Origin of the sequence: Leptospira kirschneri serovar Cynopteri str. 3522 CT (genome assembly GCF_000243695.2) — a bacterium.
Classification (GTDB): Bacteria; Spirochaetota; Leptospiria; order Leptospirales; family Leptospiraceae; genus Leptospira; species Leptospira kirschneri.
Genome location: NZ_AHMN02000021.1, coordinates 1 through 50,040 on the forward strand (window position 1 = coordinate 1; position 50,040 = coordinate 50,040).

The 50,040-nt window shown below is 36.3% G+C and carries 38 protein-coding genes, 2 tRNA genes and 2 pseudogenes; 19 read left to right on the plus strand and 23 right to left on the minus strand.

Translation table 11 applies throughout. The features are described from left to right. From LEP1GSC049_RS2000000229200 to LEP1GSC049_RS208640, 3 genes and pseudogenes are all read right to left on the minus strand, one after another. Positions 1 to 145 (minus strand): annotated as a pseudogene (locus LEP1GSC049_RS2000000229200) (Imm7 family immunity protein); the annotation flags it as partial. Between the two features lie 180 nt (positions 146 to 325). Beyond that, positions 326 to 397: pseudogene (locus LEP1GSC049_RS2000000229395) on the minus strand (Imm7 family immunity protein); the annotation flags it as partial. A 429-nt stretch (positions 398 to 826) separates the two neighbouring features. Next, entirely contained in the window at positions 827 to 2,128 is a 1,302-nt protein-coding gene (locus LEP1GSC049_RS208640; RefSeq protein ID WP_025177879.1) for a UvrD-helicase domain-containing protein, read from the minus strand. 2,012 nt (positions 2,129 to 4,140) lie between these two features. Between LEP1GSC049_RS208640 and LEP1GSC049_RS208635 the strand changes: the two genes are divergently transcribed. The 12 genes from LEP1GSC049_RS208635 to LEP1GSC049_RS208580 all read left to right on the plus strand — a co-directional run bounded on the left by LEP1GSC049_RS208635 (position 4,141) and on the right by LEP1GSC049_RS208580 (position 16,584). After that, positions 4,141 to 4,476, plus strand: coding sequence for an LIC10421/LIC12816 family protein (locus LEP1GSC049_RS208635; RefSeq protein WP_004751197.1), 336 nt, complete (start codon positions 4,141 to 4,143; stop codon positions 4,474 to 4,476). 1,333 nt (positions 4,477 to 5,809) lie between these two features. Beyond that, on the plus strand, positions 5,810 to 7,279 hold the full coding sequence (locus tag LEP1GSC049_RS208630; protein ID WP_025186096.1) for a hypothetical protein: 1,470 nt from the start codon (positions 5,810 to 5,812) through the stop codon (positions 7,277 to 7,279). Between the two features lie 67 nt (positions 7,280 to 7,346). Further along, positions 7,347 to 7,646 carry a hypothetical protein gene (locus tag LEP1GSC049_RS208625; RefSeq protein WP_016561194.1) on the plus strand — a complete coding sequence of 100 codons (300 nt, stop codon included), beginning with the start codon at positions 7,347 to 7,349 and terminating at the stop codon, positions 7,644 to 7,646. Between the two features lie 469 nt (positions 7,647 to 8,115). Continuing rightward, positions 8,116 to 9,060: a helix-turn-helix transcriptional regulator gene (locus LEP1GSC049_RS208620; protein WP_465781518.1), complete on the plus strand. Its 945-nt coding sequence runs from the start codon at positions 8,116 to 8,118 to the stop codon at positions 9,058 to 9,060. Between the two features lie 970 nt (positions 9,061 to 10,030). After that, on the plus strand, positions 10,031 to 10,924 hold the full coding sequence (locus tag LEP1GSC049_RS208615) for a 4-(cytidine 5'-diphospho)-2-C-methyl-D-erythritol kinase (RefSeq protein ID WP_004751194.1): 894 nt from the start codon (positions 10,031 to 10,033) through the stop codon (positions 10,922 to 10,924). A 4-nt stretch (positions 10,925 to 10,928) separates the two neighbouring features. Further along, positions 10,929 to 11,004, plus strand: a tRNA-Gln gene (locus LEP1GSC049_RS208610). 25 nt (positions 11,005 to 11,029) lie between these two features. Then, positions 11,030 to 11,788 carry a sugar phosphate nucleotidyltransferase gene (locus LEP1GSC049_RS208605; RefSeq protein WP_004758210.1) on the plus strand — a complete coding sequence of 253 codons (759 nt, stop codon included), beginning with the start codon at positions 11,030 to 11,032 and terminating at the stop codon, positions 11,786 to 11,788. Further along, positions 11,785 to 12,723, plus strand: coding sequence for a ribose-phosphate diphosphokinase (locus LEP1GSC049_RS208600; protein WP_004751269.1), 939 nt, complete (start codon positions 11,785 to 11,787; stop codon positions 12,721 to 12,723). Before LEP1GSC049_RS208605 ends, LEP1GSC049_RS208600 begins: the two co-directional genes overlap by 4 nt. Positions 12,724 to 12,740: 17 nt before the next feature. Beyond that, positions 12,741 to 13,379: a 50S ribosomal protein L25/general stress protein Ctc gene (locus LEP1GSC049_RS208595; protein ID WP_004758216.1), complete on the plus strand. Its 639-nt coding sequence runs from the start codon at positions 12,741 to 12,743 to the stop codon at positions 13,377 to 13,379. 46 nt (positions 13,380 to 13,425) lie between these two features. Then, a complete protein-coding gene (pth, locus tag LEP1GSC049_RS208590; protein ID WP_004751260.1) occupies positions 13,426 to 13,989 on the plus strand; it encodes an aminoacyl-tRNA hydrolase in 564 nt (187 codons plus the stop codon). A 160-nt stretch (positions 13,990 to 14,149) separates the two neighbouring features. Next, positions 14,150 to 16,117, plus strand: coding sequence for an ATP-dependent zinc metalloprotease FtsH (gene ftsH / locus LEP1GSC049_RS208585; protein ID WP_004758246.1), 1,968 nt, complete (start codon positions 14,150 to 14,152; stop codon positions 16,115 to 16,117). Beyond that, on the plus strand, positions 16,114 to 16,584 hold the full coding sequence (locus LEP1GSC049_RS208580) for an EVE domain-containing protein (protein WP_004751216.1): 471 nt from the start codon (positions 16,114 to 16,116) through the stop codon (positions 16,582 to 16,584). Before ftsH ends, LEP1GSC049_RS208580 begins: the two co-directional genes overlap by 4 nt. A gap of 541 nt (positions 16,585 to 17,125) precedes the next feature. Here the strand turns inward: LEP1GSC049_RS208580 and LEP1GSC049_RS208575 are convergent. Then, positions 17,126 to 17,515 (minus strand): hypothetical protein, encoded by a 390-nt coding sequence (locus LEP1GSC049_RS208575; protein WP_004751199.1) that lies wholly within the window; start codon positions 17,513 to 17,515, stop codon positions 17,126 to 17,128. A gap of 767 nt (positions 17,516 to 18,282) precedes the next feature. On the opposite strand from LEP1GSC049_RS208575, the gene LEP1GSC049_RS208570 reads away from it, so the two are divergent. Further along, complete coding sequence (locus LEP1GSC049_RS208570; protein WP_004762572.1) at positions 18,283 to 18,501, plus strand: hypothetical protein; 219 nt, start codon at positions 18,283 to 18,285, stop codon at positions 18,499 to 18,501. Positions 18,502 to 18,884: 383 nt separating this feature from the next. On the opposite strand, the gene LEP1GSC049_RS208565 is transcribed toward LEP1GSC049_RS208570, so the two are convergent. From LEP1GSC049_RS208565 to rpsT, 11 genes are all read right to left on the minus strand, one after another. Then, positions 18,885 to 20,381 carry a polyamine aminopropyltransferase gene (locus LEP1GSC049_RS208565; RefSeq protein ID WP_004751236.1) on the minus strand — a complete coding sequence of 499 codons (1,497 nt, stop codon included), beginning with the start codon at positions 20,379 to 20,381 and terminating at the stop codon, positions 18,885 to 18,887. Positions 20,382 to 20,388: 7 nt separating this feature from the next. Next, positions 20,389 to 20,583, minus strand: a complete 195-nt coding sequence (locus tag LEP1GSC049_RS208560; RefSeq protein WP_016561197.1) for a hypothetical protein — start codon at positions 20,581 to 20,583, stop codon at positions 20,389 to 20,391. 207 nt (positions 20,584 to 20,790) lie between these two features. Further along, a complete protein-coding gene (locus LEP1GSC049_RS208555; protein ID WP_016561196.1) occupies positions 20,791 to 22,815 on the minus strand; it encodes a DUF4178 domain-containing protein in 2,025 nt (674 codons plus the stop codon). Between the two features lie 549 nt (positions 22,816 to 23,364). Next, complete coding sequence (locus LEP1GSC049_RS208550) at positions 23,365 to 23,709, minus strand: P-II family nitrogen regulator (protein WP_000767694.1); 345 nt, start codon at positions 23,707 to 23,709, stop codon at positions 23,365 to 23,367. A gap of 37 nt (positions 23,710 to 23,746) precedes the next feature. Further along, entirely contained in the window at positions 23,747 to 25,030 is a 1,284-nt protein-coding gene (locus tag LEP1GSC049_RS208545) for an ammonium transporter (protein WP_016750398.1), read from the minus strand. Between the two features lie 1,054 nt (positions 25,031 to 26,084). Next, positions 26,085 to 27,695 (minus strand): carboxyl transferase domain-containing protein, encoded by a 1,611-nt coding sequence (locus tag LEP1GSC049_RS208540; protein ID WP_016561193.1) that lies wholly within the window; start codon positions 27,693 to 27,695, stop codon positions 26,085 to 26,087. Positions 27,696 to 27,711: 16 nt separating this feature from the next. Next, a complete protein-coding gene (locus LEP1GSC049_RS208535; RefSeq protein ID WP_004758219.1) occupies positions 27,712 to 28,758 on the minus strand; it encodes a GlmU family protein in 1,047 nt (348 codons plus the stop codon). Between the two features lie 6 nt (positions 28,759 to 28,764). Further along, entirely contained in the window at positions 28,765 to 30,597 is a 1,833-nt protein-coding gene (gene glmS, locus LEP1GSC049_RS208530; RefSeq protein ID WP_004751267.1) for a glutamine--fructose-6-phosphate transaminase (isomerizing), read from the minus strand. Between the two features lie 2 nt (positions 30,598 to 30,599). Beyond that, complete coding sequence (gene glmM, locus LEP1GSC049_RS208525; RefSeq protein ID WP_004751202.1) at positions 30,600 to 31,982, minus strand: phosphoglucosamine mutase; 1,383 nt, start codon at positions 31,980 to 31,982, stop codon at positions 30,600 to 30,602. A gap of 30 nt (positions 31,983 to 32,012) precedes the next feature. Then, a tRNA-Val gene (locus tag LEP1GSC049_RS208520) sits at positions 32,013 to 32,085 on the minus strand. 16 nt (positions 32,086 to 32,101) lie between these two features. Continuing rightward, positions 32,102 to 32,368: a 30S ribosomal protein S20 gene (gene rpsT, locus LEP1GSC049_RS208515; protein ID WP_001274025.1), complete on the minus strand. Its 267-nt coding sequence runs from the start codon at positions 32,366 to 32,368 to the stop codon at positions 32,102 to 32,104. Positions 32,369 to 32,920: 552 nt separating this feature from the next. On the opposite strand from rpsT, the gene LEP1GSC049_RS208510 reads away from it, so the two are divergent. From LEP1GSC049_RS208510 to LEP1GSC049_RS208495, 4 genes are read left to right on the plus strand one after another with little or no spacing between them, the layout of a single operon-like run. Then, entirely contained in the window at positions 32,921 to 33,331 is a 411-nt protein-coding gene (locus LEP1GSC049_RS208510; protein ID WP_004758208.1) for a hypothetical protein, read from the plus strand. After that, positions 33,331 to 34,401 (plus strand): LIC_10450 family protein, encoded by a 1,071-nt coding sequence (locus tag LEP1GSC049_RS208505; RefSeq protein ID WP_004751248.1) that lies wholly within the window; start codon positions 33,331 to 33,333, stop codon positions 34,399 to 34,401. Before LEP1GSC049_RS208510 ends, LEP1GSC049_RS208505 begins: the two co-directional genes overlap by 1 nt. A gap of 12 nt (positions 34,402 to 34,413) precedes the next feature. After that, positions 34,414 to 35,205: a hypothetical protein gene (locus LEP1GSC049_RS208500; protein WP_000433586.1), complete on the plus strand. Its 792-nt coding sequence runs from the start codon at positions 34,414 to 34,416 to the stop codon at positions 35,203 to 35,205. Positions 35,206 to 35,207: 2 nt separating this feature from the next. Continuing rightward, positions 35,208 to 35,903, plus strand: a complete 696-nt coding sequence (locus tag LEP1GSC049_RS208495; protein WP_004751232.1) for a glycosyltransferase family 2 protein — start codon at positions 35,208 to 35,210, stop codon at positions 35,901 to 35,903. An 842-nt stretch (positions 35,904 to 36,745) separates the two neighbouring features. Here the strand turns inward: LEP1GSC049_RS208495 and LEP1GSC049_RS208490 are convergent. From LEP1GSC049_RS208490 to LEP1GSC049_RS208475, 4 genes are all read right to left on the minus strand, one after another. Continuing rightward, complete coding sequence (locus LEP1GSC049_RS208490; RefSeq protein WP_004769348.1) at positions 36,746 to 37,837, minus strand: hypothetical protein; 1,092 nt, start codon at positions 37,835 to 37,837, stop codon at positions 36,746 to 36,748. A gap of 84 nt (positions 37,838 to 37,921) precedes the next feature. After that, the gene (locus LEP1GSC049_RS208485) at positions 37,922 to 38,692 is read right to left on the minus strand and encodes a GNAT family N-acetyltransferase (RefSeq protein WP_004758241.1); all 771 of its coding nucleotides are present in this window, start codon (positions 38,690 to 38,692) and stop codon (positions 37,922 to 37,924) included. Between the two features lie 477 nt (positions 38,693 to 39,169). Continuing rightward, complete coding sequence (locus tag LEP1GSC049_RS208480; protein ID WP_004751191.1) at positions 39,170 to 39,964, minus strand: hypothetical protein; 795 nt, start codon at positions 39,962 to 39,964, stop codon at positions 39,170 to 39,172. Positions 39,965 to 40,414: 450 nt separating this feature from the next. After that, a complete protein-coding gene (locus tag LEP1GSC049_RS208475) occupies positions 40,415 to 41,266 on the minus strand; it encodes an alpha/beta fold hydrolase (protein ID WP_004751195.1) in 852 nt (283 codons plus the stop codon). Positions 41,267 to 42,477: 1,211 nt separating this feature from the next. Between LEP1GSC049_RS208475 and add the strand changes: the two genes are divergently transcribed. Both add and LEP1GSC049_RS208465 read left to right on the plus strand, forming a co-directional pair. Then, positions 42,478 to 43,776: an adenosine deaminase gene (gene add, locus LEP1GSC049_RS208470; RefSeq protein WP_306292203.1), complete on the plus strand. Its 1,299-nt coding sequence runs from the start codon at positions 42,478 to 42,480 to the stop codon at positions 43,774 to 43,776. 606 nt (positions 43,777 to 44,382) lie between these two features. After that, positions 44,383 to 44,787, plus strand: a complete 405-nt coding sequence (locus LEP1GSC049_RS208465; protein ID WP_004751246.1) for a VOC family protein — start codon at positions 44,383 to 44,385, stop codon at positions 44,785 to 44,787. On the opposite strand, the gene LEP1GSC049_RS0207505 is transcribed toward LEP1GSC049_RS208465, so the two are convergent. The 4 genes from LEP1GSC049_RS0207505 to LEP1GSC049_RS00825 form a co-directional block, all read right to left on the minus strand. Beyond that, positions 44,769 to 45,098 carry an LA_3781 family PerA/PerB upregulated protein gene (locus LEP1GSC049_RS0207505; RefSeq protein WP_016748405.1) on the minus strand — a complete coding sequence of 110 codons (330 nt, stop codon included), beginning with the start codon at positions 45,096 to 45,098 and terminating at the stop codon, positions 44,769 to 44,771. The genes LEP1GSC049_RS208465 and LEP1GSC049_RS0207505 overlap by 19 nt on opposite strands. A gap of 8 nt (positions 45,099 to 45,106) precedes the next feature. Beyond that, complete coding sequence (locus LEP1GSC049_RS0207510) at positions 45,107 to 45,487, minus strand: Bor/Iss family lipoprotein (protein WP_004761367.1); 381 nt, start codon at positions 45,485 to 45,487, stop codon at positions 45,107 to 45,109. Beyond that, entirely contained in the window at positions 45,462 to 45,899 is a 438-nt protein-coding gene (locus tag LEP1GSC049_RS208460; protein ID WP_004776997.1) for an LIC_10463 family lipoprotein, read from the minus strand. The genes LEP1GSC049_RS0207510 and LEP1GSC049_RS208460 overlap by 26 nt, the downstream gene beginning before the upstream one ends. Before the next feature lie 43 nt (positions 45,900 to 45,942). After that, the coding region (locus LEP1GSC049_RS00825; RefSeq protein ID WP_016561190.1) for an Ig-like domain-containing protein at positions 45,943 to 50,040 on the minus strand (4,098 nt) is incomplete at its 5' end.

Consider the following 50,040-nt stretch of genomic DNA (forward strand, 5'->3'; position numbering starts at 1 on the left):
AATCGAGGGAATATATGGGGATAAAAAGGATCCTTTCTGGTTCAAATGACCTCTTGCTAATTCCAAACTACAAATTCATTGGAGTGATCGATTCATTTTTATCATCTTCTTCATCGTGGATATAAAGAAGCCCGTAAGAACCCATAACCTTACCCACAAGTTGAATAGGATTTTAGAATCATAAGGCTCAAAAACGCACATTTTTCAAGTGTTCCGACAAGAATGAGTCTTTTTACTTGCAAAAAGCATGTTTTTCTGATAGAGAAAAGTCTTCCGAATTTCTCCACCTCCGCCCCCACCCAAAAATAAGGGTGGGAACTCAGTTTTACAGAGGATTTGTCGTAATTCCCACAGATTTAATATTGAAATCTAAATACTTGTGGGTAAGGTTATGGTAGAGAGCGTTTTGCTTTAGTTCAATTTTGATTCTAAAATCCTATTCAACTTGTGGGTAAGGTTATGATGTTACTACCCGGACGCATGAAAATAGTACCAAGTTATTAACGGCCGAATTTACGAAAAAAATAGTGGTACTTAAAAAATACCGCAAATTCGGGATTTACTGCATTTTAAAGCAGGACCAAAATATTCAAATTTTTGAAACAATCTAATCCAAGTATTCTATTCATCTGTCCGAGTAGTAATTAATAATCGATTTACAGTTTTTCCTAATCAAACTGGTAATTGCAAAAGTTAGAATATATCTATCTAAAGAATGAGTGGGTAAAAAATAAAATTCGGAAAATCACTTCCAAATCTAAAAAGGCTACGGTAAAAGAACATACGATAGACTTTTATTTTTATATGAGCATGGGTAAAAATATTTCTAGGTTAAATCTTCCGGAGTTATATTTTTGAGTTTTTTGAAATAGTTGAAAAATGTGTTTTCTATCGTTTCCCTTCTCGAATTTTTACCGGTTCCTAAGACAAACAAACGATCTTTGGCTCTTGATAAACCAACGTATAGAATTCTTCTTTCTTCTTCAATGATCTTTAAAGTAGAATCGAGTCTTACGTTCCAGCCGTCTGCAACGTCAACAAATACGGTATGGAATTCTAAACCTTTACTTGCATGAATCGTCATTAGATAACGTTTTGGAATACCTTCTCTAATATATTCAGAAATCCTAAAATTAGACCTACATAAAATTTTAAAATCGTCTTTCGAAGTAGGAATCGCTCGATTAAGAAATGGAATTAGATCTGCTGTTTCTTCGATGAAGATCTTTCCGACAAAACCTTTTTCATGACGAAAAGGAAAAACTTCTTTGTCGATCTTATGACGATTCTTTTGGATTGGAATCGAGGATGTGCTTATAATCTCCGGAAGAGACCGGTAATTCGTGTTTAAAAAATGAACCTTACAGGGTTGAAAAAGATTTTGAAAGTTTAAAAAAGCTTCGGGAGAAGTTCCTCGAAAACTATAAATTGCTTGGCTGTCATCTCCTACCACGACGATAGACGCGCTTTGGGACAACAACTTTAGGAATTCAAGTTGTTCTAAATCGGTATCTTGAAATTCATCTACTATGATTTTTTGAAGGAGGCTTCTGGGTTTAAAGGTCCATTCCTCTTTGTTTTTAAGGCCGTCTAAGAACATTTTTACTAAATCTTCAAAATCTAAAAAGCCATTGTTTTGTTTGAATTTTTGATAAGCGAATTCTAAATCTTTTTTGAGTTCTGAAAAATTTTCTTGGATAAAAGAAATATTTTCAGCCCAAAAAAAATCGTAAGGAATTCCACCGATTTTATTTTGTTCTTTTTTTAGAAATCCTCGGTAGAATTGATTTTTCTCTTCCGGAGAGAGGATTTTAGGTTTTTGTAATATAAATCTAGGATGCCATTGACTGAGAGCATATAAACAATATGCGTGAAATGTTTGAACTCTGATAGAATTTTTATCCGTGACTTTTTGGATTCTATTCGAAATTTCAATCGCGGCTTTGCGCGAAAAAGTTAGAACCAAAACGGATTCTTCTGGAAATAAGTCTTCAACTAAAATTCTTTCGATGATCCCAACCATCGTACTAGTTTTGCCAGAACCTGCGGCGGCGACTACTTGAACAAATCTTGTGTTTTCATCGATTACTTTTTGTTGTGCTGAACTGTATTGAACTTTGTTTTTCATTTTTTCCCTCTTATGGATTACGGTTCCGAGAGCCGAAAGCACGGTTCTATTTTTTTAATGTTTTTACGGATTGATTACAGAAACATATAAAAATGATACCGACATCAACGGTGGCTTTTGCGAAAAAGTAAAAGTTTTTATAGATTGAAATATTTATCTTTTTTAAGTAAGGTTTTAGATTTTAACTTTTTAAAAGAAACTTACTCATAAGTATATAATAAAGAACTAAAGCAACAGTTTACATTTCAATCCTATAAATTTAGAGTAAGAAAATTCTGGCGAATCCAACTTCGCCGAACCGCGCTCTTTAGTTCCAGTTAATAAATTGTATGAAAGAAACTTAATGCGATATTTTGTCTTAAGTTTCAATTTAAAACGCGATCTGTCGAACGACTCATGGGGAGTGAGACGCTGAGTTAGAGAGAGCGTTTTGCTGAGTTTCAAACGTTTTCGCATTGGACTACGCCGAACTCGCGTTAACCGACACGTTATCGTAACATTTACGACGTTCGATTTTATAAGGATCAGTAAAATATTATTTTATGTACTGTTGTAGTGAATTGGTTTTACACAGAAGTATATACCAAAGTATTCAATAGAGTTATTGAAAAATCAATTCACCATGTGTTGAAATGGACCATTGAAGCGGTTTTTCTGATCTTCCGCATGGAATTTTTCAACAACTCTAATGTTTTACGCAAAAATAGGACTTGTCTACTCGGACGTATAAAAATAGTACCAAAAAATTAACAGGTAATTTCTTTAAAAAAAGAAGTCCTCGTGAAATTGCGTCAAACTTAGAATTGTTAGCTTTTTTAAAAGGATCTCACATTCTAAGTTTTGAAACAAGTACAAACATAGTATTCTTTTCACAAGTCCGAGTAGTAATAACATGAGTTTGGTGTAAGAAGATGGGAAAGAATTTTCTCAAAGTATAAGTTCCTACAATTTTATAAAGTCATCTATTTGCAAAGTTCGGATTTCAATTTTTTTCAGAAAAAAAATGAATCACGGACTCTTTACGTGAACTCACGTTAGTTACTGTGAGTTGCAAAAATTACTATATGGGATGAATCATAAAGAGACGTAATCTGTGGGAACTACCACGTTTTATCGAGGTTTCCAAGAAATTGATTTTTAAGTTTTTGTGATAAGATTTTTTTGATCTTATAAAATTGAATATTTTACTACTCGTAGATATCCAAAACAATACACTATCATGAACTTGTTTGAAAAGTTAGAATGTGGGAACTACCACAAAAAAGTTCAAAATCTCAGTAGGTTTTTTTGGGAACTTTTGGTAAAAATTGCCAGTTAATTTTTGGTATTATTCTCATACATCCCCAATCGTAAATTTTGATCGTAAACTTTTATTTCAAAGCAAAAGTATTTAGTACTTTTTTATATAGTTTTGAGTAAAATGAATAACATCGTTAAAAGTTGCTTATTAGAACACTTACAAAAAATTTTTTCCAAAATGAAATTCAAAAGCTCGCATCAATTTAATTAGAATTTATTCATTTGTGAGAAATTTTGCTGGATATAGATCCGATTTCTTGAAGTTTAAATGCCTAAAAATTAAGCAATGTTGATTGAATGGGCATTTGTTCTTATTTTTTTCGAAAATGAACTTTGAATGATTATAATGAGCGCAAATTTTTCATTTTAAGAAACAGTTTTAAGAGAAATTGTTTATAAAATGAAGAATGTTGTGTGATAGCTGGACAAACGTATCTCGATTAGGCATACTTTTTTATGTTGTGCTTATCACAATCAATTTTGAAATCAAAATCGTAAGTAATAAGCTTACTTTAATCGCAATGTATGCTTTCATATCATTTAGAACTGAAAATGCTTAATGAAAATAGAATATGCAAATTTTATAAAGTATTTGAAAGAATTTTTCAAAAAAGGACATATAAATTTTTTTTTTGATTTATTTCTTACTGTGGTGAAGTCAGATTAGTACTGAAGATTCGCTCTTCTAAAAATGTTCGTTTGAGGTTTCAATCATGAAAATAAATAAACTGATTCTTATCGTTTCCCTTTTTGGTTTTTTATCTGCAGGTTCCGTATTTGCTGTATCTGAAGAAGTTGAAGATCAACTTTTGGAAAAGGCGCTTGTTGAAAGTGCGGTTACTAAAGAACAAAAGACTGCGATTGGAAATTATTTAAAAGCGATTGCTCAACAAAAGGTAACTAGGGCAGAAGAACTTCGTGAACTTGCAAGAAGATCTACAGGTGGAAAATTTCTTGCAAGCAGCGTTCAATCTCAAAAATATTTGAAACAGGCTCAAGCTCTGGAAAAAGAAGCTCAAAGATATCAATCCGTTTTAGGAAGCCTTTAATATTTTCGTTCACTTCAACTTTTCTTTTTCATAGACTAAAAATAAAAAAGGCGCTGCGGCGCCTTTTTTATTGTAAGGGACCTTGTAATGAGTTCTATAAATTGAGTACTGAGATTTTTTTTTGTAAAACCATGTTTTAATGTAAAATACTGAATATTTTATTTATATAGTTCTGAGTAAGATGTTTTATGTTTTGATTTTTCAATTGAAAGTTATTTTGATTTAAAAAAATAAAAAATTCCTATGGTTCTCAATAGTTTGGTGCATATTACTGATCTTACGTTAATTGAGTTAAGATTATTTGTTTGCTCAAAATCATATAAAAAATATATAATAGAGTTGTTGAAAAATAAATTCTTCATCTGTTTTTGTTGTATTGAAATGGATAATTGAAACAGTTTGTGAATCTCTAATATAGAATTTTCAACAACTCTAATATTCTTCATTTAAATAGGTTTTACTGAGTTCTAAGAAAGCCGTCTTAAAAATATTTTAGAATTTGGAATTTTAAATAAAGATAATGTAAATTCTGTATAAGAAATCCTTTTTTTTAGGTCAATTTTTTCGTAAAAAAATAAATGGAAAACTTTCGCAAGTCGTGGATTTACTAGTTAACGTGAGTTTGGCATAACGCAAAAAGGATCGATGCGAGAGGGACTTAGCAGAATGCTCTTTATGAATCGCGTTCTATAATAAATTGAAACTAAAAACGATACATTGTATAACGTTTCCTGCATGCAATTTATTGACCAGAACTAAAGAGCCTGGTGGCTGCCTATGGCAAAGCCGGATTCGCTCTGATTTCCTTACGTAGAATTCACGTTATTTTAACGTGAGTTCGATAAAATTTAATGCGAAAGCGATTTTACTAATCTCCACTTTCAACAATTCTATTATTGAAATGTTAAACTATTCGGTTGGATACTTGATTATATAATTCTGAGTATGCATTTTATTATGCAGCCCTGAGTAAAACCTTAAATGAAATCGTCTTGAAATTCTGAATTTATGTGGTAGTTCCCACAGATTACGTCTCTTTATTGTTTACTGATTTCTATATAATAATCCCATAAACGGACAAATTCCGGTTAGAGGTAGAATTTTACGTATTTTTAGGATAACTCCGAGTCGTACTGAAATTTTCGTGGTAGTTCCCACAATTTAAATTTTCAGTACAAATTCTCAGATAAGACTCAAAGAATAGATATTGCATTTTTTTGAATTTAGAAAATACAACAATATCATTTCCAACTCTATCAAACCAAAAATGAGAACTCAATTCAAGAAACTACATCCTGATTGACAATCAGAAATAGAAAAAAATTCTTTCGAAGTGCGAAAGATATTTCTCATTTTAATACTCAGCTTACCAGTTCTGTATTACATCACAACCATCCTAAGTTGGGAAAAGAAAAAGAAAATCCCGATCACAGGAGATGAACCACATTATCTAATGATTTCGGAAAGTATTCTAAAAGATTGGGATTTTGATCTTAGAAACAATTACGAAGAAGACAGAGTTGTAAAAAAAATCATCGGCCCCGTAGACGTAGAAAATCATACGATAGAAAAAAATGGAAAATACTATAGTATCCATTCGATTGGAATTTCCTACATTGTATCAATTGGATATTCAATTTATGGAATTGTGGGTGCTCGAATAAGTCTTGCTCTTTTAGCAGGAATTCTACCTTTTTTATTCTATCAATTGGGAAAAACGTTTCAATTCTCTGGAACGGAAGCGACGGCAATCGCAGTTTTATATTCAATGAGTCTTCCTTTTCCTTTGGCTGCAGGACAAATCTTTCCAGATTTACCGACCGGAATATTATTCATCTTAGTTTTTACGATTCTACTTAAAATTGATTCTAGAACTTGTAGAGACATTCTCACGCCAAACACATACTCACCACCTCCAGAAGTTTTAAAAAAAAATCTCACTTCTAAGTTTAAAAAAATATTCGAAAATCAAAATATTCTTATTTTTGTATGTGGGCTTGCGATCGGAAGTCTAATTTGGTTCCATGTAAAAAATCTACCCATTATAACGCTTATACTTTTTTGGATCCTAATTGATAAAAAGTTAAATCTGAAATCCAAAGGAATATTGCTCGGTACTTCTCTATTTTTTATTTTGAGTCTTTTGATTTGCAATTTTATATGGTTTCAATCGATTTTCGGCCCTTATGGAAAAACAAATTCTCCCCCTACGTTCGAACTAAATTTTTCTCATTGGATCACAGTATTTTTAGGCCTTTTTATGGATCGAAACCAAGGACTTTTTTTTCAAAATCCTATGATATGGCTTCAGGGAATCATTGGATTTTTATTACTCATTCGAGATACAAATTCAAGAAAGATCGGAGTACTTCTATTATTGGTTTTAGTTTTACAACTTGGACTCAACGCAGGACATCCTTGTTCTTATGGGTGTCTTGCACTTCCAGGAAGATTTCAATGGAGTGCCGCAGTCTTATTTTTTTTGCCCGTTCTTTGTGGATGGAAAATGTTATCTAAACAAATTACTTGGAAAATTTTTATTCTTTATGTCATTTATCAAATTTGGATCGGAAAATATTGGTTTGATCACACTGCTTCTCTCTATCACTTAATGGAGCCAGATTCTAATAAAAGATTCGGGTTTTTTCCGAAAGGAATTCTTACTTATTTACCTTCATGGACTGATCCCAATTTATCTTGGAAGGATTTATTAAATTGGACTTGGATTGGAATTTTTTTAATGCCGATATTAATATTGAGTTACCTTTGGCTTTGGAACAATCGTAAGAGTCCCAAGGTCTGAATCCTTAGTTGACAAGGAAACTCAATAAGAACCAGTATTTTAAAAGTAAAGGATTTAAAAAATCGCCATGAAACTGAGTTTATATACAAATTTTCTAAAAACCGTGACTTATAGTGTGTTCCAAAATTTGATCATCGTTTATTTTTCGATTTTTTCTTCAAACCTATTCGCCCAAGAAGAAAATCAAACCGTAAAAGAAAAGATGACCTGTCAAAAAATTGAACTCATCATAAACGGGCAAAAATATGACGACGGACATAAATGTGTATCCTCGGAAGCAATTTGTTATTTGGTTGAAGGTCTTTCTTTGAGTTGTTTCGCAAAACCAAATACTGAACAAATTTCCGATAAACCAAAAACGAATTAAATAGATTTCTATAATATTCAAAAACAATTATTCTCCAATCCAGTCTTTGCATAGAATCTCTGTTTTATGGTCTCACAAAAATTAAAAATCTACTTTATGTAAATTTTCTAAAATATTTTTTTTTCATTTAAACGAATGGATAATGTCATTTTGTTACTTATAACATATAATAGAGTTGTTGAAAAATTTCATAGTGAAGATTCGTAAAATTGCTTCAATTGTCCATTTCAATTCAATACAAACAGATCAAGAATTAATTTTTCAACAACTCTAATAAACGTGAGTTCGGTCATGATTCATTTTTCTGAAAAAAGTTGGAATCTAAACTTTACAAATTGGTTCTTAAAATGTGGAAACTATCACAGGTCACGATTTCACGAACCAATCCTAAAATCGTAGGAGCTCATGCTTTTAGAAAATTCTTACATTTCCGGTTTACAAGAATGTGCGCCATTTTTACATTTGAGGTGTGAATCCAAGTACAGTTCGACTGAATTTTAAATTGAATCTGATTCGTCATCTTCGAGATGGTAAACGAATGACTCTCGAAGAACTCGCCAGTGTGACCGGAATCAACAATCAAAAAGATTTAAAAGAACAATTGGGAGAACTTTTTTTTCTTGGAGCAACTCCTCACGTTGCCGATTTGATCGAAGTCGATTACGATTCCGAAACGGATACGTTCGGTTTGATTTTACCTTTTCGTTTTGATTCTAGTTTGCGTTTGAGCATTCGAGAATGGCTGACACTTAGAAAAATTTTAGAAAAAGTTGTAGAAGTTAGCTCCGATCCAAAAACAAATTCGACTGCTCGTAAAATACTTCAGAAAATCATTTCTATTGTCCCTATCGCCGGCCAGGAAGCGCTTTCTGTTTACAAAACTGATATTCAAAGCGCGATTCAAAGCGAAAAATCTCTGATCTTGGAATATCAATCCAGAATGGGCGAAAAACCTACTCGTAGAAAAGTAGATCCTTGGTTTTTATTTCATTCATTAGAAGATTATTTATTAGGGTATTGTCATGAACGAAAGGCACCTCGAAACTTTCGTTTGGACAATATTCTTTCCTTGAAAATTGGTTCGGACCCAATCTTGCAGCCGGCCGGTCAAAAAAAATCGGATTATATCCGAGAGTTTGAAGAGTTTCGTAAAAGTTGGGAAAATTCTTCTGGAATCGCAGAAATCTGGCATACTCGAGAAGTGTTCTATAATCTCAATCGTAAGCTTGATTTGGAAAGGACTGAAGAAACCCAAAAGTTGGACGATGTAGTTTATCATTTATCCAAGGCCAAAATTCGAGAAGAAAATTGGTTTTTGGAAACGATTCTTCCATTTGGAAAAAATGTGATTTTGAAAAGTCCTGCTCATTTGGCAAAGAGAGTTTTGAGAGAATTAGAATCGATTCTTCGTTAGATACGATCGTGCCAATACTTAATTATGGAATATTATAAAAACATAAAATTTAAATAAATTGAAAGTGTTTTATATTTTTATTTTGGATTATTATTACTAGTTTCAAAACTTGTCGTTTTTCGATAAATTTTACAAAATGAAGATCAGGTATTTAATAATAATCTTATCTTTGAGTTTTACTCAGTGTTATATAGTAGATTACTGCAAATTATCACAAGAACCAGTTTGAGTACAAAATATTGAATTCAAAACTGTAAATTAGCGTTTTGTAAACAATTTGAAATTTGTCGGTATTTTTGAGAACCGGTAGTTGTTCCCAAGCTTTTTATAATATTTTGAATATATTATCGATTGAAAATGAATAAACATTTAATTATTAGAGTTGTTGAAGAATTAATTTTCCATCGGATTGAAATGAACAATTGAGGTAGTTTTGCTAATCTCCATTTTCAATAATTCTAATATTTTTGAGATGGTTTATGGTTTCTTTTCGTTATTCGTAGCGATAGAACCAGTTTTGCATTGAAGTAGTTTTTTACTACTCGGAAGTATGAAAATAGTACTATAAAATAAATGGACGATTTTACAAAGACGCAGAAATTCTCAAAAAATTATATCTAACTTAAAATCGTTGGCTTTTTGGTGTTAGATCTCATATTTTAAGTTTTAAACAGGCGCAGATATATCCCAAAGCAGTAAGATAAAAGTTTAAAATACTTAGTTTTGTAGAGATTATTAAAACGAATCGATAAAAAACCGTTTTGTTTATTTGTAGATATGAATTTTTTATTAGATGACAATCACAAAAGAAAATTTAATGAAGAAATTGATATTAAGAAAGTTGTCTTCGGATTTTATAAAGATTCACTAATGGAAAAATTGATGATACTTACAAAAGAATTTTTCATAAAACAAATGTGTATCATTTTGCAGGTTTTAATTTTTTTCATAAACTGTTCTGGAGTAAACATTGATTTCTCCCGCTAAAATTAATCTTGGATTAGAAATTCCGTTTAAACGTCTCGACGGGTTTCACGAAATTCGAAGTGTATTTCTAAAAATTTCTTGGGGTGACGATATAGAAATAGAACCTGCGTCTAACGGAGTTTTTGAACTTTTTTCTAATAACGAAATTATATTAGAAAAGCGTAAATTATATGACCATGTTTCCGAAATAGGTGATATTAAAAAAAACATTCTTTATAAAACCTTTATAAAGGCGAGATCTCTTTTTCCGGAACTACCGGGGGTAAAAATTCATATTACAAAACGAATTTCTCCTGCCGGTGGTCTCGGAGGAGGAAGTACGAACGCGGCTTCTTTATTAAACTTTCTTTTTTCTTGGCGTCCTTTTTTTACTTCCGATGAAATGTTCGTTCTTGCCGCCGAAATTGGTTCCGATGTTCCTTTTTTTCTAGGGGAAGGACATGCCTTCGTTACCGGAAAGGGAGAAATTTTAGAAGAAATAGAAGTTCATCATGGACAAGGAATTCTTGCGTTAACTCCGCAAGTGATGAATACATCGGAAATGTACTCCTTATTGAAAAAACCTTTACAAGAGAGCGCTTCTCAGAAAAATGGAAACACTCTGTCGGAAAATCTGGTTTCTATCCTAAAAAATGGAGATTGGAGCTCTCTTCAGGGTAGGCTCTGGAATGATTTTGAGCCGGTTGCCTTCCAACTTCACCCGGAATTGGGAGTTCTTAAGGACAAATTTCTGGAGTTTGGATCCAGTTATTGTTCTTTGACCGGTTCGGGTTCGAGTATGTACGGGCTGGTGCAGGGTCTCGAGATCCAAGAAGAACTGTTACAAAGGCTTAGGCAGGAATTCTCAAATCTCACATTCGTACGATTTAACTTTTAGAAACTGGGCTGTCGCCAAGTGGTAAGGCAGCGGTTTTTGGTATCGCCATTTCCTAGGTTCGAATCCTAGCAGCCCAGCCAATGAAATTACTAACATAGATTAAAGATGAAACCTACTCAGGATAAGGTCGCTGTGGTATTAGCCGCAGGGAAGGGCACCCGTATGAAAACGGATCAGCCTAAGGTTGCGGTAGAACTCAATGGCAAACCGCTGCTTCTACATGTACTCGATCATCTAAAAGGTTCCGGTGTAGAACGAATCGTAGTTGTAGTAGGTTACAAAAAAGAATTGGTTCAGTCTCTTTGCTCTAAAATTCCAGGTGTTACCTTTGCCGAACAAAAAGAACAACTTGGAACCGCTCATGCTCTTCTTTGCGCCGAAACAGAACTGAAAGATTTTCAAGGTTCCGTGATCGTTGCCTGTGGAGACGTTCCGATGATTACTTCCGAAACGTTTTCTAATATCGTAAAACAACACAAAGAGAATGAATTTTCTGCAACGGTCCTTTCCGCAGTCGTAGAAAAACCCACAGGATATGGAAGAATTATCCGCAATTCATCCGGCGAAGTAACGGCTATCGTAGAAGAAAAAGATTCTTCTGCCGAAGAAAAATTGATCAACGAAATTAACACCGGAACCTATGTCTTCGATGGAGAAGGTCTTTTTGATTCTTTGAGAAAAATCGGAAATCAAAACGCTCAGGGAGAATATTACCTTCCCGATCTAGTGAAATTATATAGAAACTCCGGAAAAAAGTTAGGTGCTATGAAACTCAAAAATCACCTTGAAAGTCATGGCGTAAATTCTCCCGAAGATCTACAGATGCTTTCCGCTTTGATTAAAGGGGAGGCCGTCCATCCATGAACGGAGACATTGCCGTATTTGCAGGAAGTTCTAATAAACAAATCGCCGAAGAAATTTGTACTCATTTAGGAATTCAATCCGGTAAAATTAATCTAAAGAAATTTTCTGATGGAGAAATTTCAGTTAAGATCGAAGATAACGTTCGCGGAAAAGAAGTTTTTATCGTTCAATCCACTTCGGCCCCAGCTAACGATCATTTGATGGAATTGATCTTAATTATGGACGCTCTCAGAAGGGCTTCCGTGTCCAGCATCAGCGTAGTGATTCCCTATTACGGTTATGGTCGTCAAGATCGTAAAGTAGAACCCCGTGTTCCCATTTCCGCGAGAGTTGTTGCGGATTTGATAGAGGTAGTAGGACTGGATCGAATTTTGACTATGGACTTACACGCGGATCAGATCCAAGGATTTTTTCGTGTTCCGGTGGACAATCTTCATTTTGCTCCTGTGTTAGCCGAATACGTTAATACTAAGAAAATTGATGATCTAGTAATCGTTTCTCCAGATTCGGGTGGCGCAGAAAGAGCCAGAGCTTTCGGTAAAAAAGTAAACGGTTCTCTTGCGATCATTGATAAACGTAGGCCCAAAGCAAACGTTTCGGAAGTGATGAATGTGATCGGAGAAATAGAAGGAAAAAATTGTATTCTTCTAGATGATATGATAGATACTGCAGGTACAATTTGTAAAGCTGCGGACGCACTTTTAAAACACGGAGCTAAATCTGTTTACTGCGCGGCGACTCACGGAGTTCTTTCCGGAGAAGCGGTGGATCGGATCAACTCTGCTCAATTCTCTGAGGTCGTTCTTGCAAATACGATCGCAATTCCTGAGTCTAAGAAAATTAACAAATTGAAGTCATTATCCGTAGCTCCTTTGTTTGCAAATGCGATTCAAAGGATTCATACAAATCAATCCGTAAGCACTTTATTCGATTAAGGTTAGGTAATATAAGAATGAGCCAGAACACGATTCACAAAATTGCAGTCAAAAAAAGAACAACAACAGGTAAAAATGAAAACAACCGTCTTCGTTTTTCTGGAATGATACCTGTAAATATTATCGGAGGTGGAGTTGCTACTTCCGGCGCGGTAAACGAAAAAGAACTCGAAAAGATGGTTCACTCCGGTATCAGACAATCAACTTTGATTGAACTCGATGTTGAAGGTCAAGGAACACAAAAAGTTTTCGTGAAAGAAATTCAAAGATTTCCCGAAATCGATAGAATCCGTCACGTTGATTTTTATAAAGTCGTGCCAGGCCAAAAGATCGTTACTAAAATTGGTATCGAAACCACCGGGGTTGCAAAAGGTTCCAAAACCGGAGGTCAATTTGAACATATCATTCACGAAATTAGAGTTAAAACGATTCCAGAGGATCTTTTGGAAAATCTTACGATAGACGTCACTGACCTCGATGTAGGCGACTCGATTAAAATCAGCCAATTGAAAGTTCCTGCAAGTTGGGAAATTTTAATTAATGGTGATCCGATCGTTACCTCCGTGAATAAAACGAAAGCTCTTCTTGCCGCTGAAAGAGCGGAAGCTAAAGGCGCCGTTGCAGACGACGCTAAAGCTAAGAAAGGTAAGAAGTAATACGAAATTTCCATCAGATTGAATCTGATAAACAGAATAGGTATTCATGAAGCTGATCGTCGGACTCGGAAATCCAGGGGATAGGTACAACAATAACCGTTCAAATATTGGTTTCAAAATTTTAGATGTTATCGCTAATAACATCAATGTTGAAATCAAGACTAAAAAGAAAAAGTCTTTGATCGGTAGAGGTGATTTTGAGGGAGAAGAAGTTGTACTTTTAAAACCTCAGACTTTTAGCGATCTTTCGGGAGAATCCGTTTTATATATCGCTTCGTTTCTTAAAATCCAAGTGGGAGAAATTTTAGTCATTCAAGAAGACTGGACACTTCCTCTTGGTAGAATCGTAGTCGATAAAGGAACTCAAGAGACGGATCATCCGGGAGTAAAGTCCATTGTTCAATCTCTTCGTTCTCCAAATTTCATTCGAATTCGAATTGGTATTCAGAACGAAGGATTTAATCTGAAAAATAGGGAATCTTTTTTGAAGGAAGATTTTGAACCGATGGAAAACCTGAGTTTGATTCAAATCATCAATGATGCGGAAGCTGCGATTCGTTCTATTTCTCTCGGAGATATAGACGACGTAATCGAAAAATATCATCTTTGATTTTGAAAAAATCTGACTGATTTTTGTTCTCTTCCGAATGCCTTTTGGTGGTTTCTGCCAATTCTTCCTTGCCTTTTTGAAGAAACATGAAATTCTATCGGAAGGAACCTCTTGCCTGTTTTATGTATCTCACAGGCGTCTAAGTTAAAGGGAGAACTCCATGAATAAAAATTTAAAAAACGTATTTTTCGTTTTAATTATTATGATGGTCGTTTTGATCATCGCCTACAACTACGAAAATAACGCAGGCGCTACCAAGGATATCTCCTATTCAGACTTTTTGAATATGCTAGAACCGGTAGAAGGTAAAAAACCTCTCGGTAAACTATATAAGGGAAACGTTGACAAGTACAACAAAATCCAAATTGAAAAGGACGTAATCGAAGGATATTATATTCCTTCCGAATATGCCGATTCGAAAACCGCTAAACCGGTTAAGTTTAGAACTACGATTGCTCCTTTAGATAAAGACCTGATTTCTTCTTTAAGAAGAGCTAATGTATCTTTTGACGCTCGTTCTGCGGAAGAAGGAAAATTCTGGAGCGTGATTGGAAGTAATATTTTACTCATCGTAATCTTGATAGGTCTTTTTTGGTTTATTATGATGAGGCAGATCCAGTCTACCGGAAACAAAGCGTTTTCCTTTGGTAAATCCAAAGCGAAGATGACTATGGATCCGAAAGTAAAAGTTACCTTTGAAGATGTGGCGGGTTGCGAAGAAGCAAAAGAAGAATTAGTCGAAATCATTGAATTTCTTAAAGATCCTAAAAAATTTCATGCGATCGGTGCGAGAATTCCCACCGGTGTTTTGTTAGTTGGTCCTCCTGGAACCGGTAAAACCTTACTTGCAAGAGCCGTTGCAGGGGAAGCGGGGGTTCCGTTCTTTTCTATCTCGGGATCGGACTTCGTAGAAATGTTTGTTGGGGTCGGTGCTTCGAGAGTTAGGGATCTATTCGATCAAGGTAAAAAGAATTCTCCTTGTATCATATTTATAGACGAGATAGACGCTGTGGGTCGTTTGAGAGGTGCCGGACTTGGAGGTGGCCACGACGAAAGAGAACAAACTCTGAACCAGATGCTGGTTGAGATGGATGGCTTTGAAAAGAACGAAGGTGTGATCGTGATGGCTGCGACCAACCGTGCAGACGTTTTAGATCCAGCTCTTCTTCGTCCGGGTCGTTTTGATCGTCAGGTTATGGTGGATCTTCCGGATATTAAAGGAAGAGAAGAAATTCTCAAAGTTCATTCTCGTAAAGTTCCAATGACCAGCGATATTTCTCTTCATTCGATTGCTAGGGGAACTCCCGGTTTCACAGGAGCGGATCTTGCAAATCTAATCAATGAAGGTGCGTTACTCGCGGCACGTAAAAATAAAAAAAGAGTCACTCAGGAAGAATTGGAAGAGGCTCGTGATAAAGTAATGATGGGTCCTGAGAGAAAATCGTTCTTTATTTCCGAGAAAGAAAAAGAAGTTATTGCTTACCACGAAGCGGGACATGCAATCCTGGGAACTCTTCTTCCTTATACCGAACCAGTTCATAAAGTTACGATCATTCCGAGAGGACGTGCCCTCGGTCTGACTCAATCTTTACCAAAAGAAGATAAACATATCCTTCCTAAAACGTATTGGCTGGATCAGATTGTAGTAGCGATGGGCGGATTTATCGCCGAAGAATTTAAGTTTGGAGTTACTTCTACCGGATCCAGCAACGACATTCAACAAGCTTCGAATATCGCGCGTAAGATGGTCTGCGAATGGGGAATGTCGGAGAAACTCGGAACTGTAAATTATAGTGGCGATCAAGCCAACGTTTTTATCGGAAGAGATATGGGTCATAGCAGTAAATATTATTCTGAAGAATTCGCTGCGATGATCGATAAAGAAGTCCGTGAAATCATTCAGACTTGTTTGAATAAAGGACGGGATTTAGTTCGTAAAAATGCTGCTAAGTTTGAAGGTTTGGCGAAAGCTCTTCTTTCCAAAGAAACCATCTCTCACGATGAATTGATGACGATCGTTCATCCTGCAAATGAAGAAGGGGCCAAAAAAAAACCGGAAAAAACAGTAAAATCTAAAAAGCAGAACGGAATTAAAACGAATCCAGCTTATAATGCCGGAATGGAATGAATTACTGGTTATTCAAGACGGAGCCGGATGTCTTTTCGATCGACGATCTTTATAGTTCTCCTTCTAAAACTGCACCTTGGGAAGGTGTAAGAAATTATCAGGCTCGGAACTATTTACGCGATCTTGTTCAAAAAGGAGATTTGGTTCTATTTTATCATAGTAGGGCAAATCCGCTTTCGATCGTTGGAATTGCAGAAGTCGTAAAACCTGGTTATCCGGATCATTTTGCTTTTGATCCTTCTCATAAATATTTTGATTCTAAAAGCAAAGTTGAAAGTCCTACCTGGTATATGGTGGATATTAAATTCAAAAAAAAATTTCCAACGCCAGTAACAACGGAAGAAATGAAAAAACATAAACCATTAAAGAATATGGTTCTTTTAAAAAAAGGGTCTAGACTTTCTATTCAACCGGTTTCTGCCGCCGAGTTTCAATTCATTTTGGGGCTTGCGGATGTAAAACTTTGATAATACTTTATTTTTTTCTAATGTTTTGTTTTCATTTAATGTACGTTAGTTGTAAGGATTATTTTGTAGAGAATTTGTCTCGAAATTTAAAAATATAGAAGGACTTACTACTTTTTCTGAATATTGTCGCTCGAACTAATTGAACACGAGTTTGATGTAAGGTTTTTATAATAACTTGATTTTTCTGTAAAAAATAAATGTGGGAACTCCACGGATTGTAAATGGGTTCCCTTACACCAAACGTTCATTATGTGGATAATCGAGGTTCTATTTGAACAATGATTGGCTAAGATATGTGGAGGATTTTATTTTTAATCGCCCACTTGTTTCAAAATTCATGGTATTTGATTCTATAGGAGTCAAATACAGTTTTGAAAAACCATCATTAGAATTGTTGAAAAATGAATTCTCCATCTATTTCCGTTGTATTGAGATAGATAATTGGAACAGTTTTGCAAATCTCCACTATGGAATTTTTCAACAACTCTATTGAAACGACCATTAGAAATTTATTTTATAGAGATTCTTTTCAGTTAAAAACTTATTTTTTAAGTCCTTTTAAATAAGAGATCAATTCTGGTGAAACTTGAATTGGTCTTTTGCGATATGTTTTCTTATATTCTTTCTTAAATTCTTTATGACAAGACTTGCAAGATTGTTCATAGTCTTTTGTTTTTAAAGCTTCTTGAGAAATTTCAGTCCACTTCGCTTTTTGTTCTTCTAATGCAAAACTGGGTATTGCTGTTAAGATTTTTTCTATATATTCCGGTTTTCCTTTTTTGGCTGCTTTGATTGCCGGCTTAGTATAATCTTCCATAAAGTCATGTACAGTCGTTTCTATTTTTCTTTCTGGTTGTGCTGAAAGGCTGAGGTTAATCAGAACAGATAACGTAATGGAAGAAATCGTGGAAATGTAGATTGTTTTTTTCATTCGGTTCCTCATGTAGAGTATTTTGAAACTCATATAAAGTTTTAGTTTGAAAGGATTTCAATTCAGATTTAAGTCATAGTCTCTATTCTAAAAATTCATTTTCATGTTTGTTTAGATTTTCATTGTAAAGAATTCTGTCAATCTTAGAAGGAGAAAAACAATTTCGATTTTGCTCAGAACTGTATAATGGAGAGTTTCAATTTTTACGATTAAAAAGTAGGCCTGTCTCATAATTCAAGACGCTTACTACTCGGAAGTATGAAAATGATATTAAAAATGAATGGTGGGTTTTACGGAAATGTAGAGTTCTTACAAAACTTCTGAATTACAGTTTTTTAACGACTTCTTATTGACGTAGATAACATTAATTTTTTATAATATTTTTTTTAAATTAAAATTTTAATTTGTTTTGTTAAAGACATAGAATTTTTTTGCGCCTGCTCCAAAACTTCAAAAGAAATCATGATATTCATTTTTAAGCGATTACTGAATTTACTACTCGGATGCGTAAATAGGATATTTGTGTTGGATTGTTTCAAAAATTTGAATGTTTTGGTCCTGCTCTAAAATGCCGTAAATCCCAAATTTGCGCTATTTTTTTCACAAATTCGGCCGTTAATAACTTGGTACTATTTTCATGCGTCCGAGTAGTAATAAAATTAAATACCATGAATTTTTATCGTAAGTTTCGTTCGAGTGAGAAATATTGCTATTTTGTTATTTGGCTTTGAATTTAAACTATTACACGCTACGGGATAAGTTACCAAATGGCGGAAAAAATCGAAATTTCCTTAGACGAAGTGAAAAGGCTGTTTGAGTTTTTGGAAAAAGTTCATGATTGGATGCATCAACCGTTGCACTATCAAAATCCAAAGCTTGTTGAAAAATTCGTTAATGAAAATTACAACGAAATAAAAGGATTATACTATCACGTCGTTTGGAATTGGCTGCCGAAAGAAATTCAGAAAGAAATCGAAGAAAGTTAGTTTTTTGACCTATCTTGCGTTTTGTCTAAAGGGTAATCTAGAAAACATCCCATTGGATTTGGAAAATTTTGCATTCGTTTAACTTGTTCGGATCTATTCTTTTATTTTTTGGGAATTCGAATATATATATGTTTGCGACGCGGAAGGGTCAAGAAACGGATATTATAAAAATAAAATATTATGTCAATGGAATTCAATTTCTTGACCATTATATTTCTACCGGTAGGAGAGGTATTGAGTTGCAGGAGGGCGGGGGCCTGCTTTTCAGAGATTTTAGTTTTTACAACTGAGTTTGTAGCAGGATTCGCCGTACATTTTATCTTTGCGGAAAAATAGGCTACGATGTGAAAGTTAACACGAATTGCGTTTTATTTTGACTGTTTTTAATCCAAAATCCGATTCCATTCCCGATCGTAATAACGCACAAGTGCTTGGTTATCCAGTCGATTGATTTCAACTGGAATGCGTGACATGTCTTGTGGGAATATTTGAATAGATTCTAATTCTTGAATATTCAAATATTTGAGATTTTCCGGAAATTCTTTTTTGAACTGTATCGGTTTTTGCCCCGCTAGCACAAACCCCCATTCTCCGAAGGAAGGGACGTATACATGCAAAGGCAAAGTGCGAAATCCGAGAGACGCGATCGTTCTTTCTATACACCAATAAGAAGATCGTGCAAAAAGTGGAGAAGTGGATTGTATTTCCAATACGGAAGTTTCGTTCATTCTTCTTTTTAAGGTATGAAAAAACGTAGTAGTATATAATTTCCCTAAAGAAAAATTGCTCGGGTCCGGAAAATCTATCAATACTACATCAAATGTCTGGTCTGATTCCTCCAGCCATACGAATGCGTCCGTATTGATCACAGTTACTTTAGGATTTTTTAAACTTTCTTCATTCAGTTCTTTTAATATTCTGTGTTCCGTGAATAAATTCGTAACTGCTGAATCCAAATCTACTAATATTACGGATTCCACGTTTTTATGTTTTAGTATTTCACGAACTGCTAATCCGTCTCCTCCCCCGAGAACCAATACCTTTTTGGGAGCAGGATGTGCAAGTAACGCCGGATGAACCAACGTTTCGTGATAACGATATTCGTCCCTCGATGAGAATTGCAAATGTCCGTTTAAAAAAAGTCGGATTTCGTTCTTCCATCTTGTTACTATAATTCTTTGATATTGAGTTTGTTTAGATAGTATGATTTCATCCGTATATAAGGATTCTTCGCTATAATACGTGATCAAATCTGAATAAGAAAACCCTAAAATTAATAAAGTCAACACTACAACCGATTGCGCTCTTAGTAGAATCGTCTTGCTGTGTCTTAAGGGTAGAGCCCAAGTTCCCCAGAGGGCTACTGCTACATTCAAAATTCCGAATATAAATCCGGTTCGTATCAATCCCAATTTTGGGGCAAAGAAGATCGGAAATAGGATCGATGCGAGTAATGCTCCTACGTAATCTAAACTTAAAACCCTCGATACGAGTTCTTTGAACTGTAATTCTTTTTTTAATATTCTTAATAGTACCGGAATTTCAAGTCCTACTAAGATTCCTATTAAGACCACAAGTAAGAATAACGGTATCTGAAAATATCGAATTTGTCCGAAACTCAAATAAAGTATCGTAGAACTAAATCCTCCTACAAGTCCTATTGCGAGTTCTATTTCAAGAAACTTGGGGATTAGATCTTTTTCTAAATATTTCGATAACCAGGATCCTACTCCCATCGAAAATAAATACGTTCCAATGATAAGCGAAAATTGTGTAACGGTTTCTCCTAACAAATAAGAGGCGATTGTCCCAGCTAACAGCTCGTAGACGAGACCGCAAGAAGATATGATTAAGACCGATATGTAAAGCGCCGTTTGCAAATCGTTTCTACTTGCCTCCGGAATATCTCATGAAATTTGTATAATGAGAGCGGTAGACCCCGGGATTTTCCCGCACTGTTTTGGACACATTCTCTACTTCGTCCACTTCGTTGGAACCACCTCCGTAAAAATTATTATACGTCAGATAACCGGAAATCCAAAGTACATAGGCGGGATATAAAAGTCGTTTTACTAAATTCATAAAATGTTCCTTTTGGTTTTGTAGAAAAAATGTGTTTGAGTATATTCAAAATATCTTAAGAAGGGCGAACTGTTTGATCTAGGTTGATTTTTCTGATTAAATACAATTAGATTCTGGGACGCGCTGTAAGTTTTTGAGCAGAGTCTTTGATTACTAAATTTACACATTTTAAAGTTTTCAAACAAGATCTTTTGGCTGCATACTTTTTTACTCGTCATTATCATCGTTTTCAAAATTACTCGGCGCAAAGTCGCTGTTTTCGTTTCGTGAAGCCTCGAAAGAAAAACTTCTAAATAAAGAATAAGGTACCGGCAACCAAAGAGCGAGTAAAAATAAAAAGTAATATCCAGATCGATCCACATCTCTTTTGATACTGAGTGAAATGTTTGCTCCTTTTCCTGGCGGATAATCGGATTCGGATTCTAATCTGAGATAATATTCCCCCGCTGGAACTTCTCCGATGATGATGTCCGCGGACTTACTTCCTTCGGACCAACTTTCACCGTCTTCGTATCCTTCGTAATAACTGATTTCAAGACCGGTATCGTATGCTATGTCTGTTTGTGTATTGATTAACGCCAATGAATAGTAAATATAATGATTAGAAAGATCTGAGGAAGTCATCTGTATCTCAACGTTCTTTCTGTCGTCACCTTCCAATCGAAAGGTTTCTGTTACGAATGAGGTGTCTGTTGTTCCACCTGGAGCTGGATTACGAACGTATACCAGATCTTTTTTAAAAACTTCCTTATCCTGAGAGTTCCAACAAAAACCAATTTGAATGATCAGCATGATTGTAGAAAGCCAAGCCGCGATCTTTATGTTTCGTTTTCGGATGATTGTAAATGGATTTGGTTGTGCGGTTCCGATTCCTTCTGGAACTGGAAGTTCCACATCTACTTGGATCGATTTTTTAAGCTCTTCTGTAGAAATGTATTCTCCAATTGACCAGAAGAGTTCATTTTGAGTCCTTTCCGAAGAAAGCATTTTAGGTGGCGCGATGAAATCTGCAAGTTCTGCCTTATCTCCAGCATGGATTTTATAATAGAATTCACCAAAAGCGAAATCAATTCCTGCAGTAGAAGAGTTGAATAATCTATATTCTTCTTTTTGAAACTTCTTTTTAGGTGGATAAGATCCCTCTACGGTTCTTGGAATCGATGGTACGGGTTCAAAAACTGTCCAATGTCCGTTGGTTTCGTTTAACCAATAATAACCGCCTGTAAAATGTAACAAATATTCTGTCCAAGGAAAAATCTGTCCATCTATGTGAACTGATTTTTTAACAACTCCGAGTACCTCACATTCTTTTTCTTTCAGTTTGAGTTTGGTTCCAGGTGGAAGAAAAATTCGGTCTTTAATCACTTCTTGAAATTTAGAAAGAACTTTTAACTCTTCTCGGCTTGTGTCCATTATAGTTCCACAATATTCGCATGCAATGGATTTAGAAAAGTCCGGATTTCTTTGATTTAAAGAAGCACCACACCCCATACACTGAATTGCCTTGGCTTCTTGTAGTTTTTGAAATCCTGTAAAAGTTTTAGGATCTCTAAGATTTGTAAATTGAATCTGATCGAAGTCGTAAAGCATTCCCTTAAAATACAAGGGAGGAGTATGAGAATAATCTAATGTAGCAAACCAGCCTTCGTCTGTGGCAAGGTCTATAAGAACGGAAGTGGAACCGGTTTCAAAACCGATGGGTAATTCTCCTTCTCCAGCGATACAAGTCGCTAGACCGATTTCTTTTACCATCCAAGGTTCGTCTTCGATTCGGAGAGTATCTCCCGCTGTCACAAGTTGTTTTGCCGTTTTTGAAGAAATAAAATAAACGTCTGGGGGAGAATCTAAATTTTGAATCGGATCGTGTTCCGGAAATGATTCCTTTGCAGAAGTAGGGCGAAGTTGTGTGATCATATATTGACCCTGCGCTTCCGCGAGCCAGATAGAATTTCCTTCGGAAGTAAGAGCGTGCCATTCGTTCCAAGTTCCTAAACTGTACTTCTGTTGAATTCTGCCTACAACTCTAAAGGAAACTCCGTCTTTGGTTTTGCCAGAAGTTCCAATCTGAATCGGAGAAAGATCGGGGACCAATTCTCCTGCTTTTCCAAGGTTTTCTAGAGATTGATTTTTTTGAAGGGTTAAAGTTTTGCAGCTCGGACAAACTCCATAAATGGAAACCTTACTTTGAAACGGAACGGGCGCTCCACAATTCGGACAACTCAGTTCTAACACAAGGATCGGTTGTATGGAAAGGAGAAATCCTTGTCATCTGAATTTCTAAAAAATGTGCCGGAAAAATTTCGGAAAAGCCCTTCCGAATTTTCAAAGAACTTTGATTCAAGAATCTCTGAACTCGTTTGTCTGCAATGAAAATCCGTATAAATTTTCGGAATCAATGTTACTTCAACTTCAAAAATTACAGAAAACGTTTAAAAACCTTCACAGAAAACTTTTCGAAACTTCTGAAATAACATACGTTTGGTGTAAGAAATTTGGGCGAATCCGGCCACTTGTGGCCGGACCGCGCTTTCAGCTCCAGTCAATAAATTGCATAAAAGAAACGTTATACGATATATCGTATTGAGTTACAATTTATTAACTACGCCTCAATCGCTTTCGCGAAAGAGACACTGCTTAAGTCCAGTATTGGATTGTTTACGTCAGTTAGACCGAACTCAAGTTAAAAGTAAAAATTCCCACATTTTAGAAATAAGTCTGTAAAATTCAGATTTATAATCCAACTTTTTACGAAACAATCTTAAATCTCTTACACCTTCTACCTCAGATTGCGGAACTTCCTCTTTCTCCGGTTCTAATGCGTATTACGTCTTCCAGAGGAGTAATAAAAATTTTACCATCTCCGATTTTACCATCACCTGTTTTTGCTGCTTTTAGAATTGCGTCTACTGTAGGTTTTACGAATTCGTCGTTCACTGCGATTTCCAATCGAACTTTTCTCAAAAGATTCACTTGATATTCGTGACCTCTGAAAACTTCCGTTTTTCCTTTTTGCTGACCGTAACCCTGTACGTCGCTAACGGTAAGTCTATAAATTTCGTTCTTGGTCAGTTCCGATTTTACTTCTTCCAATTTATGAGGTTGAATGATGGCAACGATTAATTTCATAGAATCTCCTTATTCAAAATTCTTCAGTCAATATTTATTAAAGGATATAACCTTTTTCTCCATGAATTTCCGAATCCAAACCGGTGATTTCTTTTTCTTCGGAAATACGAAAGCCGATAGTTTTATCGATCAAGAATACTAGAATCATAGAAACGATAAAAGAATAAGCTCCAGTTGCGACTACGCTAATCAGTTGGACTAAAATTTGATCTCCTTTACTGGCAACACCAGCGCCGAGAGTCAGAGTGAAAACCCCCGTAAGAACTGCGCCTAACGCACCACCTACGCCGTGAATTCCGAATGCGTCTAGACTATCATCGTATCCTAATTTTCCTTTTAAAAGAATCGCACCATAACATATTGGACTTACAAGAAGTCCCATAATGATCGCTCCTTGAACTCCTACAAAGCCAGAAGCGGGAGTAATTACAACCAAACCAGCCACAATACCCGAAGCGGCTCCGAGAGCGGTTGCTTTTTTAGTGTGTAGATATTCGATTACGAGCCAAGCGACTCCTGCGGCGGCAGGCGCAATCAAGGTAACTAAAAATGCTCTGGCTGCAATTCCGTTTACACTAAGACCTGAACCTGCGTTAAAACCGAACCAACCGAACCAAAGTAAACCGGCACCGATTAAAGTATAAGTAAGATTGTTTGGAGCGATTAGAGCGGGACCTTCTCCTTTTCTTTTACCTAAAACAATTGCAGCTGCAAGACCTGCGATTCCAGAGATAAGGTGAACTACAGTCCCTCCAGCAAAATCCAAAGCGCTCATTTTAAAAAGCCAACCGTCCGCAGCCCAAACCCAATGTGCAACAGGATCGTAAACAAGAGTGGACCAAAGAAGAATAAAAACAATATAACCGCCGAATTTTACTCTTTCTGCAATGGCTCCTGAAATTAAGGCGGGTGTAATTAACGCGAACATTCCTTGAAAAAGAAAGTGAATGTATTTAGGAATTGTTAATTCTAATGTGTTTTCGTCGATTCCGTTTAGAAAAGCAAGATCAAAGTTTCCAAAATAAGGATTGGTTCCGGAGAAAGCGAAACTATATCCGAAGATAGTCCACTGTAGGGTCAAAACCAAAATCGCTATAAAACTATGCATCATAGTAGAAAGAACATTTTTAGATCTTACGAGACCTCCATAAAACAATGCTAGTCCAGGTATCATAAAAAATACAAGTGCAGATGCTACAATCATCCAGACCGTATCTCCTTTGTCTGCTACAGGGGTTGTAGTCGTACTAACTTCTTGTCCAAATAAAAAAAATGGAAGAAGTAGGGTGAGCAATAAGAGCAGTCTCTTGGTCCATTTCATAATCATTCTTATCCCCAAATCAATTTTTATTCTTTGTGTGCAAGATTAGTACCAGTTGAAGAATATTTTAAAAATTTTCAGAAAATCAAAAATAATCTTTAGAATATAGTAGTTCCTACATCTTTTACTCGAGTCTGAAGAAAGAATTTTCTAAGGTAGTAAGTAGTTCCTACATTTTCAGAATTATCTATAAAATCTTAATTTGAGGTAGTTCCCACATTTCAATTTTTACGGAAAAATAAATTGGTTCAAAAACAGATCTTCCAAATGAAGTATTTCATTTTTTAAAGAATAAAAGTGAAATTTAAATGGACCGGGAGCGAAGTTACGAATTTTAAATTGATTTTAAAAATACACTTTGCTGAATTAATGAGCCAGTAATTTTCATTTTGCAGATTTTATATAAGATATGCTTATGGAATAAAAAAAATGCTATTGTTTTGACTGAGGCGAATAAAATTAAGAGTTTGTCCAACAAAAACCTCAAAAAATTTTACGTGATAATTCTTTAGAAATTTTTAATAAAATGCGGTAGTTCCTACAAATTAAGTTGTATTTGGCAATTTGCGAACTTTCAAGCAGTTCTAATCTCGTTAAATTTTCGTAGTTTCCACATTTTCTGAAACTCTGATCTCAGGTCGTTCGAAATAACGTAAGCAAACAGGTGGGTGTTTAAGTTTTGGGACAAAGCTCTTAACGTGAATTCCGTGTAAGAAATCTTTTTCTGAAAAGCGTTGAAATCTGAACTTTACAGATCGATTCCTAGATGTGGGAACTACCACAGACCACAATTTTACGAACAATTTCTAAAATTGTGGGAACTCATACTTTTAGAAAATTCTTTCTCATTTTATTACGCCGAATTCATGTAAATTTAAATGTAGTTTTCTACAGAAAGAGAAGTTGAGAAAGAATAAAGATTAGATGCATTTGTTGGTTTGAAGTCTTAAGAGTTTCTAAATTTACAAATCAGGATGAAAAAATAAAAACCTAAAAGATTGACTGGTAAATTAAAATTACAAATCAAGAGAAAGTTGGAGTTCCTGCAATTTTTCTACATTCTAAAAATTCCGTACCGAGGATATTCTAACTTTTTAGAATGATCCGCGTAGAGAGTAATTCCTAAAATATCTCTTGTTCTGGCAGGATCGATCACTCCATCATCCCAAAGTCTAGCGGATGAATAAATACACGAAGATTTACTTTCGTAGTCGTCCAAGATTGGTTTACGAAATGCGAACTGTTCTGCCTCAGATAATTTTTTTCCTTCTTTTTCTAATTGTTCCATCTTTACCGTCAAAAGAACGTTAGCTGCTTGTTCACCACCCATTACGGAAATTCTTGAATTAGGCCACATCCATAAGAATCTAGGATTAAAAGCTCTTCCACACATTCCGTAATTTCCAGCACCGTAAGAACCTCCGATCACTACAGAATACTTAGGTACAATGGAAGTAGAAACTGCATTCACCATCTTTGCGCCGTCTTTTGCGATTCCGGAGTTTTCGTATTTTTTACCTACCATAAAACCAGTAATGTTTTGAAGAAATAAAAGAGGGATCTCTCTTTGATTACAGAGTTCAATGAAGTGAGAAGCCTTAAGCGCGCTTTCCGAAAACAAAACTCCGTTATTCGCTATGATCCCCACCATCTTTCCATAAATTTTTGCAAAGCCGGTTACAAGAGTAGTTCCATAATATTTTTTGAATTCTTGAAACCGAGAGCCGTCTACGATTCTTGCAATAATCTCTCGGACGTCATAGGACTTACGAATGTCCTTTTGTATGATTCCGTAAATTTCTTCTGCAGGATATAAAGGTTCTTCCCAACTGATCGATCCCCTTTGTGTCGCGTTTCCAGCGTGATGGAGTGTAGATACTATGTTTCTTGTGATTTCAAGAGCGTGTAAGTCATCTTCCGCGTAATGATCGGTTACGCCTGAAATCGTGCTGTGAACTAAGGCTCCACCCAATTCTTCCGGAGTTACAATTTCTCCCGTTGCCGCTTTTACAAGAGGAGGACCGCCTAAAAAAATCGTACCGTTTCCTTTGACAATTACGGACTCGTCTGACATTGCAGGAATATAAGCTCCGCCTGCAGTACAACTTCCCATAACTACTGAGATCTGAGGGATCTTCAGCGCGGAAAGATTTGCCTGATTATAAAATATTTTTCCGAAATGATCTTTATCTGGAAACACTTCGTCTTGCATCGGAAGAAAGGCTCCTCCTGAATCCACAAGATAAATACAAGGAAGAAAATTTTGAAGAGAGATCTCTTGTGCGCGGATATGTTTTTTCACCGTAAGAGGATAATACGTTCCTCCTTTTACGGTAGCGTCGTTTGCAACGATCACACAATCGACTCCGCAGATTCTACCGACTCCGGTTAAAATTCCGGCGGATGGAACTGAGTCCAGGTAGACTCCTTCTGCTGCCAAAGGTGAAAATTCTAAAAAGGAAGTTCCAGGATCGATTAGTGTAGAAATTCTTTCTCTTGCGGTAAGTTTACCTCTTCCTTTGTGGCGTTCGATCGCTTTTTGACCACCACCTAACTCGATTTTACGAATTAACTCGCGTAAGGATTCTACCTTTTGTTTTAGATCTTCAAAATTTTCTTTATACTCTGATGAAAACGTACGAATTTTGGATTCTATGATTTCCACACAACCCTCCGGATTTTTATTTTTTTACTTTAGATTCGTATAAAATGCGGATCAGTTCTGTTTCGGATAACGTGAGTTCTTTATTTCTCCTCGCCATAATTTTGCGAGCGTCTCTGAGAAACAAATCTAGAATATAAGGTTGTCCCGATTCGGCCCAGGTGAAAGGTGAAATGTAGCCTCCGATTCTGGACGATACTACGTTTGATCCAAAGTCTATTACAGTTCCGGTATTTAACATTACTCCGATTGCGATCTTACAATAGTCTCCGATCACCGAACCGAACTTAATGGAACCTGTGATACATTCGTCTTGTTCTTCTCTAATTTTTACAACTCCGTAGTTGTTCTTTAAATCGGATGTGGTTGCGAGTGCGCCTATATTTACCCAGCTTCCTAAAATGGAATGTCCTAAAAATCCTTCGTGATGTTTGTTCGTAAAATCTCCGATCAAACAAGTTCCGACTTCTCCTCCGATTCTACAAGTCGCTCCGATACTTGTGGCTCCTGTAATTCTTACATTGTCTATGTGGGAATTCGGTCCGATATAAACTGGACCTTCGATGAACGAAAAAGAAGTGATCTTTACGTCTTTGTCAACGATCACCGGTCCGGACGTTGTATCAAATACTACACCTGGGTATACGGTCGCAGATGGATGAACATGCAAATGTTTTGATTTTCCGACTACGTGAAAGTGATTTGATTTTACTTTGAGTTTTCGAATCCATTTTCGAACGTCTTTACTGAGTTCTAGATCTGCTTCTATGTTTTTTGCGATTCCATCGATTAAGTTCCAGGGCAAACAGGATTCTGGAGATAATACTAAGTCCACGTCCTTTTCATCATAAGGAAGAAGTTTTGGATTTCTTTCTAAGAAGGCTTGTTGAAAGGTTATATTGGAATGAGCGTAAAAGATTTTTGCGTCTTGGTAAATTTCTTTTGTTCTTTGGATCGTATTCAAAATTCCGTTTCGAATTTCGGAAAAAGATCGAATACGAGTTAAAGATCGTAAACCAGCCGGAACCTCTCTTTCATCGATGAGAATTCTCTGAACTTTGGGCATGGTAGTTTACTCTACGGTTACGGACTTAGCAAGGTTTCTAGGTTGATCCGGAGGACAACCTCTAGAGATCGCTGAATAATAGGCGAGTAATTGAAGAGGGATCACGTTCAAAATCGGACTTAGGATTTCGGAACATTCTGGGATTTCAAAACAATAATCCGAAAGAGATTTCGCTTCTTGATCTCCTTCCGTCACGATCGAAATGATGATTCCTTTTCTAGCTTTGATTTCTTGAATATTAGAAACCATCTTTGTATAAATTTCGGATTTGGGTGCAATACAAACTACTGGAACTTCGTTTGTGATTAATGCGATTGGTCCGTGTTTAAATTCTCCGCCGGCATAACCGGACGCGTGTATATAAGAAATTTCTTTGAGTTTTAAAGCGCCTTCCATGGCAACTGGGTGATTGTAGGTTCTTCCTAAAAATATAAAGTCTTTTGCCGTGGTAAAGTGAGAAGACATCTCTTCGATCTTACTTGCTTGAGCGAGTATTCGATCGATTTTTGCGGGAAGTAATTTGATTTCTTCGATAAGAACTTTTTGTTCTTCGTCGCTGATCAGCCATTTGAGGTTGGCCATATAAATGGAGAATAAAAGTAAATTTAAAACCTGAGCCGTAAACGCCTTAGTGCTTGCCACTCCTATCTCGGGTCCGGCGTCGGTTCGGATATAAGAATCTGATTCTCTTGCGATCGTAGAATTGACGTTGTTCACAAGGGAGACTACTTTGATAAACTTTGCTTTTGCTTCGTGAATGGAAGCTAACGTGTCCGCGGTTTCTCCGGATTGAGAAATACCCATAATTAGAGTATCACCTTCTACGACAGGATTCCTATAACGAAATTCGGAAGAAGCTTCCGTATCCGTTTGGATTTTTGCGAAATTTTCGAGATAGTGTTTGCCTATCATTCCGGCGTAATAACTGGTTCCGGCAGCTTGGATGATGATTCGATTGACTCTGGAAAGTACGTCTTTACTCAGTTTGATTTCTGGAAAAACAATTTCACCGTTTTCTAATATTCTTTCTTGAATGATTTTACGGAAGATCCCCGCTTGTTCGTGAATCTCCTTAATCATGTAGTGGGGATAACCGCCTTTGTCTAGGTCTTCCCAACGAAGTTCTTGTTTTTTGAAAGTAGGATTCAGTTCTTTTCCTGAAAAATCAAATAGTTTGAATTCGTTTTGAGAAAAATAGCCCCATTCTCCGGAGTTTACGTAATATACTTCTTCGCAATTTCTAGTTAGAGGAGAAATGTCGGAGGCTAAAAAGTATTCTCCTTTTCCTTTTCCGATTAATAAAGGAGCCCCGTCTTGAGCAAAGTAAACTCGATTCGGTTCGGTTTCGAATACTGCTGAAACAGCCCATTTACCGTGAATTTTTCCAAATAGTTCTAAGAAGGAATCTTTATTTGATTTTCCGTTTTTTTTACTTTCTTCTAAAAGATGAGGAAGTACTTCCGTGTCGGTTAGGCTTTGAAATACGTGCCCTTTTTTCTTTAATTGGCTTTTGAGTTCTAGATAGTTTTCGATAATTCCGTTATGTACTACCGCGACGGTCGAATTCGTATCTGTATGGGGATGAGCGTTGATTTGATTGGGTTCTCCATGGGTCGCCCAACGAGTATGACCGATTCCTACGTTTCCAGGTGCTGGGAACTCACGCAAATAAGCCTCTAGATCTTTTATCTTTCCTTTTGATTTTCGAACTAAAATATCACCTTGATCTAAGACTGCAATTCCTGCAGAATCATAACCTCTGTATTCGAGACAGATTAATCCTACGACTAGTACCGATTCCGCGTTTTTTTTACCTGCATAACCGACGATTCCACACATATTCAGGCATTCTCCATGAGTCTTTCTGCGCGGTCCAGCAGAGAATTCAGATCTTTTTTGGTCTTTGCTTCGCCTATAATTCGAATGATCGGCTCGGTGTTAGAAGGGCGGATGTGAATCCAAGAATTTTCGGAAGCCAAACGAAGCCCATCTATTGTTTCTTCGGAGAAGGTGGAAAATTCTCCACGAAATTTAAAATAGATGTCCTGAAGATTTTTACCTGCGATTTTAAAACTCGTTTTTTGCATATGAATTGCAGGAAGTTCTTCTACGATAGAATCTATTTTTTTTCCGGTTGCGGCCATAACGTTTAAGATATGTGCAATTCCGGAAAGTGAATCTCTTCCAAAAGATGCGATCGTGGGATCGATTACGCCGCCGTTTCCTTCTCCTCCGAAAATCGATTTTTGACGGAGCATTTCGGAAACTACATTTGCTTCGCCTACTTTAGAGCGAAATACAGGAACCCCGTTTTGTCCGGCTACAAATTCGTTGATAAAACTTGTAGAAAGGTTTACTACCATGTTTGCATTTTTAGGAATTTTTTCTAAGGTTAGGGAAAGAAAACTCAGTGGAAGAGTAAATTCTTCGGAGATTGCGCCTTTTTTTGGGGTAAGTATGACTAAACGATCTGCATCCGGATCGAGTGCGAATCCAATATCGGCTCCGGAGGATTTCATTTTACGCGAAGTTTGTTTGAGTGCTTCTGGAGTCGGTTCGGGAGGTCTTGGAAATGTTCCATCCGGATTGCAATGTAAAAGAATTGGTTTACATCCGAGTTTTTTCAGAAGTTCAGGAACTAAATAACTTCCGGCTCCGTTTACTGAGTCTATAAGAACCTTATATTTTTTCTTTCGAATTGAGTTTAGGTCTACTCGTTTGAGTACGGATTCGATGTGTTTTTCGGACCATTCTGCTCCGGAAATGATTTTAGAAGAAGGTTTGTATTGAATCGGTTTATAGGATTGATTTTGAACCGTTTCTAGTATTTGTTCTAGGTCCGTTGCATTTGTAAAAAAACCGCCTGGACCTATAAATTTAAATGCATTCCAGACAATTGGATTGTGAGAGGCGCTGATCATAATTCCGCCTCCCGCTTTGGATAGATTGACCACCGCTTTTACTGTGGGAGTTGGAACAACTCCAAGTTGTAATACGTCTTTGCCCATTGCTTGCATTAGACCCAGAGAGATATTTTCGAGGTAAGATCCGGAAGGTCTAGAGTCGCGGCCAATTACAATTTTGGAACCTTCGATCCAAGTTCCGAAGGCGCGTAAAGAGTTAAAAATTACTTCGGGAGAAAGTCCGGTGGGAATGATTCCTCGGATTCCGGAAACAGAGACCATTAAATCCGGATGATTGAATACTGGAATTTTTGTATTCATAGAGGTTTGAATTGCTCCGGAAAAGGATTATGGGCGATGACAGGATCGAACTGCCGACATCCTGCTTGTAAGGCAGGCGCTCTACCAGCTGAGCTAATCGCCCTTTATATTCCGTTGTTTTAAGCTGCTGAAGAGTTGAGTCTTTTTGCCATTCTACTTTTTTTTCTATCTGCGTTTTTAGAATGGATTAAGTTTGTTTTTGCAGCTTTGTCCAAAAGAGAGGTATACTCTATAAAAAGAGTCATCGCCGCTTTTTGGTCTTTTTCTTTGATGGCTTTCAGAACTTTTTTAGCCTGAGTTCTGAGCCTGGACCGGTTCTGGGAATTAGCCGCATTTCTACGTTTGGTTCTTCGAATGTCCTTTTCTGAAGACTTGATATTAGCCAAGGCTTACACTTCCTAATTGAATGAGTTTTTACAGGTTTTCTGTACCTGGCCCTCTGTCAAATGAATTCTTTTTAGACTCTTTTTTAAAACCTTAAAAACGTGGTAGTTCCCACAGATTAAGCCTCTTTAAGTGGTTATGTTTTGAGCCGTTTCTGTTTTGTGTGAGTTCCCACAGATTAAGTCGCATTACAAATTTTTAAACATTCATTTTTTGTGATTCGAGTTGGGGAGTTCCCACATTTATTTTTTATGGAAAAATCAGGTTTTTATAAAATGGATCTTTTACGTCTTACTCACATTATCTTATATTTTTTTGAAATAGACCCTAAATTCTAATCTTTTGAATTAAACTCATACTATCATTTTCATACTTTTCTACTGAGTTCCGATTGATAATATTTAACTACTGAAAGCACGTCATGGTCACCTTGAATTGATTTGCGATAAGATCGTCGTTTAAAAGCGGAAATCTCAACAACTTTATTCTATAGTTCTCTCAGAAATGAATCCTTTCGAACGGTTTTCGGAACCGTTCTGATAAGGAGGATCGATATGAGGCAAAATGACTCTAGAAATATTTTTTTGACTGTTTCATTGGATCGAAACTTTTTTTCCCGTCTTCAAGAAGAGGAAGTAAATCTTTCCGAACTTGCTGAGTTGGGAATTTTACTTCTTTATGACTTTGAAAAGTCGGGGAGGTGTTTTTTGTCGATCGAAAGGGAAAAAGTTTCAACCTCGTTAGTCATTCAGAAAAGTTCTTATTTACAGATTTTTAATTATTGTTTCCATAGTTTTCGTTCGTTTGATTCGTTAATGGAAGATATTTTGCATAACGTGTATCTGGATTTTTACTTAGGTATTGGATTAAAGTCATTTCCCGTTTTGTTCGACAAACACAACGTATTCGGTTCTGAAAATTTTTTTCAACTTAATAATGGAGTCGTACTTAAGGAAGATTATTAATGTTAAATAAATTTGAATATATTGTCGTCGATTCTATTTCTTCTGTGGATCCTAACGCACTTTCTTTGGGCCAACTCAATCAGAAATTTATAGACAAACAGGGGAATCGTTTTGCCCTTCGTTTCAATCGAGATGCTAGAAGATTAGAATTTGTAAGAATTGCTTTAGAATCTCCTAATGAAGCGCAAAAACACAAACAAGTTTCACGTGCTCCCGTTAGACGAGTAGTACATTCCCTGGATCCTTCCACGAACAAAAAGATTTCTTCTCTGCAGGAAATCATGTCCAAAACCCAAGAACAGTCTTCCGTAAAAATTCCAAAACCGAGTTCTTCTCAAATCGCTAACGAAGGAGCGATTCAAAAACCGATTTTTCAAAGGGATTATCGTAAAACCAGAGACGTTTCCAATACTGATTTGGATTTGAGTCAAATGGATCTCAATATTATGGATGGCCCTGCTTCTTCCGCCAAACACGACTCAGGTGATTCTTTGCTAAAAATGGAATATGGTTCTTCCGCTTCTTTAGGAGACGGAAACGTTATTGAGAAAAAAATTTCCGAACTTACTAAACTTAAAGAAAGAATTAATTCGGTTTTGAATAATCTTCAAAATTCTAAAATTTTCGAAATCACTGGAGATCCTTCTGAAAATAAGAACATCATAGGAAACTTAAATCGAGAGTTTGACATCGAATTTTTTCAAAAGCTGGATCGATTAGTAAATTACCATAAAGAACTGACCACTTATCCTAGATCGGTCAATTACTACACTGCTAAATTTGAGTCTTCCAAAAAGCAGATTCTTCAATCTAAAAATACGGATGCCGAAAAACTCAAACTAGTGACTCTTTGGGAGATGCAGGAGTTGATGCTTGGGTTGGTTCAAAAACTGAAGAAGATGGTTTTAAGCGCTTTGAACGTTTTGAACACCAAAAATGATAATCATATCAAACAGCTTCCGTACAATCAGCAACAAATGTTCCGAGATTCTAGGACCGCGCTTTTATATTGTTCGGAAGATATTTCTTCTTTGCTTATCTCTTTAGAAAGTTGGGTCGATACTGAATAGGAGATAACTCCTATGGAACCTTTACAAAGCTCCGAAATCAAAGCCGTTCTTGATAAATTGAGGACGGAATATTCTGAAAATTCAAAAAAGAATCCGAAAGCTTTTGATCTGAAAGCGTTTGAATCCAGACTTACCATGATTCTTCAACAAAAAGGAAATCTTTCTTTATTCCTCAAGGATGAGATTCAATTTTTAGAAACCTTAAAAGCCAAACAGAAGGAAATAGAAGATAAGAAACAAGCCGCTAAAGGAGATACGATCAATAAGATCTTGGAAGAACAGGAAGCAAAACTCAAAAAATACCAGAGAATTGATTTTCATCCTTTGGCTAAACCTGAGATCCGTTATTTTTACGGAGCTATTCTTTCCTTTACCGAAACCGAATTACCTGCTTTGACTTATATTTTTAAAGGGACGCCTGAGTTTTCTATCTTCAAAGATATGATCGCAATCGTTGAAAGAATGGGAATTAGTAGAAGGGGTTTACCTTCGATCCGAATTGGTGAACACGTCAAAGCTTTGTTAGACGCCAACGGAAATCAAAGTGCTATGGAAAAAGACGGACAAAATCTTTTGAAAGAAGTTTGTATCGCTTTGAAAGGAATTATAACTTCTGCTCGTGAATGTATCGATAAAAAGAGAATCTCTCAAACTCTTTCTGTCAAAATTGACGAGAAAGAATTCCCGAAAGCCGCTGAATCCTATCAGAATTTAGTTTTCGGAATCGCTCTCGAAAAAATAATAGCACGAGCCGACGCGATCATTCGAGATTTTCGAATGGCCGAAATTACTGGTTTGGGGTAAGTATGAAAGTTTCCATTGTCATTCCTTGTTATAACGAAAAAAATACGATTCGTAATATTCTGGAAACTGTGAAAAAAGTCCCGATCAAAAATAAGGAAATCATTCTTGTGGACGATTGTTCCAAAGATGGTACGAGGGATTTACTCCAATCTCCCGCTTTTAAAAAGTTGGCTAATCAGATCATCTTTCACGAAGTCAATCAGGGAAAAGGGGCCGCGTTAAGAACTGGTTTTAAGTCAGCGACCGGAGACATCGTTATCGTTCAAGACGCCGACTTAGAATACGATCCGTTTGAAATTCCAGAAGTGATCGATCCGATTTACAAAGGTAAGGCGGACGTCGTTTTTGGAAGTAGATTTTTGGGAGGCCGTCCGCATAGAGTTGTTTATTATTGGCATCGCCTGGGGAATATGGTGTTAACCACTCTTTCCAATATGTTTACCAATATCAATTTAACAGATATGGAAACCTGCTACAAAGCATTTCGTCGAGAAATCATTCAATCGATTGATATTAAGGAAAATCGTTTTGGATTTGAACCCGAAATTACCGCGAAGGTTGCGAAAATTCCGGACATTCGGATTTTTGAAGTGGGTATTTCTTATTACGGTAGAACTTACGCGGAAGGAAAAAAGATCGGTTGGAAAGACGGTTTTCGTGCGATTTATTGCATTTTACGTTATAATCTTTTTGATTGAGACCGAAGCGTTTTTCTCAAAATTCCAGAAAGACATCAACTTAAGTTAATGTGAGTTCGATATAACGCGAAAGGGATCGATGAATGAACTAAAGCACAACGCTTTCCTCAAACTCAATGCATCGCTTCCTGAACTCAGCAAAACGGTTCTCTATGGATCGCGTTTTAGGTCGCTCTGCAGGATCAAGTCATTGGTATTTTATGAAAATTGAATCTGATTCTGTAGTTTTACAATAACTTGACCAAAGCTAAAGAGCCTGGTCCGGCTGCCTGTGGCAAGCCGGATTCGCCCTAATTTTATTACGTCGAACTCACGTTAAGTAAATTATAATATTTTGATTCCTCAAATATTTAGTTTTAAGATGTGAAATCGTAACGCGTTTGTAGATCAAATAGGGTGGGTTCCTGCTCGGATTTTAACTTCATTCAAAATAAAAAAGACAGGACCGGACTTGCTACGCGAAAAAGGCCTTCGGCATAACTTTTCTTACGGAAAAAAGTTATGTGTGGGTCGCCCGCCATGGACGACTGCTTTGCGCAGGTTCCTATCACAGGGTTTTTTAGTAAAATGTGGGAACTACTGCAAATTTTGGGGTATTACAGTTGATTTTGAAAATGTGGGAGCTACTGCAATGCAAACTTGGGGTATTGCAGTTAACTGAAGTGAATTTTTCTAGATGAAATCTTTTTCAGAGTTTTTTAGAAAATTAAAGAATTATATTATAATATTTTTCTTAAATACTTGTTGAATGATGGTTGGAGAGTAGGCGACTTTAAAAAAGTACACGTTTTCTCTTGTGATTTACATTAAGCATATTTTCTTTTTGCAAAAGTTTTTAAGACCTACTTTAAAAAATTTGCGGTCGTATCTGGATAAATTTGAGAAGCTAAAATAAAAATAAAAACGCTGACTGCGATTCCCATCGAAGCAAACAATACGTCTTTTCCTACTTTTCGAAATGTTTCCAAATAAGGAAGATCTCTAAAAGTCATAAAATTAAGAATGATTTCTCTTCCTGCTAACATTCCTAAAAATACCCAAGTAGTAGACATGGGCATTTTACTCCATTCGTGGAAAACGATTAGAATTGTTCCATAAACCAAATCCACGATCGTCGCCGCTTTGGACCATTGAATATCCGATTTTTCAGTTACTAGTTCTTGGATGGTTCCTCCATTTGTGTAAAGAATGATTCCCAGAGCAGCGACTAACATAAACATTGCGAGGATGAATTCTAAGATGGAAAGTTGTCTAGGTAAATAAATAACAATATTGGCTGCGTCTTGTCGCAACCATGCGATCCAAAGATAAATCGTAGATAACCATTGAAAAAGCGCCCAACGTTTTTCACTTTTAGGATCGGGAACGTGATCTTCCTTGTATTCTTTGGGATCAACTTTTACCAGAATTCCCCAGACGAGTATCGCGACACCGAACGCTATTCCGTAACCAAAAAATGATTTAGTCAGCATCTTTTCGATATTACTTCCGCCAAAAAGTCCTAAGATTAAAAAAGTAGTGGAGATAGGAGATTTTAATCGGGTAATCACTACTAAAATCAAAGGAGCTAAAAGTTGTATCAAATTGAATCGCCGAACTTCTGGAAAATTTTCCAAACGTCCAAAATGGATCTGAGTATCGTTCCAAATCCAAGCGGCTAAAAAAATGACGATCACAGTTCCGCCTAAGACGACTAACTTTACAATCCAATGAACATTTTTTTTACTTTCTATAAAGGTTCCTACTGTTTGTACTGCGTCGTTTCCCGCGACAGAAAACGCACTGATAAAAAATGCAAACCAACCTAAATAATAAGAGGGAAATCCAAATTGATAAGAGACAATCATCAAAGTTCCAGCGATCGCAACCAAAGAATAAAATCGAATTTGATCCCGAATGCTAGGATGTTGAAAGTCTATTTCATTTTGTTTCATTGAAAAAGGTATCTACAAAGCAAATGCTTAAAAAGATACTAATAAAACTCCAGAACTCCCGTCAAGGTGTTCCGGAGAGTTGTTTTAATATAGAAAACGTTTTCCGTATTTGGATTCTATATCTCGAATATCGAATAGTATAAAAAAGTCTATGGTTTTAAAAACCTTGTCCAATGCCGGAGTTCCACAAATCTGAGCCCCCGCTCTGAGGTAACCTTTGATCAATGCAGGAACTCTTTTATGAACCGCGTCCGATTGGTAGTTAGGATCGAAACCGGGAATTTCAAAATTTGGAAGTGGTGTTATATCAAATTCTTTTCCAACGAGAGCGTTCTTATCTTTTAGATACGCATAAACTTCGTTTGCCGACTGTACATCCGTTTGATGTATAGAGCCGCATCCGAAAAGGTATCTAACGTTATATTTTTGCATATACGCTCCGAGTCCCGCCCAAAGCATAGAGATCACGGAACCGTCTCTATATTCTGGATGAACACAACTTCTTCCGATCTCTGCGGTTTCGGCGTCCAATTCGTAAATTTTTGTAATGTCAAATTCGTTGTCTGAATAAAAACCTAAATTTTGTTTTGCAACGGATCTTCTTAAAATTCGATAAGTTCCTACAATTTTGTTTTCTTGGTTTTTATCGATTACGATCAAATGGTCGCAGAAAAGATCATATTCGTCCCTATCTTTACGAGTTGCAGCGGATTGAGGAAGTCCTTCTCCTAATTCGAGATTGAAAACTTCATAACGAAGTGCAAGAGTTCGTTCTATTTCCAATTGGTTTTCGGCGATCCGAACTTCCAGTTTTCGTTCTGTTTTGATCTTGTTATTCACGAAACCAGTTCCCATAATAGTAACTCCTTCGGTTTTAGAATATTCAAAATACTATTCGTTTTTTTTACGTTTAGATTACATAGGAAATAAATTTCTGTGACCCGCGGGTGTATAAAAATAATACCAAAAATAAACGATCGGCTTTGTAAAGGTGTAGAAAATTTCAAAAATTGCGTTGAATCCGGAATTGTTGTTTTTTTGAAGTAGATCCTACATTCTAAGTTTTGAAACAAGCCAACCATAATATTACTTTCATAATAGTTGAAAAAAATTTGGGTAAATTCGGCTGTCATGGGTAAGGCCGCCACGGGCTCGCTCCTGGTCAATAAATTGCATGCAGAAAACGTTATACAACAATCGTTTTTAGTTTCAATTTATTAGAATTGTTAAAAAATGAATTTTCTATTTCATGGAAATGATTGATTGAGGCAGTTTTGTTAATTTGAACTGTAAAATTTTTTAACAACTCTAACATCCAAAACTTTCGCCTAACTAGGATTCAACGGCGCTGAGTTTGATCGTATCTAAGATTTTGGCTACTTTCTTGTCGAATTTTTTATTGAATACAAAAGAGTTCAAAGTTTTTTCAAGAAATAGAATCATTTCAACGGCTTTCCATTTAAGAACTTCTTTATGATTTTGGATTTTACCAGAATGAAGATCGATGGAAATTCCTCGAATGGATTGGTTTTTAAAATCCCTTCTGAGCGCGATAAATAGGGCTTGCGACTCGGGGGTTAAAAATCTGAATTTTTTAGAAAAAAGTACTGCGTCGTGAAAGTATTCGGGTCGAATTACCGAGCCGTTTAATTTAAGAGATAAAATTAAAAAACCTATAAAGTCTGAAATCTGATGAAAAATTCCAAGGCCAGGAACGTCCTGTCCGGGATACAATCTACTTTTATCCATAGTTTGAGATTTCGGATGACGTGTCTGTAGCCAATTTATGATCAGATACTTCTCTTTGAAAAAGTAGTCGTTGATCTCTAATCTATATTCTTGAATGCTTAAACGGAGATGTAATAAAATTTCCTTATCGGAAATTAAGACGAGTCTTTGAAAATCTTCTCCCATACCTGAAATTTCAAGTTGAACTTTTAGATAACCTTTCTTTCTAATTTCAGGAAGAATCCCGGTGATTTCTAGTAGTTCTAATATATTTTCTCTTGTTAGAGAATTAAAAAGATCACCTTCTTGATACGAAAAGATAGAACCGTCCGCACTGGTTAGAAATTCGTCATATACGAAATCAAAAAATCTAGGATTACCGTAACTCGGTTTGGTCATGATGATATAATAAAGCCAAAGAGATTTAAAATGAAGTCTTTTTATTTCACGATTCCATCAAAATCTTTGAGTATTTTTTTTTTCAAGGAGAATCTCTAAGTCAAAAAATTGCAAACCATAAGATCGATTAACTCTAAGATTTGCAAAACGGTTTCGTTTAAATTTCCTTTCTCCTATCAGAAATATTGAGTGATATAACAGAATGCAGAATTCTTTTATCTAAGTTTAGATTTGATCTCAAAAATACCTTAGAAAGATTGTAATCGGTATTTAAATAGAGATGAAGTATTTTTTTTGAGACCAGTTTTTAGTAATTTCCTCTTTACTAGTTTCTATAAAATTGAGTATCTTAAATTTTAAAACAAATTCTAACTTAAAACGGATCTTTGGGTACTTGATTATATATGGCTCTGAGTAGTAGTTTCTAAAAACGAAGACAATCTATAATTTTTATAGGATGGATTTTAATACTTGGTCCGGAGCCTCTACTTGAGGGTAGTGACCAATTCCTGAAAGTTCTACTATGTCCGCCGAAGGAACAAGTTCTTTATATCGTTTTACGATATTTATACCGCTGATCGGATCTTCTATACCATTGATCATTCGAATTGGGATCGGAGAGTTGAGCAAAGCACCTACCCAACGCGACCTGTTTATTTTTCTTTCTTGCATGTATCGAATCAACTTATAGGCAATTTTTTCTCCTCCGTCGAAAGAAACTAACTCCCAGAATTGATCCAATTCTTCAAGACTCGGTTTTGTATTTATTCCGAAAACGGAAGAAAAACTTTTTTGAAAAGACTTACGGTTCATAAATTCGGAAAGAACCCATCCCAAAGGACTGTGTAATAGTTTTTGTATGAACTTAGGTCTATGAGATTCCGGAAAAACTCCTCCATTGAGTAAAGTGATCGTTTGGATTTTCAGTCCTTTTTTTCCCGATTTTTTTCTATCTATAAAACGTGCGAGTAATTCCTGCGTTACTGTATCTCCTAAATCATGTGCGAGAATTTTGGTTTCTACGATTCCTTTGTCGCTTAACAATTTTTCGATTATATCCGCTTGTAAAAAAATAGAATAATCGATTTTAGGTTTGGATGAAAATCCAAATCCTAACAGGTCTAGAGCGATAACTCTTCTATTTTTAGAAAGTGGTCGCCAGATTTTTTCCCAATCAAAAGATGCGGTTGGAAACCCGTGGATCAAAAGTATATTTTCACCTTTACCTTCTTCTTTTGAAAAAATTTTCCAGTTTTGATAAGAAAAATATTCTCCGGATTGTTTCCATTTCTCTAAGCTCATACGATCTCCGTTTTACCACTCGAATTGATTATAATAGAGTGTCAAAAATTTTGTCTTTAAACTGTAATTTGTCCCAAAATTCATGGTACTTTATTATATAAGACTATTAAAAAGTACTTCTATTAAAGTCCAGAAAGGATCATAGCCCAATTGTATTTTTTCATAAAATCACCGTTTTGCGATCTTTATAAAAATTAAAATCTATTTTATAAAGTTTCCTAAAAGTCTTTCCAAAACATTAAAGAAATCTGTTACAATTATTTGGCAAGTTTTTAACAAATCGAGATTGTTACGTTTGGATGTGGTTTTTCTAAATGCGCCTTGTGGTTGAGTTTTTGGATCCAAAAAATAGTTTGATTCAAAATGAAAGGTATTCCTTGAGCCGCATAAAATTAGAACTTGTCCCAAAACAGTCCAATGTGGAAACTACTACCAATTTAACGAGATTAGAACTACTTGAAAGTTTGCAAATTGCCAAATGTGATCTAATTTGTAGGAACTACTCCGTTTGATTAAAAATTTCTAAGGAATTATCGCATAAAATTCTTTAAGGTTTTAGACAAGCTTTAAATACCGTGGGTTTTTATTGTAAAACGCTGTTTCATGAAATGATCGATTGAAGTAATTCTGTTGATCTCCGCTATGGAATTTTTCAATAGCTCTATTATAGATTTTTAATTCTTTTTATTGTTAAATTATCAATCAGAAATGTTTTAATGTTGTGATGAAGCATCAATTAACGTGAGTTAGGTATATTCTGATTCGAAAGTGATTGAAGTGTAGAGAAACCCGGCAGAACGCTTTCCTATGGATCGCGTTGGAAACTCAGTAAAACGCTCTCTCAAACTCAGCGTCTCGCTTCTATTGGCGCTCGACAGATCGCGTTTTAAATTAAAACTTAAAAAAAATATCGTATTAAGTTTCTTTCATACAATTTATTGACTGGAGCTGAAAGCGCGGTCCCGCAAAGCTGAATTCACATTATTGGATTGGTTCTTTATTATGTAGTTTTAAGTAGGATCAATTTTGTTGAATTTTGATGGGATGGAACGTTTCGAACGAAACATTGGGTGTCGGGTCGACTTTGGAGCAAAGTGGAAAGGTTAGGGGCCGTTTGGTTCTTAGGTCATCTAAACTCTGATACTTGAATCAGAATTGAAATCTTTTCCTGGAAAATATATATTGCCTTAGTGGCTTTAACTTTTCAAGAGATTTTAGATAGAATTCGGATCATCGATCGAGACGTGACCGAACTGAACCGCTTGAAGTCTAGACTTCCTGCGGACCGGCCTTATTCTTCTTCCTTACAAATTTCTTTTGATAAACAAATCAACGAACTCTTAAACGAAAGAGTAGGCCTTATGGAACTTGAGGTCCTAGATCCACCCGCTTGGATCTTGGGAACCGGGATTTCTCAGGAAACTCCGGTTCCGCTCAAAGGCCTTTTTCCGTCTGGAGATCTTTCCAAGGAAAAACCGGACGATCAAGACGTAATTAATTTCCTACGAGAACTTCCTAAAACGGAAATCCATCTCCACCTTGAGGCATGTGTCAATAAGGACACGATGAAAAGGTTGATGGCTAAGAATGGAATTAACGTAACGGATGAAGAGTTCGAAGCTAAATTTAACTTTAAGGATTTGAACGGTTTCATTCAAGTATTCTTTTTTATTCAATCACTTGTTAAGGAACCTTCCGATTTCTCGTTTTTTGTGGAAAGTCTCGCGGAATACATGAGAGCGAATAACATCGTTTATACGGAAGTCTTTTTTGCTCCTTCTAAGTTTATTCAAAACGGTCTCGATTTCCAAGAAATGATCGATTTTTTAGTCAATCGAATTCGGGAGGAAAAGGAAGACGATGGTATCACCATACGTCTGTTAGTCGATGTTTCCAGATCTTTTGGACCGGAAAATGCAATGAAAAATCTGGATCGGGTTCTAAAACTGAGACATCCGGAAGTGATCGGAATTGGTCTTGGAGGTGCAGAGCTTATGGGACCTGCTAGGGATTATCAAGAGGTTTTCCAAAAAGCAAGGGAAGCAGGGCTCAGGGTAGTGGCACATTCCGGAGAAGACGACGGTCCTTGGGCGATTTGGGAGGCGGTGGAACTTCTCAAAGCGGAAAGGATTGGACACGGAACTTCCGCGATCCAAGATCCCGAATTGGTAAAGTATCTTAGAGAGAATCATATTCCGATAGAAATTTGTGTGACGTCTAACGTATTTACCGGCAAATACGTTAGAAAAGAACAAAATCATCCGGTTCGTTATTATTACGATCAGGGTCTTCCTCTGAGTATCAACACGGACGATCCTGAGATATTCAATGTAAATCTTACATACGAATATTATAAACTTTGGAGATTCCTGGATTTCTCTTTGGATGAGATCGTGGATTTGATTCGTCAAGGTGTTTTTGCCTCCTTTCATCCCAATAAGGAATCTCTCTGGGCCGAAATGGAAAAAAACATTCATCTCGTAAAAGCAAGATACGGTCTAAAAAGATAAAAATGGTTCTGAAAGTAACTTGAACTTTTCGTTTTCTTTAGTTACCGCTTGGAAAAATTAAAATCTATCTCAAAGATACTTGATCTTTGTTTAAAATATCGAATTTTAAAATATTTTTGAGATGATTTCTAGTAACTTTGAACTCAACGTTTTGCTTTGTAGGCCGAGTTGAAAGTTACATTCAAGATTTTGAAATCTTATTTTTTTTAAACGAAAATTTTAAGAATAGGATTGTTAAAAAATGAGAGTTCTCTATCCGTTTCCTTTACATTGAAATGGGCAATTGAATTAATTTTGTTGATTCCCACTATGGAATGTTTCAACAACTCTAATGTATAATTTGAACTCTATACAAAGTCAGAGAATACCAAAAATTTTTATCACAATATCTTGTTTGAGTATGAAATATTACTCAGAACTAAAAAATAAAACATCCAGTATTTTGCGCCGACAGGGTTTTGTAATAAAAATTTACGGTCCTCAATTTGATAGAGATCGTAGATAATAGTTATCAGTGAAACCATAGAGTTTATGGAACGGCAGAATTCTTTTCAAATAAATTGAATTTTACTTTTCGATCCTTTCGATTTTTGAAATCTAAGTCCCATGCAACCAAGAATGAATTTGATTACTCTCGGAGTGAGGGACCTAAAAAAAGCGGTTCATTTTTACGAACAAGGTCTTGGGTTTCCTAAAATGAAATTTGAAGGAAACGTCGCCTTCTTTACGTTAAACGGAACTTGGCTGGCTTTATATCCTTGGGAAGAACTTGCCGCAGATGCGGGCGTTTCTGCAGAAGGTAACGGTTTTAGAGGATTTACTATCGCCTATAATGGACAGTCCAAAGAAGAAGTGGATCAAGTCATCGCAAAAGCGGAGAAAGTCGGTGCCAAAATCGTAAAGCGACCTCAGGACGTTTTTTGGGGGGGATACTCCGGTTACTTCCAAGATCCGGAAGGGTTTTTTTGGGAGGTCGCTTGGAATCCCGGATTTTATCCGGGACCTTCTTGATTTACGGTTTCTTTTTTGCAGAATATTTGTACGGTTCTTTGAGTATATATTCCGCCGATTATCCAATGGATCAGATTGTCCCAGAAGTTTCTTGAAATTAAAATTTCTGGTTCTCCTTCGGAACATCGAACTTCCGGAGTATCGAACGTGTTTATCAAACCTAATAGAAAACCTCCTTGTTTGTAGGTTTGTTCAGGTTCGGCCCCGGCAGTTATAGAGTATTTTGTATCATGGATTTGTAATGTAGTATTGTAACAGTTAATCATTGTTAACGTTATTAAAGCAAAAAATACTATTTTAAAAAGTTTCATGGTTTAACTCAGTTATAACAGGTTAGATTTAAGGTTCTAGGAGTATAAATTCCGAAAGTTAATTGTTCATAAAGAGAATCTAAAAACGTGGAATATTGACGTATTTCTTTGATCTCGTTTGGACAATAATCACTCACATTGACGTGGTATTTTTTCGGAACCATTCCCCAAAAATAAAAGGATTGAGAAACGACATGAACTTTAGGCGGTTGTGCGTTGAGCCTGGCTCTTTCTTCCAAATCGTTTTTACACTGTCTTCTCAGTATAGGCGGTACACATGATTTTGGTGGTTTTTGTGCAAAACTTACTTGTACGTTTTGACAAGTGGTAAGTAAACTTAAAATCAAAAATGTTATCGAGATCCTAGTAATTGGATGTTGCTTCGACATTTATATAACCCTTCCCGAATATTCCTATAAAAAGATTAAAATCTGATTTTTTCGTATTCGTGTTTTTATAAACGGCTGCGGTATATCTACCTTTTTCCAATGATTGATTTTCGATTTTACAAGAGTATGTGTTTCCTAAATTTGTATTTGTACATTCTTTCTTTGAGTCAAAAAGAAATCCTTTTTTAATTAATTCAACCTTTAGATCTGGATCCGTGGAATCGACCTGTACGTTTCCACGGATGTTTTCGGATTGGTTGATAGTAAATTCATAATTTTGAATGTTCTTTTCCGGAGTTAATGTTCCTTGAACGAAAGACTGAAGACGAACTGTTCCGTTTTGTTCGCTTTGATCGAATATAAGCCTTTCTGAATTTTCGTTTATTTTACAGGAGATTAATCCGGTAAACATACAAGCCATTATCGTCACGACGATTCTTAATGAATTTTGCATATTATTGGTTCTGTTGTCTGTAAATTTTAACCGGTTGATCTTTATTTCCTACGCTTATATATACGAAATTTACACCAAAATTCATTCCGGATATAGCCGAATAAATTTGACGATTGGTAACGTCTCTTAATCCGCCTATTCCTATAGGCTCCCAGTCGTGTGATGAACTTCCAGGATTTTCAAGATTTGTTCTCCAGATTTGAATTCCGTTTTCGTTGTCAAAACCTACGTAGAGATAAGATCCACTTGCAACTACCATCGTCATACTGTGATTGGAATCGTCTCCGAAATTCGTAAACCCGGTTCCATTATCTCCTACTAAAGACCAATCTTCTGCTTCGCAGGTTGTTGTATCGCCGGTTAGAGTCGGATCACATTTCCAAAGTTGAGGTCTTCGATTTGTATAACTTCCGTCTGTACAACCTTTCAAAGTTTGTAAACTTTGTCTGAGTCCGGAGTGATCTTCTTTCGTTACACAGATCGTTCTTGTTACATACAATCTTCCGTTAAATTCTGCGAATTGAGAGAATGCTTTATCCGCCGGAATTAAATCTCGATACTTTGTAAGCTCCAGTGAAAACCAATTGTTATGAGGAGAGTTATGCCACTTCGGATTGGATCTATGTGCTGTGTCTTTCCAACTGGAACAACGATTGATTCCTTCACAAGGACTAGGATTTGCACTGGTAGAGTGTATTATACTTCCATTATGTAATGAATTTGGAAATCCTCCGTTTGCGGCGTAAAGTTTTTCTTTAAAAACGAATAGAGAATCTATTCCCACATAATAACCCCAGTTGATCGAGGAATTATTCAGTTTATTTAATCTGTTTTCTTTAACATTCACTTTAGTTTTGTGAACAATAGGGCCAGGAGTTATATCCAAACTACCCCTTCTAAATTTTATCTTTTGTTTTTCGCTACTGACTAAGTCTTGGCTTCCCCCTCCGAAATAAGGCATTCTATCGATTCTAAAACGATTGCCGCGATAACCGTTAGAGGCTTCACAGTTGTTTACAATTGCACATCGATTTTGATCGGATGTGTTAAAGGTGATTTTACCGAAATCAGGTGCGTTTAGATTTTGATTTCTTTTTGCAAAACCTACATGGATTCGATCGTCTAGAACCGCGATAGATGAAGTTCCTGCAGTCGCCAATCCAGTAATTTCTCCCATATCGATATATTTAAAATTAAGGTTTGTATCGGTATCTGAGGAATAATAGAGATAGTTGAATTTCCTTGGTTTTGAACCTGCTATAAAAATATGAGATTTTTTGTCTAATGATCCGGTGGCAAAAACTCCACGTCCATCTTCGTTATCCGGACCACATCCAGTAGTAATGTCTGCACTATTGAGAGTACAACCGGTATGACCGATTGTAACGTAATTCGGAACCGGAATTCCTCCATCTCTTGAAGAAGCACGGTTAGTGGCATTTATATCTTTGGTAAAAGAGAAAAAAATAGATTCCGGAAAAGTTCCGTCGTAATTGAATCGAGCTGCTTGGTTTCCTTTTACATTCGGTCCTAGATAGATTTGATTGTTGTAATCTACAAGAGAGCCGAAATCGGAACCGTCTCCAAAAGGATCTGACACGATCGGGCCATCCATAAAGTTGAGAGGGGAATTTCCACAACCTATAAAGTTGATTCTATCTTTCGGAGAAGATTGTAGGTTTTCTTGATCTAATGAATCTCGAATTGCTCCCCAGGATTTGTTGTCAAAGCCGTCTCCGTTCAAATCATTTGCGGCGATGATCGTATATTGACCACCTGATTGAAGAAGGGAGTGTGTTAAACATATTTTCGAGGAGTCTGCCGGTGCTCCACCGCATACTTTTCCATCTAAAATTCTAACGCTCGTAATACTTCCCAATGAAGACACACCTGCAAATTTATATCTGGATTCACACTGGGACGGATTTGAACATTCCACGGATTTTGTTGCTTCCTTTCCCGAATATAAAGGTTTGGAAAAAGAAACGATCACTTGGTTTAAGGAATTACAAACTGCACTTGTAAGTTTGAGTTGTTCTTTTCCTATAAAATCAGAGTTATTTGGACAACTTAAGGAATTTGGAATGGAAGAAAGATCGTGAATTCCTTGTTTGTTGACTACAAGTGTGTATGATTTGTTTAAGATTTGTGAATGTGAAAGTGTGATCGTAAAAGTATTTTTACTTCCTTTGATACTACTAAGAGAAAAATCTGCGGTTTGAGAATTGGAATTGAAGTCCGTATTATCCGAACAATGTCCGTAAAAATTGGAACTATCAATTATTTTGTAATTGGATAAATCAAGGGCTTCCTGATTGTTTATGGATTCTGAATATACAATTTGGATGGTAGTAGGTGATAAAGAAACTACGGATTGAACCGTCGGAGCTATCGTGTCGGTTTTGTTTACTGTGAGAATTGTATTTCCCGACACTGAGCCGTAGGTCGCTGTGATTATAGGATTTCCAGAAGTAATCCCTGTAACCAATCCTTTCGTTTCAGATGCGTTACTCACCTTTGCTTGAGCTTGATTCGAACTGGACCATGTAACCGAAGAAGTTAAATCCGTTTTGGTTCCGTCCGAATACGTTCCCATTGCAAAGAATTGTTTTGATACGGTGGTGTTTATATTTGTATTGGTAGGAGATATAGAAATCGAAGAGAGAGTTGCTGCGCTGACAGTTAAATTTATGTTTTTCGAAATGGAATTGTAAGTCGCGGTAATTTTGCTCTTTCCAATCTGTAAAGCGGTCGCTTTTCCCTTGGTTCCGGTCGAATTGGAGATGCTGATCGAGTCAGAATTGGAACTGGACCATGTAACTAAATCGCTGATGTCCTGAATGGTGGAGTCTGAATAAACGCCAAGCGCAGTATATTGTTGGGTAAGTCCCTTGGCGATGTTATTGTTGACTGGATTGATTTTAATGGAATCTAACGTGGCGGCGCTTACATTAAAATTTATTTTATTACTGCTTATAGAATTGTAAATTGCGGAGATGTTGGAAGAACCTATTGAGAGTGCGGTCGCTAAACCTTTTTTACCCGCAGAATTATTGATAGGAACAATATCGGATTTGGAGGAATACCAGGTCACAAGATTCGTAATCTCTTGTTCAGAACCGTCTATAAAAGTTCCGATCGCTTTAAATTGTTGGGTCAATCCTTTGGCTATTGAACTTGAGGAAGGACTGATAGTTATACTTTTCAGTTTTAAGTCAGTGACTGTGATCGGAATTGGGGAACTTTGGACAAATTTGTAGATGGCCGTAATATTCGAACTTCCTAATGCAGAAGCTGTTGCTATACCGGAGTTATTTTCGATCTTGATCTTGGAGGGATCGGAAGAAATCCAAGTTACAAGCTGAGTCAAATTCTGAGTAGAGTTGTCTGTAAAAATACCAGTCGCTTTAAATTGTTTTGTAAAACCATGAGGGATAGAATTGATCGTCGGTGTTATCTCGATGGAAGTAAGAAGCGCGGAAGTGATATTCAAAACGGAAGATCCGGATATGGAGTCTATCGTTGCCTTAATGTTTGTACTTCCAGTAGCGACTGTTGTAACTGAACCAGTAACATTGTTGACTATTGCTTTTCCGGAATTGGAAGAAGACCAGGTGGCTAGGGACGTCACGTCTTGTACGGAATGATCCGTATATGTTCCGGTGGCCTTGAATTGTTGTGTTAAACCTTTTGCAACTGATGGATTTGTAGGTGTTACGGCAATGGAAATCAATTGTGCCGGAGTTACCTTCAATATTACTTTAGAACTTTTGATTGAACCGAGAGCGGCGGATATTTCACTCGATCCGGGAGTGAGTGTATTTGTAATACCTTTGCTTCCTCTGGTATTTGTAATTTCAGCAATATCTGTATTAGATGAACTCCAAGTGACCTGATTTGTAATATCGGAATTAGAGTTGTCTGTAAAAATACCGGTTGCTTTAAATCTTTCGGAAAGTCCCTTTGCTTTGGAAGCAGCGGCCGGTGTGATTTGTATTTCAACAAGTTTTGCAGCAGTAACGGATAACGTAGAAACTGGACTACTTACCTTTCCGAATGTGGCTTTAATATCCGTTGCTCCTGTAGCTGCTCCGTAAGC

What these genes read in the sequence shown, in the direction of transcription:
- LEP1GSC049_RS208640 (WP_025177879.1), bottom strand. Translation starts at nt 2,128, where the DNA reads ATGAAAAACAAAGTTCAATACAGTTCAGCACAACAAAAAGTAATCGAT.
- LEP1GSC049_RS208635 (WP_004751197.1), top strand. Translation starts at nt 4,141, where the DNA reads ATGAAAATAAATAAACTGATTCTTATCGTTTCCCTTTTTGGTTTTTTA.
- LEP1GSC049_RS208625 (WP_016561194.1), top strand. Translation starts at nt 7,347, where the DNA reads ATGAAACTGAGTTTATATACAAATTTTCTAAAAACCGTGACTTATAGT.
- LEP1GSC049_RS208605 (WP_004758210.1), top strand. Translation starts at nt 11,030, where the DNA reads ATGAAACCTACTCAGGATAAGGTCGCTGTGGTATTAGCCGCAGGGAAG.
- LEP1GSC049_RS208600 (WP_004751269.1), top strand. Translation starts at nt 11,785, where the DNA reads ATGAACGGAGACATTGCCGTATTTGCAGGAAGTTCTAATAAACAAATC.
- LEP1GSC049_RS208595 (WP_004758216.1), top strand. Translation starts at nt 12,741, where the DNA reads ATGAGCCAGAACACGATTCACAAAATTGCAGTCAAAAAAAGAACAACA.
- pth (WP_004751260.1), top strand. Translation starts at nt 13,426, where the DNA reads ATGAAGCTGATCGTCGGACTCGGAAATCCAGGGGATAGGTACAACAAT.
- ftsH (WP_004758246.1), top strand. Translation starts at nt 14,150, where the DNA reads ATGAATAAAAATTTAAAAAACGTATTTTTCGTTTTAATTATTATGATG.
- LEP1GSC049_RS208580 (WP_004751216.1), top strand. Translation starts at nt 16,114, where the DNA reads ATGAATTACTGGTTATTCAAGACGGAGCCGGATGTCTTTTCGATCGAC.
- LEP1GSC049_RS208575 (WP_004751199.1), bottom strand. Translation starts at nt 17,515, where the DNA reads ATGAAAAAAACAATCTACATTTCCACGATTTCTTCCATTACGTTATCT.
- LEP1GSC049_RS208570 (WP_004762572.1), top strand. Translation starts at nt 18,283, where the DNA reads ATGGCGGAAAAAATCGAAATTTCCTTAGACGAAGTGAAAAGGCTGTTT.
- LEP1GSC049_RS208560 (WP_016561197.1), bottom strand. Translation starts at nt 20,583, where the DNA reads ATGAATTTAGTAAAACGACTTTTATATCCCGCCTATGTACTTTGGATT.
- LEP1GSC049_RS208550 (WP_000767694.1), bottom strand. Translation starts at nt 23,709, where the DNA reads ATGAAATTAATCGTTGCCATCATTCAACCTCATAAATTGGAAGAAGTA.
- LEP1GSC049_RS208545 (WP_016750398.1), bottom strand. Translation starts at nt 25,030, where the DNA reads ATGAAATGGACCAAGAGACTGCTCTTATTGCTCACCCTACTTCTTCCA.
- LEP1GSC049_RS208535 (WP_004758219.1), bottom strand. Translation starts at nt 28,758, where the DNA reads ATGCCCAAAGTTCAGAGAATTCTCATCGATGAAAGAGAGGTTCCGGCT.
- glmS (WP_004751267.1), bottom strand. Translation starts at nt 30,597, where the DNA reads ATGTGTGGAATCGTCGGTTATGCAGGTAAAAAAAACGCGGAATCGGTA.
- glmM (WP_004751202.1), bottom strand. Translation starts at nt 31,982, where the DNA reads ATGAATACAAAAATTCCAGTATTCAATCATCCGGATTTAATGGTCTCT.
- LEP1GSC049_RS208510 (WP_004758208.1), top strand. Translation starts at nt 32,921, where the DNA reads ATGAGGCAAAATGACTCTAGAAATATTTTTTTGACTGTTTCATTGGAT.
- LEP1GSC049_RS208505 (WP_004751248.1), top strand. Translation starts at nt 33,331, where the DNA reads ATGTTAAATAAATTTGAATATATTGTCGTCGATTCTATTTCTTCTGTG.
- LEP1GSC049_RS208500 (WP_000433586.1), top strand. Translation starts at nt 34,414, where the DNA reads ATGGAACCTTTACAAAGCTCCGAAATCAAAGCCGTTCTTGATAAATTG.
- LEP1GSC049_RS208495 (WP_004751232.1), top strand. Translation starts at nt 35,208, where the DNA reads ATGAAAGTTTCCATTGTCATTCCTTGTTATAACGAAAAAAATACGATT.
- LEP1GSC049_RS208490 (WP_004769348.1), bottom strand. Translation starts at nt 37,837, where the DNA reads ATGAAACAAAATGAAATAGACTTTCAACATCCTAGCATTCGGGATCAA.
- LEP1GSC049_RS208485 (WP_004758241.1), bottom strand. Translation starts at nt 38,692, where the DNA reads ATGGGAACTGGTTTCGTGAATAACAAGATCAAAACAGAACGAAAACTG.
- LEP1GSC049_RS208480 (WP_004751191.1), bottom strand. Translation starts at nt 39,964, where the DNA reads ATGACCAAACCGAGTTACGGTAATCCTAGATTTTTTGATTTCGTATAT.
- LEP1GSC049_RS208475 (WP_004751195.1), bottom strand. Translation starts at nt 41,266, where the DNA reads ATGAGCTTAGAGAAATGGAAACAATCCGGAGAATATTTTTCTTATCAA.
- LEP1GSC049_RS208465 (WP_004751246.1), top strand. Translation starts at nt 44,383, where the DNA reads ATGCAACCAAGAATGAATTTGATTACTCTCGGAGTGAGGGACCTAAAA.
- LEP1GSC049_RS0207505 (WP_016748405.1), bottom strand. Translation starts at nt 45,098, where the DNA reads ATGAAACTTTTTAAAATAGTATTTTTTGCTTTAATAACGTTAACAATG.
- LEP1GSC049_RS0207510 (WP_004761367.1), bottom strand. Translation starts at nt 45,487, where the DNA reads ATGTCGAAGCAACATCCAATTACTAGGATCTCGATAACATTTTTGATT.
- LEP1GSC049_RS208460 (WP_004776997.1), bottom strand. Translation starts at nt 45,899, where the DNA reads ATGTTTACCGGATTAATCTCCTGTAAAATAAACGAAAATTCAGAAAGG.